54 protein-coding genes, 1 riboswitch and 1 other annotated feature (2 of these 56 cut by a window edge) are annotated in these 57671 nt (G+C 43.0%); of the genes, 40 read left to right on the top strand and 14 right to left on the bottom strand.

Features of this window, described 5'->3' with window-relative positions:
- The 4 genes from AC0VX1_RS19425 to murC all read left to right on the top strand — a co-directional run.
- A protein-coding gene (locus tag AC0VX1_RS19425; RefSeq protein WP_057276737.1) for a DUF1444 domain-containing protein crosses the window boundary here: on the top strand, nt 1-500 show its 3' portion. Its footprint begins 307 nt before the window's first position; 500 of the gene's 807 nt are visible here — the last part of the coding sequence; its start codon lies off the left edge, out of view; it ends in the stop codon at nt 498-500.
- Nucleotides 501-614: 114 nt separating this feature from the next.
- Nucleotides 615-914 carry a M20/M25/M40 family metallo-hydrolase gene (locus AC0VX1_RS19420; RefSeq protein WP_475468429.1) on the top strand — a complete coding sequence of 100 codons (300 nt, stop codon included), beginning with the start codon at nt 615-617 and terminating at the stop codon, nt 912-914.
- Between the two features lie 477 nt (nt 915-1391).
- Complete coding sequence (locus AC0VX1_RS19415; protein WP_475468428.1) at nt 1392-4217, top strand: DNA translocase FtsK; 2826 nt, start codon at nt 1392-1394, stop codon at nt 4215-4217.
- A gap of 284 nt (nt 4218-4501) precedes the next feature.
- Nucleotides 4502-5806 (top strand): UDP-N-acetylmuramate--L-alanine ligase, encoded by a 1305-nt coding sequence (murC, locus tag AC0VX1_RS19410; RefSeq protein WP_034309255.1) that lies wholly within the window; start codon nt 4502-4504, stop codon nt 5804-5806.
- 47 nt (nt 5807-5853) lie between these two features.
- Here murC and AC0VX1_RS19405 read toward each other — a convergent pair whose 3' ends face one another.
- The gene (locus AC0VX1_RS19405; RefSeq protein WP_057276734.1) at nt 5854-6966 is read right to left on the bottom strand and encodes an aminopeptidase; all 1113 of its coding nucleotides are present in this window, start codon (nt 6964-6966) and stop codon (nt 5854-5856) included.
- 229 nt (nt 6967-7195) lie between these two features.
- Between AC0VX1_RS19405 and AC0VX1_RS19400 the strand changes: the two genes are divergently transcribed.
- The 5 genes from AC0VX1_RS19400 to ccpA all read left to right on the top strand — a co-directional run bounded on the left by AC0VX1_RS19400 (nt 7196) and on the right by ccpA (nt 11760).
- Nucleotides 7196-7705: a DUF948 domain-containing protein gene (locus tag AC0VX1_RS19400; protein ID WP_034309251.1), complete on the top strand. Its 510-nt coding sequence runs from the start codon at nt 7196-7198 to the stop codon at nt 7703-7705.
- 47 nt (nt 7706-7752) lie between these two features.
- The gene (locus tag AC0VX1_RS19395; RefSeq protein ID WP_034309249.1) at nt 7753-8325 is read left to right on the top strand and encodes a YtxH domain-containing protein; all 573 of its coding nucleotides are present in this window, start codon (nt 7753-7755) and stop codon (nt 8323-8325) included.
- Between the two features lie 128 nt (nt 8326-8453).
- Entirely contained in the window at nt 8454-8780 is a 327-nt protein-coding gene (ytxJ, locus tag AC0VX1_RS19390; RefSeq protein ID WP_057276733.1) for a bacillithiol system redox-active protein YtxJ, read from the top strand.
- A gap of 518 nt (nt 8781-9298) precedes the next feature.
- Nucleotides 9299-10375 carry a bifunctional 3-deoxy-7-phosphoheptulonate synthase/chorismate mutase gene (locus AC0VX1_RS19385; protein ID WP_034309244.1) on the top strand — a complete coding sequence of 359 codons (1077 nt, stop codon included), beginning with the start codon at nt 9299-9301 and terminating at the stop codon, nt 10373-10375.
- A gap of 380 nt (nt 10376-10755) precedes the next feature.
- A complete protein-coding gene (ccpA, locus tag AC0VX1_RS19380) occupies nt 10756-11760 on the top strand; it encodes a catabolite control protein A (protein ID WP_048682265.1) in 1005 nt (334 codons plus the stop codon).
- A gap of 90 nt (nt 11761-11850) precedes the next feature.
- On the opposite strand, the gene AC0VX1_RS19375 is transcribed toward ccpA, so the two are convergent.
- From AC0VX1_RS19375 to AC0VX1_RS19365, 3 genes are read right to left on the bottom strand one after another with little or no spacing between them, the layout of a single operon-like run.
- Complete coding sequence (locus AC0VX1_RS19375; protein WP_475468424.1) at nt 11851-13032, bottom strand: acetoin utilization protein AcuC; 1182 nt, start codon at nt 13030-13032, stop codon at nt 11851-11853.
- Nucleotides 13025-13675 (bottom strand): acetoin utilization AcuB family protein, encoded by a 651-nt coding sequence (locus AC0VX1_RS19370; RefSeq protein WP_475468422.1) that lies wholly within the window; start codon nt 13673-13675, stop codon nt 13025-13027. Before AC0VX1_RS19370 ends, AC0VX1_RS19375 begins: the two co-directional genes overlap by 8 nt.
- A 26-nt stretch (nt 13676-13701) precedes the next feature.
- Nucleotides 13702-14334 (bottom strand): GNAT family N-acetyltransferase, encoded by a 633-nt coding sequence (locus AC0VX1_RS19365; protein ID WP_411738776.1) that lies wholly within the window; start codon nt 14332-14334, stop codon nt 13702-13704.
- 323 nt (nt 14335-14657) lie between these two features.
- Between AC0VX1_RS19365 and acsA the strand changes: the two genes are divergently transcribed.
- Entirely contained in the window at nt 14658-16376 is a 1719-nt protein-coding gene (acsA, locus tag AC0VX1_RS19360) for an acetate--CoA ligase (protein WP_475468420.1), read from the top strand.
- Nucleotides 16377-16505: 129 nt separating this feature from the next.
- On the opposite strand, the gene AC0VX1_RS19355 is transcribed toward acsA, so the two are convergent.
- On the bottom strand, nt 16506-19505 hold the full coding sequence (locus tag AC0VX1_RS19355; RefSeq protein WP_475468418.1) for a transglycosylase domain-containing protein: 3000 nt from the start codon (nt 19503-19505) through the stop codon (nt 16506-16508).
- Between the two features lie 148 nt (nt 19506-19653).
- Nucleotides 19654-19870 (top strand) — a binding site (T-box leader).
- A gap of 66 nt (nt 19871-19936) precedes the next feature.
- On the opposite strand from AC0VX1_RS19355, the gene tyrS reads away from it, so the two are divergent.
- Nucleotides 19937-21193, top strand: a complete 1257-nt coding sequence (gene tyrS, locus AC0VX1_RS19350; RefSeq protein WP_475468417.1) for a tyrosine--tRNA ligase — start codon at nt 19937-19939, stop codon at nt 21191-21193.
- A 95-nt stretch (nt 21194-21288) separates the two neighbouring features.
- Here the strand turns inward: tyrS and rpsD are convergent, their stop codons facing one another.
- Both rpsD and AC0VX1_RS19340 read right to left on the bottom strand, forming a co-directional pair.
- Nucleotides 21289-21891: a 30S ribosomal protein S4 gene (gene rpsD / locus AC0VX1_RS19345; protein WP_241592485.1), complete on the bottom strand. Its 603-nt coding sequence runs from the start codon at nt 21889-21891 to the stop codon at nt 21289-21291.
- 477 nt (nt 21892-22368) lie between these two features.
- A complete protein-coding gene (locus AC0VX1_RS19340; RefSeq protein ID WP_034309218.1) occupies nt 22369-22848 on the bottom strand; it encodes a GAF domain-containing protein in 480 nt (159 codons plus the stop codon).
- 154 nt (nt 22849-23002) lie between these two features.
- On the opposite strand from AC0VX1_RS19340, the gene refZ reads away from it, so the two are divergent.
- On the top strand, nt 23003-23647 hold the full coding sequence (gene refZ / locus AC0VX1_RS19335; protein ID WP_264639186.1) for a forespore capture DNA-binding protein RefZ: 645 nt from the start codon (nt 23003-23005) through the stop codon (nt 23645-23647).
- Between the two features lie 14 nt (nt 23648-23661).
- Here refZ and hisJ read toward each other — a convergent pair whose 3' ends face one another.
- Nucleotides 23662-24465, bottom strand: a complete 804-nt coding sequence (gene hisJ, locus AC0VX1_RS19330; RefSeq protein WP_098864009.1) for a histidinol-phosphatase HisJ — start codon at nt 24463-24465, stop codon at nt 23662-23664.
- Nucleotides 24466-24632: 167 nt separating this feature from the next.
- Here hisJ and ezrA point away from each other — a divergent pair, with 167 nt between their 5' ends.
- From ezrA to rarD, 7 genes are all read left to right on the top strand, one after another.
- Nucleotides 24633-26327, top strand: a complete 1695-nt coding sequence (gene ezrA, locus AC0VX1_RS19325; RefSeq protein WP_057276728.1) for a septation ring formation regulator EzrA — start codon at nt 24633-24635, stop codon at nt 26325-26327.
- A gap of 218 nt (nt 26328-26545) precedes the next feature.
- Nucleotides 26546-27694, top strand: a complete 1149-nt coding sequence (locus tag AC0VX1_RS19320; protein WP_106026011.1) for a cysteine desulfurase family protein — start codon at nt 26546-26548, stop codon at nt 27692-27694.
- Nucleotides 27691-28902, top strand: a complete 1212-nt coding sequence (gene thiI / locus AC0VX1_RS19315; RefSeq protein ID WP_413010405.1) for a tRNA uracil 4-sulfurtransferase ThiI — start codon at nt 27691-27693, stop codon at nt 28900-28902. Before AC0VX1_RS19320 ends, thiI begins: the two co-directional genes overlap by 4 nt.
- 82 nt (nt 28903-28984) lie before the next feature.
- Nucleotides 28985-29191 carry an alpha/beta-type small acid-soluble spore protein gene (locus tag AC0VX1_RS19310; RefSeq protein ID WP_034309203.1) on the top strand — a complete coding sequence of 69 codons (207 nt, stop codon included), beginning with the start codon at nt 28985-28987 and terminating at the stop codon, nt 29189-29191.
- 1586 nt (nt 29192-30777) lie between these two features.
- The gene (gene mbcS, locus AC0VX1_RS19305) at nt 30778-32361 is read left to right on the top strand and encodes an acyl-CoA synthetase MbcS (RefSeq protein WP_048677943.1); all 1584 of its coding nucleotides are present in this window, start codon (nt 30778-30780) and stop codon (nt 32359-32361) included.
- 153 nt (nt 32362-32514) lie between these two features.
- Complete coding sequence (locus AC0VX1_RS19300) at nt 32515-34116, top strand: amidohydrolase (RefSeq protein ID WP_475468413.1); 1602 nt, start codon at nt 32515-32517, stop codon at nt 34114-34116.
- A gap of 80 nt (nt 34117-34196) precedes the next feature.
- Nucleotides 34197-35126 (top strand): EamA family transporter RarD, encoded by a 930-nt coding sequence (gene rarD / locus AC0VX1_RS19295; RefSeq protein WP_048677941.1) that lies wholly within the window; start codon nt 34197-34199, stop codon nt 35124-35126.
- Between the two features lie 93 nt (nt 35127-35219).
- Here the strand turns inward: rarD and AC0VX1_RS19290 are convergent, their stop codons facing one another.
- The gene (locus tag AC0VX1_RS19290) at nt 35220-36047 is read right to left on the bottom strand and encodes a protein-glutamine gamma-glutamyltransferase (RefSeq protein ID WP_268591671.1); all 828 of its coding nucleotides are present in this window, start codon (nt 36045-36047) and stop codon (nt 35220-35222) included.
- A 299-nt stretch (nt 36048-36346) separates the two neighbouring features.
- Nucleotides 36347-36456: riboswitch (TPP riboswitch) on the top strand.
- A gap of 133 nt (nt 36457-36589) precedes the next feature.
- Here AC0VX1_RS19290 and AC0VX1_RS19285 point away from each other — a divergent pair.
- The 5 genes from AC0VX1_RS19285 to AC0VX1_RS19265 are packed head-to-tail and all read left to right on the top strand — an operon-like array spanning nt 36590 to nt 40176.
- A complete protein-coding gene (locus AC0VX1_RS19285; protein WP_413010410.1) occupies nt 36590-37585 on the top strand; it encodes an ABC transporter substrate-binding protein in 996 nt (331 codons plus the stop codon).
- 11 nt (nt 37586-37596) lie between these two features.
- Entirely contained in the window at nt 37597-37881 is a 285-nt protein-coding gene (locus tag AC0VX1_RS19280; protein WP_034309193.1) for a thiamine-binding protein, read from the top strand.
- Complete coding sequence (locus AC0VX1_RS19275; protein WP_475468411.1) at nt 37878-38660, top strand: ABC transporter permease; 783 nt, start codon at nt 37878-37880, stop codon at nt 38658-38660. The genes AC0VX1_RS19280 and AC0VX1_RS19275 overlap by 4 nt, the downstream gene beginning before the upstream one ends.
- Nucleotides 38650-39387: an ABC transporter ATP-binding protein gene (locus AC0VX1_RS19270; RefSeq protein ID WP_054400648.1), complete on the top strand. Its 738-nt coding sequence runs from the start codon at nt 38650-38652 to the stop codon at nt 39385-39387. The genes AC0VX1_RS19275 and AC0VX1_RS19270 overlap by 11 nt, the downstream gene beginning before the upstream one ends.
- 18 nt (nt 39388-39405) lie before the next feature.
- Nucleotides 39406-40176 carry a TatD family hydrolase gene (locus AC0VX1_RS19265; protein ID WP_475468409.1) on the top strand — a complete coding sequence of 257 codons (771 nt, stop codon included), beginning with the start codon at nt 39406-39408 and terminating at the stop codon, nt 40174-40176.
- Nucleotides 40177-40437: 261 nt separating this feature from the next.
- On the opposite strand, the gene AC0VX1_RS19260 is transcribed toward AC0VX1_RS19265, so the two are convergent.
- Nucleotides 40438-41238, bottom strand: a complete 801-nt coding sequence (locus AC0VX1_RS19260) for an NAD kinase (protein ID WP_063575483.1) — start codon at nt 41236-41238, stop codon at nt 40438-40440.
- A gap of 205 nt (nt 41239-41443) precedes the next feature.
- On the opposite strand from AC0VX1_RS19260, the gene sppA reads away from it, so the two are divergent.
- The 5 genes from sppA to tpx all read left to right on the top strand — a co-directional run bounded on the left by sppA (nt 41444) and on the right by tpx (nt 44990).
- Complete coding sequence (gene sppA, locus AC0VX1_RS19255; RefSeq protein ID WP_475468407.1) at nt 41444-42445, top strand: signal peptide peptidase SppA; 1002 nt, start codon at nt 41444-41446, stop codon at nt 42443-42445.
- Nucleotides 42446-42457: 12 nt separating this feature from the next.
- Nucleotides 42458-42997 (top strand): RDD family protein, encoded by a 540-nt coding sequence (locus tag AC0VX1_RS19250; RefSeq protein ID WP_082854555.1) that lies wholly within the window; start codon nt 42458-42460, stop codon nt 42995-42997.
- A 100-nt stretch (nt 42998-43097) separates the two neighbouring features.
- Nucleotides 43098-43790, top strand: a complete 693-nt coding sequence (locus AC0VX1_RS19245) for a DUF2953 domain-containing protein (protein WP_475468405.1) — start codon at nt 43098-43100, stop codon at nt 43788-43790.
- A 16-nt stretch (nt 43791-43806) separates the two neighbouring features.
- Nucleotides 43807-44307, top strand: a complete 501-nt coding sequence (ytfJ, locus tag AC0VX1_RS19240; RefSeq protein WP_475468403.1) for a GerW family sporulation protein — start codon at nt 43807-43809, stop codon at nt 44305-44307.
- A 182-nt stretch (nt 44308-44489) separates the two neighbouring features.
- Complete coding sequence (tpx, locus tag AC0VX1_RS19235) at nt 44490-44990, top strand: thiol peroxidase (RefSeq protein WP_034309176.1); 501 nt, start codon at nt 44490-44492, stop codon at nt 44988-44990.
- Nucleotides 44991-45177: 187 nt separating this feature from the next.
- Here tpx and AC0VX1_RS19230 read toward each other — a convergent pair whose 3' ends face one another.
- A complete protein-coding gene (locus AC0VX1_RS19230; RefSeq protein ID WP_098184794.1) occupies nt 45178-45489 on the bottom strand; it encodes a hypothetical protein in 312 nt (103 codons plus the stop codon).
- 579 nt (nt 45490-46068) lie between these two features.
- On the opposite strand from AC0VX1_RS19230, the gene AC0VX1_RS19225 reads away from it, so the two are divergent.
- The 5 genes from AC0VX1_RS19225 to AC0VX1_RS19205 all read left to right on the top strand — a co-directional run bounded on the left by AC0VX1_RS19225 (nt 46069) and on the right by AC0VX1_RS19205 (nt 50017).
- Nucleotides 46069-47055: a class I SAM-dependent methyltransferase gene (locus AC0VX1_RS19225; RefSeq protein WP_034309170.1), complete on the top strand. Its 987-nt coding sequence runs from the start codon at nt 46069-46071 to the stop codon at nt 47053-47055.
- A 3-nt stretch (nt 47056-47058) separates the two neighbouring features.
- Nucleotides 47059-47214, top strand: a complete 156-nt coding sequence (locus AC0VX1_RS19220) for a hypothetical protein (protein ID WP_328110278.1) — start codon at nt 47059-47061, stop codon at nt 47212-47214.
- Nucleotides 47215-47232: 18 nt separating this feature from the next.
- The gene (locus AC0VX1_RS19215) at nt 47233-48438 is read left to right on the top strand and encodes an acetate kinase (protein WP_475468399.1); all 1206 of its coding nucleotides are present in this window, start codon (nt 47233-47235) and stop codon (nt 48436-48438) included.
- Nucleotides 48439-48665: 227 nt separating this feature from the next.
- Nucleotides 48666-49508 (top strand): EcsC family protein, encoded by an 843-nt coding sequence (locus tag AC0VX1_RS19210; protein ID WP_048681081.1) that lies wholly within the window; start codon nt 48666-48668, stop codon nt 49506-49508.
- The gene (locus AC0VX1_RS19205; protein ID WP_413021331.1) at nt 49505-50017 is read left to right on the top strand and encodes a MogA/MoaB family molybdenum cofactor biosynthesis protein; all 513 of its coding nucleotides are present in this window, start codon (nt 49505-49507) and stop codon (nt 50015-50017) included. The genes AC0VX1_RS19210 and AC0VX1_RS19205 overlap by 4 nt, the downstream gene beginning before the upstream one ends.
- A 58-nt stretch (nt 50018-50075) precedes the next feature.
- On the opposite strand, the gene AC0VX1_RS19200 is transcribed toward AC0VX1_RS19205, so the two are convergent.
- Nucleotides 50076-50390 carry a hypothetical protein gene (locus tag AC0VX1_RS19200; RefSeq protein WP_475468397.1) on the bottom strand — a complete coding sequence of 105 codons (315 nt, stop codon included), beginning with the start codon at nt 50388-50390 and terminating at the stop codon, nt 50076-50078.
- A gap of 213 nt (nt 50391-50603) precedes the next feature.
- Here AC0VX1_RS19200 and AC0VX1_RS19195 point away from each other — a divergent pair, with 213 nt between their 5' ends.
- Entirely contained in the window at nt 50604-51809 is a 1206-nt protein-coding gene (locus AC0VX1_RS19195) for an argininosuccinate synthase (RefSeq protein WP_034309158.1), read from the top strand.
- Nucleotides 51806-53185, top strand: coding sequence for an argininosuccinate lyase (gene argH, locus AC0VX1_RS19190; protein ID WP_034309155.1), 1380 nt, complete (start codon nt 51806-51808; stop codon nt 53183-53185). Before AC0VX1_RS19195 ends, argH begins: the two co-directional genes overlap by 4 nt.
- Before the next feature lie 52 nt (nt 53186-53237).
- On the opposite strand, the gene AC0VX1_RS19185 is transcribed toward argH, so the two are convergent.
- Nucleotides 53238-53675: a universal stress protein gene (locus AC0VX1_RS19185; protein WP_034311454.1), complete on the bottom strand. Its 438-nt coding sequence runs from the start codon at nt 53673-53675 to the stop codon at nt 53238-53240.
- A gap of 230 nt (nt 53676-53905) precedes the next feature.
- Between AC0VX1_RS19185 and bamE the strand changes: the two genes are divergently transcribed.
- Nucleotides 53906-54475 (top strand): outer membrane protein assembly factor BamE domain-containing protein, encoded by a 570-nt coding sequence (gene bamE, locus AC0VX1_RS19180; RefSeq protein WP_475468394.1) that lies wholly within the window; start codon nt 53906-53908, stop codon nt 54473-54475.
- Between the two features lie 81 nt (nt 54476-54556).
- Here the strand turns inward: bamE and AC0VX1_RS19175 are convergent, their stop codons facing one another.
- Nucleotides 54557-55654: a M24 family metallopeptidase gene (locus AC0VX1_RS19175; protein ID WP_048681093.1), complete on the bottom strand. Its 1098-nt coding sequence runs from the start codon at nt 55652-55654 to the stop codon at nt 54557-54559.
- Between the two features lie 118 nt (nt 55655-55772).
- Here AC0VX1_RS19175 and AC0VX1_RS19170 point away from each other — a divergent pair, with 118 nt between their 5' ends.
- The 3 genes from AC0VX1_RS19170 to AC0VX1_RS19160 form a co-directional block, all read left to right on the top strand.
- On the top strand, nt 55773-56453 hold the full coding sequence (locus AC0VX1_RS19170) for a metal-dependent hydrolase (protein ID WP_048681095.1): 681 nt from the start codon (nt 55773-55775) through the stop codon (nt 56451-56453).
- Between the two features lie 877 nt (nt 56454-57330).
- Complete coding sequence (locus tag AC0VX1_RS19165; protein WP_034309145.1) at nt 57331-57555, top strand: hypothetical protein; 225 nt, start codon at nt 57331-57333, stop codon at nt 57553-57555.
- A 71-nt stretch (nt 57556-57626) separates the two neighbouring features.
- On the top strand, nt 57627-57671 hold the 5' end (the start) of the coding sequence (locus AC0VX1_RS19160) for a DRTGG domain-containing protein (protein WP_034311452.1). 1275 nt of this gene lie beyond the right edge of the window; 45 of the gene's 1320 nt are visible here — the first part of the coding sequence; its start codon is at nt 57627-57629; the stop codon falls past the right edge of the window.

The following is a 57671-nucleotide window of genomic DNA, read 5'->3' as shown; positions in this document are numbered from 1 at the left end:
AAGACGGAAATCCGTTTTTATTCGATGAGCATACAGCTGAAACCCGGATTTTTTATGCCCTTGATTTAGGTAAAACCTACCGTCTTATAGATGAAAAGATGATTCAACGGGAAAACTGGCAGGGTGACAGGATCCGTGAAATTGCCCTATTTAATGCCCGTTCGCTCTCCACTGAAATGAAGTCGGATATCGTTGCAGGTAATGCATTTTATTTTTTGAACACGAATGATGGATATGATGCCAGCAGGATCCTGAATGAATCATGGCTTCGGGAAATGAAGGACAAGGTCGAGGGAACCATGGCTGTGGCCATTCCCCATCAGGATGTCATCATCATTGCCGATGTGAAGAATGATACGGGCTATGATATTCTGGCGCAAATGGCGATGAGCTTCTTTGCCAGCGGTCATGTTCCGATTACGGCTCTATCATTCCTTTACGAAGAAAATGAGTTGGAGCCCATCTTCATTATGGGTAAAAACAAAAAGCGTGAACAATAATATAGGGAATCACAAAAGGACCGTGTCAGCATCTGGCAGCGGTCCTTTTAAAGTTTGATAGAGTTTATAACTCTCTTGTAGTTGATATTTATTTTTTAATCGGTGATAATATAATTGAAATATTTTGAAAATATGGATAAAACATTCGGTGTTCAGTGCGAACTTACATATGTGCCCGATTATCCTCCGCTATACAATGACCCTGAACTGACTGAATTCGTGAAAAATAGCCTGGAAAGCATGAATGACAAAGAAATTAAGAAGGTAGTCGGATTTCCGGTTTTTTCAGGTTCAGAAGATTTTTCGTATTATGCAGAAGCTGCTTCTTTTACATGGGCTGTAAACCGAAAGGGGTGGAGAAGGCATATTTCAATCACCATCCTAAATTCGACATTGATGAAGATGCCCTTTTGATCGCTTCAAATCAGTGGCCCAGGTTGTTTGCCGTTTTTATGAATGGAACTAGTCCTTTGGTCTTCGTTTGCAAAAAAAACGGAGAAACCCACAAAACACCGTTCGGTATTAACGAACGGTGTTTTATGGGTTGCGACAGGCAATAGGATTCTGCCGGAGGTTTCATGAAGGATGATGCAATGAATTGGCCAGTCTGTTTTCAAGTCAGCATGAAAACTTAATCTCTTTGTAAACGCGATTTAACAGCTGTGTTTTATTTAAATAGTAGACTAGGGGCTAATGTTATTTGGTGATGATAGGTTTAAACCCATTGCAGAAGGGGTTTAATAGGGTAGGAGTTCTGCGAAATACGTTAAGGTAGCAAGAATGCGATAAAAAAGTAGATACTAATCCCAATTTAGCTTAAATTTTCTCGATATTTTTAAAATAACTGGTAGAATTAGTTACATAACTACAGATGTAGAAAGAGTGATAGTTTTGAAATGGCTAAATAAGATGAAAAAATGGTTCCAAGCAGAGGAAATTATTGAAATCGAAGAGATTATTATAGATGAACCGCTTGATGAAGAGACATTGAGGAAAATGGATTTTTCGCAGCTTACGAAGTCAAAGAAAGAAGAAATAAAGGTTTACAATCAAAAAGTGGAAAAAATGTCCCAGACGCCAGACCCGGATACGAAAATCCTGTTTCAATATCCAAAAGGCCAGTTCAAGTTTCCGCTCATTCCAGACCGGGAGCAGAATAAAAGAAAACCTAGGGAAAGAAACAGGGAAGACAACGAACCCAAACAGGGGAAGAATGTGACTAAAGAAACAACGAGAAGGCCTGTAAGGGATCCTGAACCAAAACGGAGAAGCTTTGACCGTGAGGAAAATTCAAAAATAGTCCCGTCAAATACTCCATTCCGCCCAACGGAAATCCCATCACCCATTTACGGGTTCCGTCGTCCGGAAAAAAAAATAGTCCCTTCTGAAGAAATTGTCGAATATGAATTGGAAAGCAAAATGCCCATCTTTAAAAAAGAAGAACCCGCTATCGAGATTCCGGTATCGATCCCTGAAATCTCAAAAGATGCGTCACATGAGGAAATGACGGCAAAACCTGCCATTCTTATACCGGAACAAGCGGAAAAAAAAAGGGAAGATACGGAGATACCCGCTTTCTTTCGTAGAAATTCCACTGAGTCATTGCCAGAAGAATCGGTAAGTGAGCCTAACATAATTAAGCCTGAGGTAGAAAAAGAGGCTATTGAACAGGACCAAGTCGATTTTGGACGCGAAGTCGCCGTATCCATCATGGAACAGGCGGACGACACACGGCCTGAAGCGATATCGGTTCATGGGGAGGCTGCTGTACAATCCAATCAACCATCCGTAAGTCAAGGGACAATGCCTGAAAATGACTCATCTGAGGCAATACCTGAAGTGCAGCCTAAAAGTCCGAAAAAACATATTCCATTTAATGTGATGATGCTTAAGCAAGATCGGGAAAAAAATGGCTTCATGAATAAAATGATGCCGGAAAAAAAAAGCCTTAATCCGGAAAGGGCAGTAGTTTCACCTGATAAACGAGCAATGGATGATGCTGCTCAATCGGAGGAGGGACAAGCGGAACCATCCGCCATTCCCGAACGGAAACCGGAGGAAGGCAGAGTTATGCCGAAAGAGGAGACTCCGGACATTGCACCTGCCTTTTTGGACACCGAAACCGCCGCCGGGCCTGAAAATACAGGTGAATCCGTTATTGGTTCCGACCCTAAGCCGCTTCTGGAACAGGAATCCCCCATTTCTGGAGATGGGTATCAAGAAGCAGTTTTAACAGAGACAGCGGAAATTGGCCAGGGCAATGCCCTTGAAGTTTTTGATTCCGTGGAAGCGGATGATAATCCATACTATGTGTTTCCGGATATCGAATTGCTGACACCTCCCACTTATGCTGTGCATGATGATGAGTGGCTCGGGGAACAGACTGTATTACTTGATCAGACCTTGAAAAATTTCAATGTCCGTGCAAAGGTCGTCAATGTCACCCAAGGACCGGCAGTCACTCGTTTCGAGGTGCATCCGGAGCCGGGAGTGAAGGTGAATAAAGTGACGAACCTGATGGATGACATCAAATTAAGCCTTGCTGCCCAGGATATGAGGATGGAAGCGCCCATTCCGGGTAAACATACAATCGGCATCGAGATTCCGAACAGGAAAAGCAAACCGGTATTTTTGCGTGAGGTTTTGGAAAGTACTGAGTTTCAAGAGCATGAATCACCGCTCGCCGTGGCTTTAGGCCTCGATATATCCGGTCAGCCGATCATCACGGATTTGAGAAAGATGCCTCATGGTTTGATAGCCGGGCAAACGGGATCGGGGAAAAGTGTCTGTATCAACACCATGCTGGTCAGCTTGCTGTATAAAGCGACGCCGCAGGAGCTTAAATTACTGTTGATCGATCCGAAAATGGTCGAGCTCGCCCCATATAACCGGATCCCGCATTTGGTCAGTCCAGTCATAACCGATGTAAAAGCCGCTACGGCTGCGTTGAAATGGGCTGTAGAGGAGATGGAACGGCGTTATGAATTGTTTGTACATGCCGGTGTACGTGATATCACCCGCTTTAATGAACAAGCGGAAAAAGCCGGTCAATATTCAAGCAAGCTGCCGTATATCCTGGTGATCATCGATGAGCTTGCGGATCTAATGATGATGTCCCCGGCTGATGTAGAGGAAGCGATTTGCCGGATTGCTCAAAAGGCCCGTGCCTGCGGCATCCATTTGATTGTAGCCACTCAAAGACCTTCAGTCGATGTCATAACTGGATTGATCAAGGCAAATATCCCGACAAGGATTGCTTTTTCGGTTTCTTCACAAGTGGACTCCCGTACAATCATCGATAGCGGCGGTGCAGAAAAACTTTTGGGAAGAGGAGATATGTTATTCGCTGAAAACGGCTCTTCAAAAACGGTGCGCCTGCAAGGGACTTTCGTGAGTGATGAAGAGATTGATCAAGTGGTCAACCATGTTAAACGGGAGCAGCAGCCGAAATACCTGTTTGAACAGGAAGACTTGCTGAACAGGGCCCAGGTCACGGAAGAAGCGGATGAACTGTTTTTCGAGGCATGTGAATTTGTCGTGAGCCAGCAGGCCGCATCTGCATCGAGCGTCCAACGGCGTTTCCGTGTCGGATATAACCGTGCATCGCGTCTAATAGAAATGATGGAGCAACAGGGGGTTGTTTCCGAATCCAGGGGCTCAAGGCCCAGGGATGTATTGATTACGCAAGAAGAGCTGGAATTTTTACATGTTAATTAAGAGAACCTAATAAAAGGAAATTGTATATAATGTGAAAGGGTGAAAACCCTTTTTTATCACCTTAATTGAGGGAAAAGCCAATGATTTGATAAATTGGCATCCCCCTGACATGGATGAATGAATAAAAAAGTGATATAATAGTTTTTTGTTGATGAATGATTGAAAATAAAAGTTCGAAAACCTATGAAGAAATTGCGTTACTAACAAGTCTCGTAATGGAAAAACAAATAAAAGATGACGTCATATACTGTCATACAGGTAGACGATTGGTGGAGGTTCGCTTTATGACTGCTTACCATTTTGTGGGAATTAAAGGGTCGGGTATGAGTGCTCTTGCACAAATACTGCATGATATGAATATTGAAGTGCAGGGTTCCGATTACGAAAAAGAATTTTTTACACAATTGGCATTAGAAAAAGCCGGGATTAAAATCCTTCCTTTCAACGAGGAAAATATTCAACCTGGAATGACCATCATTGCAGGAAATGCGTTTCCGGATAGTCATCCGGAAATCTTGAAGGCAAAAGAACTTGATTTGCCGATTATCCGTTATCACCGTTTCCTAGGTGATTTCATGAAAAACTTCATCAGCGTGGCGGTTACGGGAGCGCATGGTAAAACATCGACGACCGGCTTACTTGCCCATGTAATGGGGGGCGCTAAACCGACATCCTTCCTGATTGGGGATGGAACGGGTAAAGGAATCGTGAATTCTGATTACTTCGTTTTCGAAGCATGTGAATATCGCCGTCATTTCCTTTCCTATTATCCGGATTATGCAATCATGACAAATATCGATTTTGATCATCCAGATTATTACGCTAATGTCGAAGACGTGTTCGAGGCTTTCCAAACGATGGCCCTTCAAGTCAACAAAGGCATCATTGCGTGCGGGGATGATGAGCATTTACCACATATTCAGGCGAAAGTACCGGTTATTTTTTACGGATTTGCAGAAGGAAATGATTTTCAAGCGAAAAATGTTTCCGTCACTCCGGATGGCACGACTTTTGATGTGCATGTAAGGAACAATTACTATGATACATTCACTATTCCTACTTTTGGAAAGCATAATGTGTTGAATGCACTTGGTGTCATTGCACTTTGTAAATATGAAAACTTGGATACGGAAGCTGTGAAAGCCCAATTGCGGACTTTTGGCGGAGTTAAACGCCGCTTCTCCGAAAAGGAAATCGGAAGTCAGATCATCATTGATGATTATGCACACCATCCGACCGAGATCTCTGCAACTGTGGACTCGGCGCGTCAGAAATATCCAGAGCGTGAAGTTGTTGCTGTATTCCAGCCGCATACTTTCTCGAGAACGCAGGCATTCCTGGATGAATTCGCCGACAGCTTGAATTTGGCCGACAAAGTATACTTATGTGAAATTTTTGGATCTGCTCGTGAACATCAAGGAAAGTTATCGATTGAAGACCTTCAAGATAAGATTCCAGGTGCCGAACTGATTACGGAGAACACAACATCTATATTGCAAAACCATGATAACAGTGTCGTGTTATTCATGGGTGCGGGGGACATTCAAAAATTCCAAGCAGCCTATGAGCATTCACTGCAGGTAAAATAAAAAAAAACGACCATCCGTTGTAGCGGATCGGTCGTTTTTTTATTGGGTTATTTTAAATTTTCCGGATTTAAATTTTCCAGTTCCGGTAAAACGAAACGTCCGTCCTTACGTATCAAGACGTCATCAAAATGGATTTCCCCGCCGCCATATTCAGGCCGCTGGATATTGACCAGGTCCCAGTGAATGTCTGAATGGTTTCCGTTAAAGGCATCATCATAGCATTGTCCTGGAGTGAAATGAAAACTTCCATCAATTTTTTCATCAAAGAGGATATCTTGCATCGGGTGTAGAATATAAGGATTTACACCAATTGCAAATTCACCGACATATCGTGCGCCTTCATCAGTATCAAAAATTTTGTTGATGCGTTCCGTATCATTCGCAACCGCTTCAACGATTTTTCCATCCTTGAATGTCAACTTCACGTTTTCAAAAGTAAAACCCTGATATGGGGAAGGAGTATTATACGAAATCACTCCATTGATGGAATCTTTAACTGGAGCCGTATATACTTCACCGTCAGGAATGTTCAGCTCACCCGCACATTTGATGGCTTTAATGTCTTTGATGGAGAAGGTTAGGTCCGTACCGGGCCCAGTTAAGCGGACCTTATCCGTTTTATCCATCAATTCAACAAGGTTGTCCATTGCTGCGCTCATTTTGCCATAGTCGAGGTTGCAGACTTCGAAATAAAAGTCTTCGAATGCTTCTGTGCTCATTTTGGCTAATTGGGCCATGGAATTTGTCGGGTAGCGAAGTACGACCCATTTTGTTTTTGGCACGCGGATATTTCTATGTACTTTACCGACTGTCTGTCCATGAATCGCCATCTTCTCTGAAGGGACATCGGATTGTTCATTGATATTATCCCCGGCACGAAGCCCGATATAAGCATCCATCTGCTTCATTACGTTGGCTTCAAACTCACCCATCATCTTGTACTGTTCTTCTTTGGCACCCATCAGCAAGGCCCGATCCACTTGGTGATCCTTTAACAGGACGAATGGGTAACCACCTGCTGCATAGGCTTCATTCACAAGTGCGTTAACAAGTTCACGCTGCAATCCAAAGTTTTCGATCAAGATTTTTTCACCTTTTTGAAGCTTCACGGAATAATTGATTAAGTTTTTGGCCAATGTACCAATTCTGGGATCTTTCATAAAAAATACCTCCATTGTTTAAATTCGACTTATCTTTTCTATCATACCCGATTTCCTGCCATAAGTGTCACTCATGAATTTCACGGAGGAACTGGATGCGGACAACAATATTTCCAGATTAGGGTTTGATAGGGTATATTGAAAAAATAAATAAGTTTATAATAATAGGGAAGGGGTAATTAATATCTAACAGCTATTAAATAAGTCGATTTTTTTCGGAGGTGTTCCAATGGAGATTATTTTATACGTAAGTGCTGCTGTTGCAGCGATAGCTTTTTTGGTACTCGTTATTTTTCTAACGAAGGTACTGACATCACTTCAAACTACCCTGGACAGTGTGGCCCGGACGCTGACAGGACTAGAGAGCCAAATGCAGGGCATAACGCTCGAAACTACTCAGTTATTACATAAAACGAATACGTTGGCTGAAGATTTGCAGCAAAAGTCAGAAAACCTGAACACGGTGGTGGATGCGGTGAAGGATGTAGGTACATCCATCTCCAGCTTTAATTCTTCCATCCAAAAGGTTTCCCATAAAGTGCAGGCTGAGATTGATAATAATCAAGAAAGAATCTCACAAATTGTACAATGGAGCAATGTAGCCATGGAGATCAGGGACAAATGGAAGTCCAGAAGCAAACAGGCAGCCCCGACCCCGACTGAAAGGGCAGAGTTAGAAAGGGAAGCGCTGGAAACAGATAACTTACCTAAAAAAAGGTTTTTACGTTCTAGATCATAAAATCTAGTTAAATAAAAATGAACCGAAAATTGAAAGGGGAATGTATTATGACTCAAAAAGAATTTCCGACAAAGGACTATCAGAAATCATATGAGGACGAACGCGACTCGATCAATTCTAAGGACTTTATGATTGGCGCCTTGATCGGCGGGATGATCGGAGCGGCTACTGCTTTGTTCATGGCTCCGAAAACAGGCAAGGAATTAAGGAATGACTTCAACGAACAAGCTAGAAACATTTCCGAGAAAACAGAAAGATTAAGACAAACGGCGATGGAAAAAGGTACAGTCCTTGCTGATACTGCAAAGGAAAAAACAAACTCCGTCACGGAAATCGTTTCCAATAAATCTTCGAATATCGTCAACAAAGTGAAGAGCCTGAAAACAGGAAAAGAAAACGGCGACGCTGCTGATGATACAACCAATTCAAGCAATAAGGATATTGATGTAACCGGAACTACAGATGCACCTATCGTATCCGTCGAAACGAACTTTGCTAACAGCAATGATTCGGAAAATAATCCTGCAGATCCTACAAGCGGAAACAAGAATGCGGCAAAATTAAAACTTGATGAAGCGAAAAAGGCATTCGATGAAACGGAAAGTAAACTAAAGAATTAAACTCCCTGGATTCCTTTAATGGGAATGAAGAGTCATTAAGGGACGAAGAATAAGGCGGTGAAGTGCTTCGATGGCTTCATCGCCTTTTTGATGGTAAAATTTATATGACAAGGAAAGGAGACTGCTATATGGTCATGAGCAAAATCGAAACAGAAGAACAATTCAATGAGCTTCTAAAAGAGGATACATTCCTGCTTTTCAAGCATAGCGTAACATGCCCTGTAAGTGCTGAAGCATTTGAACAATATGAGAGGTACATCTTAGGGAACGAACAGCTTAAAACGGCCTATTTGGCCGTCCAGGAAGCTCGTCCACTATCCAATTATGTGGCAGAAACCTTTGATGTCAAACATCAATCACCTCAGGCCATCCTTTTTAAAGGTGGAAAACCTGTGTGGAATGAATCTCATTGGCGGATTACATATGATTCATTGAGCAAGGCCATTACAGAATGAATGGAAGGCCGGATCCCTTTGGTAAGGGGTCCGGCCTTTTATTATTCCATTGATTGGCGGGCCTAAGGATGTTAATCCCGGGGAAACCTTTTCTAGGAAGGCCCTTCCGTAAAGACTCTTTAAACATTTCTCGGCTTCGGACAAGTGGCAGAAGATTTAAACTTTTCTATGTTCTTGTGAAAAATGATCAATTAAATGATAGCTTTCCTGTTCTATTTCCAATATAATTCCTACAACGGATCATGTTTCAATATTCTGAGTAATCGTTTTTCTGGCATGAGCGGCACCTAGTTTTAAGTATTTATAACTTTAATGCTTAAAAGCGTTTAATTATTAAAGAAAAATATAGTGACATTTATGGACACTTCATTTATAATTGATTTAATCATACATGAAATATTCTAAATTTTTCATTGATAAAACAATCGGGGTGGATGTTCGAGGATCCGGATGGGATTTTTTTAGTTTGAATCCGCTGAACCGATTTCTATTTTAAAAAACGAAGGGATGGATTTGTAATGAGCAACAAAGAGCTTGATGGACTTCGTAATCAACTGGATGATGTGAACCTTCAGTTATTACATCTTATTAATCAACGTGCTGAACTTGTACAGGAAATTGGTCGCGTTAAAGAAAAACAAGGTGTAAACCGTTACGATCCTGTCCGTGAAAGAACAATGCTGGATCTTATCGAAGCCAATAATCAAGGACCGCTTGATCTTGGTTCGATTAAACATATTTTCAAAGAAATCTTTAAATTGGGCTTGGAGCTGCAAAAGGATGATCAGAAGAAGACGCTTCTTGTATCAAGAAAACAAAAAGCTGAAGACACGATCATCGACATCAAGGGTGAATTGGTAGGCAACGGGATCCCTAGCTTCGTTTTCGGACCATGTGCCGTTGAATCTTATGAGCAGACAGCTGCGGTGGCGGAAGTCATTAAAGCTAAAGGTTTGAAATTGATGCGCGGCGGTGCCTTTAAGCCACGTACATCTCCATATGACTTCCAAGGGCTTGGTTTGGAAGGTTTACAAATACTTAAACGCGTTGCTGATGAATACGGCTTGGCTGTCATCAGTGAAATCGTGAGTGCCAATGATATTGAAGCGGCGATCGATCATATCGATGTCATCCAAATCGGGGCGCGGAACATGCAGAACTTCGACTTGCTAAAAGCGGCAGGTGCAGTAAATAAACCAGTTCTGTTAAAACGCGGACTGGCTGCAACGATTGAAGAGTTCATTCATGCTGCGGAATACATCATGTCGCAGGGCAATGGCAACATCATCCTTTGTGAACGCGGTATCCGCACTTACGAAAAAGCAACAAGAAATACACTTGATATCTCTGCTGTACCGATCTTAAAACAAGAAACACATTTACCGGTCATGGTTGATGTAACGCATTCAACTGGACGTCGCGATCTATTGCTTCCAACGGCTAAAGCGGCTCTTGCAATCGGTGCTGACGGTGTTATGGCTGAAGTGCATCCGGATCCTTCCGTTGCTCTATCGGATTCTGCACAGCAAATGGACTTCAAACAATTTGATGAATTCTACGATGAAATTAAACGTTTGAACTGGGTAACTGTTTAAGCTAAGAATGTCTTGAATTGATCTACTTACGGCCCTTACCAACTTGGCAAGGGCTTTTTTTAATGGTAAAATACTAGTTTTTACAGAAAAACCTTCGAAATAAGCACTATTGGATTGCAGGAAAGATTCGACTATCGTATGATAAATAACAAGAATGAGAACTGTTCGGAAGATTGAGTCATACATAAAGTGATATCTATGTGAATTTTATACTTGAATAGGGTATTGAATATTTGACTGAGAAGAGAGTAGGACTGTTTTTTGTTAGGCAGATCGTTCCTAAAATAATCTTCCTTATAGAGAAAAACGCATAAAAGATTTTTTTCCGAAATAATTCGGGTCTTTTATGGGGAAAATGAAAGAAATGGAGGAATGGATGAATGAATAATATAACCATTTATGATGTGGCACGTGAGGCGAATGTTTCCATGGCCACCGTTTCCCGCGTAGTTAACGGGAATCCAAATGTAAAGCCTGCAACAAGGAAGAAAGTTTCAGATGTGATTGAAAAGTTAGGGTACCGACCGAATGCAGTGGCAAGGGGACTTGCCTCAAAGAAAACGACTACTGTCGGGGTCATCATCCCGGATATCTCGAGCATCTTTTTTGCCGAATTGGCACGGGGCATTGAAGATATAGCGACCATGTATAAATACAATATCATTCTAAGCAGTTCTGATGAGAATATAGATAAGGAATTCCATTTGCTGAATACGATGCTTGGAAAACAAGTGGATGGCATCGTATTCATGGGCGGCAACATTTCTGATGAGCATGTCAAAGAGTTTACGAATTCACCGGTTCCGATCGTTCTGGCAGGTTCGGTAGATGAAAGCGGGCAAGTTCCATCTGTTAATATTGATTATGAGGCGGCGGCATTTGACGCAGTGACCTTCTTTGCTAATAAAGGCCACAAGCATATCGCTTTTGTAAGCGGAAACCCTTCCGCGCTGATTAATGAAATGAAACTGACTGGATATAAACGAGGATTGAAAGAAGCTGGTCTTTCATTTGATGAAAGGTATATTGTTGAAGGTGATTATACATATGATTCAGGAATTGAATCTTTTGAAAAGTACCTGGAAGTTGAAGACAGGCCGACGGCATTCATCGCCGGTGCTGATGAAATGGCGCTTGGTATTGTCCATGCCGCACAGGACAAAGGGTATAATGTGCCGGAAGACTTTGAAGTGATCAGCTTCGATAATACGAGATTGACATTGATGGTGCGTCCGCAAATCACAACGATCGTTCAACCTTTATATGATATTGGTGCGGTTGCGATGAGGCTTCTTACAAAGTTGATGAATAAAGAACAAGTGGAGGAAGGTCTTGAAAAGGTGATCCTGCCGCATCGGATTGAAAACCGTCAATCAACGAAATAAACTGGTTTGGAGAGTGTCCCGAGGGCACTCTCTTTTTGTTTCCCAAATGTATGACCGAACAAAAAAGATCGTTTTTCAACGATCTTTTGGTTAACTTTGTTCATTGCTTTTCGATGTTTGCTTGGAAGACCTGATGGGATAAAGGGCCTTTTCAAGCGTCAGGGCATTCTTCTCGGTAATTTCAGGCTTTCTCGGAATGGGTTCGTATATATCCTCCATGTCATCCCATTCAGCCGGTAGGGGAACAGGGGAATCAGGCTGCCAGCTATCGAGCCATTCCTTTGATAGGGGACCTGAAATATCATTATCCGTCATTTCAAGCCAGATCCTTGCCCATGCCCTCGGGACGACGCGCCATATATCATATCCGCCGCCTCCTACTGCAATCCACCGTCCTTCGCAATACTTATGCGCCATTTCATGGGCCAACTTTGGTATTTCCCTAAAAATCTTCATGGTGGCAGATAAATGGGTGAGCGGATCGTAATAATGGGAATCGGCTCCGTTTTGCGTTAATATGACATCCGGTTTGAAGAATTCAATGACTTCTTTAAAGGAAGCCCTATAGCATTCGAGCCAGGATTCGTCTTCAGTGAACGCATCGACCGGGATGTTGAATGAATAGCCGTAGCCTTTTCCCTGGCCCCGCTCGTTAATCGTGCCGGTGCCGGGAAATAAGTAGCGCCCCGTTTCATGGATGGATAAGGTGCATACATCGGGATCATCATAAAATGACCATTGGACTCCGTCACCATGATGTGCATCGGTATCGACATACAAGACACGCGCACCATATTTCTTTTGCAGGTATTTAATCGCGACCGAACTATCATTGTAAATGCAAAAGCCCGAGGCTTTCCCGCGGAAACCGTGATGCAGGCCACCGCCAAGATTAAGTGCGTGCAGGGACTGACCGGTCATGACGGCATCCACAGCCGTCAAGGTACCGCCTACAAGCAAGGCGCTTGCTTCGTGCATATTGGGGAAGATAGGGGTATCCTCTGTTCCCAGTCCATAATTTACTGCCTTTTCAGGGGGGAGCTTTCCCTGGCCCGCTAATCTGACAGCGTTTACATAATGGTGATCATGGATCAGTTCCAATTCTGCATCTGTAGCCATTCTGGGCTTGATAATTTGATCATCATTGATGGCATGGTGTTTTTTTAATAAATCAAGCGTGAGTTTAAGGCGTTTTTGATTGAATGGATGCTCATCGTTGAATTTGTAGGTAAGGAGTTCATCCGAATAGACGAAAAGGGATGTATCATTCATGTGAAATCCCCGGTAGACTAGGCCATAAAACGGTATAGCCTTCTTTCTTCAAATCCTCCACCACCATAAATGGATTCATCGTCTGTACACGAATTACAAGAATTTTATAATCGGTTCCATTTTTTTCAGGATAAACAAGGGTGCTCAGGATATTCGTATTGCGCCTTTTGAATATATGGGCAATATCATGAAGGGAACCTGCCTTATCCGGGATTCTGATTTCGATTTGGGAACCGGGCTGATTGACTCCTGTCAACTCAACGTATGAATAAAGTAAATCAGTACCGGTTATGATGCCCACTAACTTCCTGCCCTTTACGATTGGAAGGCAGCTGATATTGTTATCACAAAAAACAGCCCCGATTTCTTCCACGAAATCAAGCGGGTGGCCTGTGATTATTTCCGTTTTCATGATGCTTGATAATGGTTTTTGTAAATCATTTTTGTATTCTTCGGTACGGAAAATAGAAGGGGCAGCATCCCGAATATCACGGTCGCTGACTAATCCCACAAGTTGAAAGCTGTCATCGACAATGGGTATATGGCGAATTCGTTTCTCCCTAATGATCAAGTCAGCGCTATGGATGGTATCCGTTGGAGTGAGGGTGATGATATCCTCATTCATTATTGTTTCAACAATCATTTTCCTTCCTCCTCTTCCTCTCCTCTTTAATACATAAACCGATTCATAAAACGCAATTGGTCGAACTTCTGGATGGATTCCGACGGGACTCTTTTGCCAATTCGGGCCATCAGGCAGTTGGCCGGGTGGGAACTGATTTCAGGATCATCTGTTGCAAAGTAGACCAAGCCACCCGCACTCATCATTTTTTCCATGACCTTGCGATAGTCCCAAATATTCAGCCCTGTCCCTTTCAAATCCCAATGCCAATAGTATTCAGTGGTGATGATGATGAAGTCTTCAACTGAATCGTCTTCCATTGAAAGGCGGATCAGGTTCTTCCCGACCGAGGCACCCCGGTATTTAGGGATGACCTCGATTGCACCAAGCTCAATCAGGTCCTCCATCTCGATTTCCGACCAGCGCTCCAAGGGATCGGGATATAAGTAAGTTACATACCCCACGATTGTTTCATTTTCACGGGCGATGAAGATCCTGCCCTCAGGCAAGTCTGCTATCTCTATTAACGCTTTATGCTGCAATGCAGGGGGGCGAAAGGCGACCAAGTCTTCGTGAAACTCATAAGCGGACATTTTTTCTCCGCTTAACGGTCCCTCGATGATGAGCGTTCCGCTTAATGTCTGCAGTTCCTTAGTGTAAAAGGTCTTACTATATTCCATTCTTTCACCACCCTTGTTATATAGTAATCTTACACTCTCGCATTCCGAAGCATCGCTTTTAAACCGAATGGAAAGCTTACATAAATTATACATGAAAACAAGGGGCATAATTCAGAAAGTTCAAGGCGCTTTTGTTACAGTGCCCCTTCTTTCCCGGCAATTATATGGATGCACCATGACCATGACCATATACCAGTAACTTTCAACATTCACCAAGAAGGGATTTCCCTAATATGGAAGCGCTCAATATTTTAAAAATTGAGATAATTCGATTCTTATACTATAATAAAAATATAGAGCCGAATGAAGGGGGAGTTTGTCGTATGAATGTGAAAGCGTTACCAGTAGTGGAAGGTAATTTTAATTTAAAGAATTATGATGAAAAATACAATAAGTTTGACTGGTCTGAGACGGAAAAGGAATTCTCCTGGTCTGAAACCGGTAAAGTGAATCTTGCGTATGAAGCCATTGACCGCCATGTCGAAACATACAAAAAGAAAAAAGTGGCCCTTTATTACAAAGACGATAAAAGAAATGAAAAGTATACATTCAAGGAAATGAAAGATTATACGAACCAAGCGGCCAATGTATTCAAGAACATTGCCAATGTGGAAAAAGGTGATCGTGTTTTCATTTTCATGCCTCGCTCCCCGGAGCTGTATTTTGCATTGTTGGGTGCGATTAAAACGGGAGCGGTCGTAGGGCCGTTGTTCGAAGCCTTCATGGAAGGCGCCATAAGGGATCGTCTTGAAGATAGTGAGGCAAGTGTGATTGTGACGACACCTGAACTGTTGCCGCGCGTGCCAGTGGATGAATTACCCCATTTGAAGCATGTTTTCCTGGTGGGGGAAAATATAAAAGAAGAAGGAAAGTACCATCACTTCAATAAGAAATTAAAAGAAGCCGACAAAAAATTCGACATTGAATGGGTCGATCGGAATGACGGTCTGATTCTTCACTATACCTCCGGTTCCACAGGAAAACCTAAAGGGGTGCTTCATGTTCATAATGCGATGATCCAGCATTATCAAACGGCAAGATGGGTCCTTGATTTGCAGGATGAGGATGTGTATTGGTGCACAGCGGATCCTGGTTGGGTGACAGGGACGTCTTACGGGATTTTTGGACCTTGGCTGACAGGGACATCGAATGTCATTGTAGGCGGGCGTTTCAAGCCTGAATCCTGGTACAAGACCTTGGAGGACTTTGGTGTCACGGTATGGTATAGTGCACCGACTGCCTTCAGGATGCTGATGGGCGCGGGTGACGAGATCGTTAAGCGGTTCGATTTAAGCACTCTCCGCCATATTTTAAGTGTCGGTGAACCGTTGAACCCGGAAGTGGTGCGCTGGGGAATGAAGGTATTCAATCACCGGATCCATGATACATGGTGGATGACGGAGACCGGGGCTCAGGTCATCTGCAATTATCCTTGCCTGGAAATCAAACCGGGTTCGATGGGTAAACCGATTCCTGGCGTGAAAGCGGCAATAGTGGATGATCAAGGCAACGAGCTTCCGCCGCATAGAATGGGGAACCTTGCCATCAAGAAAGGCTGGCCTTCGATGATGAAGACCGTCTGGAAGAATGAAGCGAAATATGAATCTTACTTTATGCCAGGTGATTGGTATGTTTCCGGAGATTCCGCATACATGGATGAAGATGGTTATTTCTGGTTCCAGGGCCGTGTTGATGATGTCATCATGACGGCAGGGGAGAGGGTCGGACCTTTCGAAGTGGAAAGCAAGTTGGTCGAGCATCCAGCTGTAGCTGAAGCGGGGGTCATCGGTAAGCCGGATCCGGTTCGGGGGGAAATTATCAAAGCGTTTATCGCCCTTCGTGATGGATACGATGCGAACGATGAGTTGATTGAGGATATTCGTACATTTGTGAAGCATGGTTTAGCAGCACATGCAGCACCTCGTGAAATTGAGTTTAGGGATAAACTTCCTAAAACGAGAAGCGGTAAAATCATGCGCCGTGTCTTGAAAGCTTGGGAACTTGATTTGCCAACCGGTGATTTATCATCGATGGAGGATTGAGAAACTGAGTCATACTGATTATTGAAAATGAAAAAGGCATCCATTGTCACTTTCATGGATGCCTTTTTGGGAGATTATAAGGAAACAGGCTGTCGGGGTTACCCGACAGCCTGTTTTAGTTCAAGAGTGTCATTCTTCCTCATCTTCGGCTTTATCTGTTTCTTGCTCTTGATCATTGACTGTGCCTTGATCTTTGTCGTTCCCTTGAATTTCTTTATCTGTATTCTCTTTGTTTTGATCTTTGTCTTGAACTGGATCTTTTTCTTTATCCGTTTCCGTTTCTTTTTCTGGTTGTATATCTTTTTCCGGTTGTTTATCTGTATTTTTGTCTGGACCGTTCTCTTCTTTTGAGTCTGTTTTTTTAACTTCGTTAACTATTTTATCTTTTCCGCGATCATCTTTATTTTTCGTGGAATCCTCTTTGGAACTTGTCTTTTTAGCGCCGCTTTCAACATGTTGGGAAGGGGCTGATTCTTTACCGACAATGTCGACGGCCGTTACGTAATAAGATCCGCCAGAGCCGACTTTGTAAACAAGATTCTCCCCAGCATTGATGCTCGCCACTTTTTTGCCGTCTTTATAGACACGATAACCGACGACATCTCCTTCATGATGCAAGCCCCATGTAATCTTACCGTTGCTTATGGTTATGGAGAGGGGATCAGGCGCTTTGCCATTATCATTCAACTTCGCTTTCGTCCCGACGACACCAACTGATTTTTCGCTTCCAGGAATCACGGAACCCGGGTCATCCACATATTTCAATCCGATGTCTCCAAATGACTCCGGATTCAGCATGAACCCGCCACTTGTGAATTCGCCAGGTGTTTGCGGAAGGGCCGCGTAGCGTTTGCTGCCGACTGATACATATTGTCCATCTATGAAACTATTATCCGCCCTTGATGGAGCATATTTGGCGATGAATAAATCCGATTTGACAAGTCCTGCCTTTTGACACGAACTTGACGGAAGCAGTCCTGAAACGCCACAGAAGGAACGGCTGACGATCCCGCCCGGCATTTCAAAGCGCTTATCGGGGTCGACGAGTTTCGGTTCGACCTTGTATGCGGCATTGATCAAATCTGCCCAATAATACATATTACGTTTATTATATTCTAGACCATTATATGTTCCTTGCAAGGATTTAGGTGTGTCATAACCGAGCCATGTCCCGAACGATACATTCGGGTTGGTGGCGACGAACCAAGCGTCCTGATAGTTTTGTGAAGTCCCGGTTTTACCAGCCCAATCACTTGAGAAAGCAAGGCGGTTCCTGACCGAAGCGGCCGTCCCGCTGTTTACGACATCACGCATCATATCAAGCGTCAAGTAAGCGGCTTGTGGTGAAAAAACATTCACTGGTTTCGCTTTATGTTCATAGATGACCTCGCCATCTTTCGATACGATTTTATCAATCATATAGGCATCTATGAAGTCTCCTGAATTGGCAAATGTGCCGAACGCATTGACGTTTTCTTCAACGGTTACACCATTTGTCATCGCTCCTAGTGACATGGCAGGATTAGAGTAATCCCCTTCTGTTAAGGTTGAAAATCCCATTTTTTCCAAATAGGAAGCCGGCCTGTTGTTGATTATTTTCATGTAAAAGAGCGCTGCCGGGATATTATAGGAATTCTTCAGTGCCTCACGCGCTGTCGTTACTCCCGTATAGCTTCCGCCGCCATAGTTTCCTGGACGCCACATTTTTCCTGCTGGAATGGATATGGGTACGTTGGCCGATACGCTTCCAGGTGAGATCTTTCCTAACTCGATTCCCGGGCCATATACGAGCAGCGGCTTCATCGTTGATCCGTTCGATCGCAGTGATGCGGTTGCATGGTTCGTCTGTTCCCGCTTGAAATCACGGCCACCTACGAAACTGATGATTTTTCCTGTTTTATTTTCGATTAGAATGGCCCCGGCTTCAACGGGCTCACCCGCTTTATCGTATCCGTAATTCGGATAGTTTTTCGTTACTTCCTGCATTTTGTCATAAATCTTTTTATTGACTGTCGTATATACCTTATAGCCATTTTGCCGCAGCTTACGGTCGGCAAGTGCTAGATATTGAGCTTTTAAATCATCATTCTCTAAATCTTTCTCTTCATATCCATCTTCTTTTGCCAGACTGACAGAGAGGATTTTAATGGAGCGTTTTTCGATTTCATTGGTGAGCCATGGATATTTCTCGGATGGCATCTCCGTTTTACCGATAAAGTCTTTTGTTATGTCGTATGTTCTCGCTTTATCATATTCTTCTTTTGTTATGTATCCGTTACTATACATCCGCTTTAAAACGGTTTTCATCCGGTTGATGCCGGGTTCTTGATTTTCTTTCAGTTTTCCTTGCTGAGTATATGGTGTATAACCGAAAGGGCTTTGCGGCAATCCAGCAATAAAAGCGGATTGGGGCAGAGTCAGATCTTTGGCCTCCACGCCAAAAATACCTTCAGCAGCCGACTCGACTCCAGCGATGTTCCGACCGGAAGAATTTCGACCCAACGTGGAGACGTTTAGGTAGGTTTCCAAAATCTCTTCCTTTTCAAAGAACTTTTCGACCCGGAGCGCAAGAAGGATTTCTTTTGCCTTCCGGTCAAATGATACTTCGTTGGTCAGGATCTGGTTTTTAATGAGCTGCTGTGTTAATGTACTTCCTCCCGATTGGACGGTTGCATTCGAAAATTCCTGGTAAATCGCACGCAGGATGGCTTTCGGGACAACCCCGTCATGCTCATAAAAATACTCATCTTCTGTAGCGATGACTGCATTTTTAAGATGCTTGGAAACTTTATCGATGGACACTTCCTCACGCTCAAGGTCACTCTTAAGCTTGCCCAAGTATACTTCATCTGCAAAGTATACTTCAGAGGTCTCTTCATAATTGTAAATGTCTTTTTTCAAATCTTCTTTTGAGCGTACTGGCTCATCATTGACGAGGGCAGCGAAATAGCCGGCTCCGACGCCGCCGGCGAATGAGAATCCTAGGATCCCGACAATAATGAGGATCAGTGTTAAATTCCAAATGACTTGGTATGTAACCCGCGCGTTCTTATGTGTTTTTTCACTTTGGAAAAAACGGGTCAGCTGCTTCCAGACTGTTTGAAATCTATCTTTTTGATTATTATTCATCGTATCATACCCCCTGAAATCACATATATTATAGCATACAACCGGTAGGGGAAAGGGCATCTTTCTTATTTTTCTATAATCTGTAGGGTGAAGTTGACAAGGATTCTTATGTATGATAAAAGTTTATTAACAACAATAAAATGATTAAATGATCGCGATGATAGGACCCAGTAGTCAGACTATCCCTGTTTCAGAGAGCCGGTGGTTAGTGGAAATCGGTACAAATGGTATGATGAATTACTTCCTGGAGCATTTGCTGTGAAATGATTAGTAGCAGGAAACGGCTGACGACCGTTATTCGTCTTGAGCGGAGGGCGTATTATGTCCTCAAGTTGGGTGGTACCGCGAATTCATTCGTCCCTTCATATTTATGAAGGGGCGTTTTTGTGTGCTTTTTGCGGGTTTTTTCTAAGATGGAGGAGGAATATTTAATGGAATTGCTTAAGGACCTCGAGTGGAGAGGAATTATTTATCAACAAACGGATGAAGAAGGTTTTAAGAACCTTTTGGAAAAAGAGAAAATTTCTTTATACTGTGGTGTCGATCCAACTGCGGATAGCATGCACATCGGTCATCTCTTGCCATTCTTGACATTGCGCCGTTTCCAGCAGCACGGTCATCGTCCCCTTGTGCTGGTAGGCGGTGCGACAGGACTCATCGGTGATCCTAGCGGTAAAAAAGAGGAACGTCAGCTGCAAACGCTGGAAAAAGTGCTTTATAATGCAGACTGCATAAAAGGGCAGCTATCCCACATCTTTGAATTCGACGGTGAAAATGGTGCGGTCATGGTCAATAACTATGACTGGATAGGCAAAATCGATATGGTTACGTTCCTGCGTGATTACGGGAAATACATCGGCATTAACTACATGCTTGCAAAAGATACGGTTGCTTCCCGCTTGGATACGGGAATTTCCTTCACTGAATTTGCGTACACGATTTTACAAGGAATTGATTTCGGTCATTTATACAGCAATTACGACTGTAAATTGCAAATAGGCGGCAGTGATCAATGGGGCAACATTACGACCGGCCTTGAAATGATCAGGAAATCCAATGATGAGAATGCCAAAGCATTCGGTATGACGATCCCGCTCGTAACGAAAGCGGATGGAACGAAATTCGGTAAAACGGAAGGCGGAGCGATTTGGCTTGACCCTGAAAAAACGACTCCTTATGAATTTTACCAATTCTGGATCAATACAGCAGATGCAGATGTCGTGAAATACCTGAAATTCTTCACATTCCTATCTCGTGAAGTTATTGAAGAGTTAGAGCAATCCGTACAAAACGAACCGCATTTGCGTAAAGCGCAAAAAGCTTTAGGGGAAGAAATGACCCGTTTGATTCATGGTCAGGAAGCTCTTGACCAAGCAATCAAAATCTCTGCCGCACTATTCAGCGGTGAGGTGAAAAATTTAACTGCAGCGGAAATCAAATTGGGCTTTAAAGATGTCCCTAGCTTCGAACGTGAAAGCAAGGAAGATATCGGTTTGGTCGATTTAATCGTTGAAGCGAAAATTTCGCCATCAAAACGTCAAGCCCGTGAAGATATTCAGAACGGGGCAATCTCCATAAATGGGGAGAAAGTGACCGATCTGCATTATGTAGTGACGGAAGCTGCCAAGATTGAAGGGGAGTTCATCCTCGTTCGTCGCGGCAAGAAGAAATACACATTAGTGAAATGATTGTCCAAAGCCCGGCTGGATCTCAGCCGGGCTTTGGCATGCAAGGTGTTTAGGTGCAAAAAAAACCCCATCCAAGGATGGGGTTTTTGAAGTTATTAACGAGAGTAGAACTCAACGATAAGAGCTTCGTTAATTTCAGCAGGCAATTCAGAACGTTCTGGTAAACGAGTGAAAGTACCTTCTAATTTCTCAGCATCGAAAGTAAGGAAATCAGGAACGAAGTTAGTTGCTTCAACTGATTCTTTGATGATTGAGAAGTTGCGTGATTTTTCACGAACTGAGATTGTTTGTCCAAGAGACACTTTGTAAGATGGAATGTCTACGCGGCTTCCGTCTACAGTGATGTGACCGTGGTTAACAAGTTGACGTGCTTGACGACGTGTACGAGCTAAACCAAGACGGTAAACTAGGTTGTCAAGACGTGATTCAAGAAGAACCATGAAGTTTTCACCATGTACACCTTTAAGTTTGCCAGCGCGGTCGAACATTGTGCGGAATTGACGCTCAGTGATTCCGTACATGTGACGAAGTTTTTGTTTCTCTTGTAGTTGCATTCCGTATTCAGAAATTTTTCTACGTTGGTTAGGACCATGTTGTCCTGGAGCATAAGGGCGTTTTTCTAATTCTTTACCAGTACCTGTTAGGGAAATTCCTAAACGACGGGATAGTTTCCAGCTTGGGCCAGTATAACGAGCCATAGGATGACTCCTCCTTTAAATGTTTTTATTTTGGTAAAATAAAAACCGTGTGAATGTACGATCATGACCATTTTGTTTTCATGTACCTTCGCCCTAGCAGCAGAGGGTTACGAGATACACCTCTGGATTGAGGAACAAAATGAGAACATAAAGGCTATCACATAGGCTGCAATATTTTACACAAAGAGTATTGTATAATATTCTGCTCAATGAGTCAAGGACAGTTGTGATAATTATAGAATAGAGAATGGCGGCAGGAAAAATACAATTTTATCATGAGATAATGAATACAACAATTATGGATGGTTTCCGGGATTACTTGGAGGCCCTTGCCACGGGTGCCTTTGCATCATTTAAAAGTGAAATGTCAAAAGGGCCGGTGGGAAGTTATATATTGAGAAGGGTTCAGGAAAGGGTTTGTACCTGGGTATTGAAATGGAAAAGGGAGCAGGCATGGGTTGCCGCTCCCTTTAATTTTTATAGATGATTGGAAAGGATTTCAGCGAACTTCTCCAGTCCTTGCTGATCCATTTCGTCAAAACGGTCCGTTATCGGGCTGTCGATATCGAGGACACCAAGCAATTTGCCATCCTTCATGAGCGGGATGACAATTTCAGATCTTGATGCCGCATCGCAGGCGATATGTCCAGGGAATTGGTGGACATCCTCAATGCGCAGGGTTTTTTCAGTTGCCGCTGAGGTCCCGCATACGCCCTTGCCCATTGGAATGCGGACACAGGCCGGAAGCCCCTGGAAGGGTCCCAGTATTAATTGGTCTTCTTCATATAAATAAAAGCCAACCCAGTTAATCTCATCGAGAAACTGATTAAGTAAAGCTGCCGCATTGCTTAAATTGGCTATCCTGTTCGTTTCATCTTCGATTAAGGCAAGTAGTTGTTTTTGGACCAGTTCATAGTTTTTTTCTTTTTTTCCTTGATACATTTCGACATTAAACAAAAGCGTTCACCTGTCTTCCTCATATTTTTACAGCACTTTCTAATCATGATGCTCCATTGTTGGGAAATTGTCGAGAACTTACTAAAGGATTCAGGCTCTTTCGTGAAGAAGTAGTCCATAAGACTTGTCTCAAAGAAAGCGAGGGATTGCCTGAATGAATCGCCAGACGCCAACGAAACAAGCCATTGTGGATGCTGCATTGCATCTATTTCATTTAAAAGGCTATCATGCTACATCCATACGGGATATTGCGAATAAAGCGAAAGTGAACGCTGCCAATATTGCCTACTATTTCAAGAATAAGCAGGGGTTGCTGGAATTCTGTTTCACTTCCTATTTAGAAGAATATATCCTGGTCCTTGAGACGAACATGACGCTGCTTGAACTTAAAGGCCCGCAGCATTGCTTGATGAACCTTGTAAAGGATATCCTCTCTTTCCAGAGGGAAAACTTCCTTGCTGCAAGGTTCATATATGGGGAATCTTCACTCGATTCCAATTTAAACCGTGAAATTCATTCGACTTATTTTACAAAGGAAAAGTCTTATTTTCAATATATATTGGAACAGGGAATCAAGAGCAGGAGTTTCCAGCAGGTCTCCGTTCCCATGTATATGCTTCAGTTGAAGGGATTATTGACGGCTCCTGTCCTGCATACCCATTATGCGATGGATGTGCTTCATGTATTCCCGCAGGAAGCGTATTACACGAATATTTATGCCAATGAAGTCGGGCGTTTTCTGCAAGATACTCTTTTCATTGCCGAAGACCTGCAGCCGCTGTTAGCTGGCCGGGGCTGAGGTGTAAACATGAGTTACCCATTATACCCTGCAATCAGTGCCTGATGGCCCTGACCCAAATCTTTAGCCTGATGGGCATCGGAACCATAAATGAGCGGAATGCCGAGTTCTAAAGCACGCTTTGCAAATCGTTCAGGAGGGTAGGGTTCACCGCATAGCGGCTTTACAAGCCCAGCTCCATTATAATCCAGTTCATACCTTTGATCCTTGATCATTTCGAGAACCTTGTAAACCCGCTCGTCAAAACTTGCTGCCGGCGGATATCGATGCTGGAATTTATGGACAAGCGTAATGTGCCCGATCCGTTTTGGTTTATAAATGCCTAAATCAGTTTCTATTGATTTTTCCAGTGTATCGTAATATTTGGCATAAACCGATTCCACTGAACCTAGTTCATTGGCAATCTCAGCGAACCCATTTTCGCTGAAATCGATGCAATGCCAGCTGTTTTGATGCTTGATGAAGTGAACGGAAAGTATACTATCATCAAGGAATTCTCCGATTTCGTCGAGGAATTCTTTTGTTTCTTTTTCATACCCCTCTATAAAGTCAACCTCCAGACCTGTTTTGATCAGGATTTTGTCTTTATGGCGTTCTTTCAGTACGCGGAGCTCTTGAAAGTAATCCAGGAGCAGGGCAGCGTCCATCCCGCTGTCTTTTTCAGGCGTAGGATCTTGAAAATTTCGTGGCAATGGAGCATGTTCCGTAAATGTGATTTCCTTCAATCCTAGCTCGATTCCCCGCGTAATATATTCATCGAATTTATCCGTAGAGCCGTGAGGGCAAAACGGAGTGTGTACATGACCGTCAGCTTTCATGGTCCTTCCCTCCCAAAAAACAGGTATTTGTAGCAATTTTCTACAAAAAAATCATTTTTCTCGTCAAAAATTATTGCTAACATGGTATCATAAAAGCATTAAATTTAACATTTTTACAATTCATATATAAATAGCAAGACTGTAAGGACTAGAACAGGGGGCTTACCATGGATTACATAATTGGGGTAATTGTATTAATTTTGATTTTCATCATTTGGGGTTATTTTTTCAAAAAGAGATATTTTAAAGAAATCGATCGACTGGAATCCTGGAAAATAAGCATCACGCACCGCCCCGTGCTGGAAGAGCTTTCTAAAGTCAAACAATTGAACATGACAGGTGAAACAGAGGAAATGTTCGAAAACTGGCGCATTGAATGGGATGCCATCATTACGGATCATATGCCCGAAGTCGAAGAGCTTTTATTCGATGCCGAGGAATTCGTCGATAAATACCGTTTCAGCCGATCAAAAGAGATACAGCGCAAAATTACAGTCAAGCTGAATGAAATAGAGGAAATGATCAAAAAGATCCTATACGAACTGAATGAACTCGTAGGCAGTGAGGAAAAGAATCGATTGGAAATTGAGGATATCAAAGATTCCTACCGTCAATTGAAGAAATCCCTGCTTGCACACAGGCATAATTATGGGAAAGCGGCTGATAAGCTGGAAAGCTCCTTGGATGAAGTGTTGCAGATCCTTCAGAAATATGAAGAAGAGACCGTGAACGGCAATTATTTGAATGCGAGGGAGCTTGTTCTCACCATTAAGGACAAATTGGCGGTTCTGTCAGTTAAAATGGAAATGCTCCCAAAATTATTGGTTGATAGCCAATCCGAGCTGCATTCCCAGCTTAATGAATTGAAGGATGGTTATGAGGAGATGTCGGGACAGGGGTACCTGTTGAGCCATATCCAATTCGAGCAGGAGATATCACGGCTTGAGGAAGAACTGGATCTATATAAAACACAATTGGAAAATGCCGAAACGGAAGCAGTGGAAAAAGGCATTAAAGAAATGCGCGAAAGCATCGAGGTTCTTTATGACCTTTTGGAAAAAGAAGTACTTTCAAAACAGTATATCTTGAAAAATGATGAAATTCTCAGGAAAACGATTAGTGACCTTGAATATGAAAACGATAAACTTAAAGTTGAAACCATACATGTTCAACACACGTATCATCTGACGGAAAATGAGCTCGATGCCCAACGGAAAATGGAAAAGCAGATTGCCCAGATTTCAAAACGCCATCAATTGCTCGTCTTGAAAATGGAGGATAATGTGATGGCAAGCTCGCTTATCAGCGAAGAGATGCAGGGGCTTGCAGTACAGTTGAAGGAATTACAGGAAAATCAGAAAGACTTTACCGTTAAATTACAGGCTTTACGAAAAGATGAAATGGATGCCAGGGATTCACTGGCAGAATTGAAGCGCAAAATGGTCGATACTGGACGTTTAATTTCAAAAAGCAATATTCCAGGTCTTCCAGAAGAGTATAAAGTGGTGCTTCAGGATGCCAAAGAAAGCATGGATGACGTTCAGGGTAAACTTGAAGAAAAGCCGCTTGAGATGGCCGCTGTTTATATTTATTTGGAAAAAGCGGTTCAACAGGTGGATAAGGTCCACGAAAAAGCCCAAGAATTGATCGAGCATATGTATTTGGCCGAAAAGGTGATCCAATTCGGAAATCGTTACCGAAGCAGCCACGATATGGTAGCCGAGAGCCTAAGGGAAGCCGAAGCGAAATTCCGAAGCTATGAATATCAAGCCGCATTGGAAACGGCAGCCACTGCCATAGAAAAGGTCGACCCAGGCAGTTTACAAAAAATCGGTGCGAACATAGAAGAAGTCCTTTCCTGAAAACCCGCCATGGCGGGTTTTTTTCTTTTTGTAGATTAGGAGGGAAGTTAAATCATTCTCTGGAATAAAAAGAAGCGGGTATCCTATCATTCTTGGATCAGTGTTTTACATTCTCTTTCAAATTCAATTATGTTAATATTAGAAGTTGCAACAGCAACATTGAAACTTATATTTAGAAGAATGACCATCATAGATATAAAAACATGGAAGGTGAACCCATGATTTATTTTGACAATAGTGCAACAACAAAACCATATCCCGAAGTAATCGAATCATTCATGAAGGTTACTTCGGACTATTTCGGGAACCCCTCTTCGCTTCATGGACTTGGGGTGCAATCCGAAAAACTGCTTTCCGCTGCCAGAAAGCAGATTGCTGATTTATTAAAGGTGAAGAGTTCGGAAATATATTTCACTTCCGGCGGAACGGAAGGAAATAATCTTGCCATTAAAGGGGCAGCCCACGCTCAGGGAAATCGCGGCAAACACATAATCACGACTGCGATTGAACATCCTTCTGTAGAAGACGCATGCCAATCATTGACGAGAATGGGATATGAGATCACATATCTTCCCGTTAACGAATTTGGACAAATTGATATAACCGATCTTAAGGATGCATTGAGGGAAGATACCATTTTGGTTTCCGTCATGCATGTTAATAATGAAGTTGGCTCGATACAGCCGATTGCTGAAGTGGGCAAATTGTTAAAACAATACCCAAACGTGCTCTTTCATGTCGATAATGTACAGGGAGCAGGCAAGGTTTCGTTATCATTGCGTGAAGCCAATGTGGATTTATGTACAATTTCCGGCCACAAGGTTCACGGTTTGAAGGGGACGGGCATCCTGTATGTTCGTGAAGGCGTTCGGGTCGACCCGCTTTTCCATGGTGGCAATCAGGAAACGAAAATCAGGAGCGGCACTGAAAATGTTGCGGGAATCGTCGCCCTTTCGAAGGCTTTGCGTATTAGTATGAACAATCAATTGCTGTATCATGATAAGCTTCAGCAAATCAAAACTTATTTATATAAAGGTTTGAAGGAAATGGACGGGGTGTTGGTTAACAGTCCCGAAGAGGGCGCACCCCATATTGTGAATTTTTCCGTTCCTGGTCTTAAATCCGAGGTATTGCTGCATGCACTGGAATCGGAAGGAATATATGTTTCGACGACTAGTGCCTGTTCTTCGAAAAAAAGGACGGTAAGCAAAACGGTGGACGCGATGTACCATCATTCAGCTCGTTCCGAAAGCGTCATCCGTATCAGCACTACCTATGGCAATGAAATGGAAGAAGCAAAGCAAGTTCTGGCGGCGATACAGAAAATAGTCGCTAATTTAGAAAAAATAATGAGGGTTGCTAAATGAAATTTGATCATATAATTATCCGTTATGGAGAAATCTCCACTAAAAAAAGAAACCGTAAAGGCTTTGTAGACAAAATGAAGGCACATATCCGCTGGAGTTTAAAAGATATAGAAGGCGTAGTGCTGACAGCCAACCGGGAGCGGATGTACGTTCTCCTGAACGGTGCTGACCATGTGCCGGTCATTGACCGATTGAAAGGCATTTTTGGTATACAGTCATTAAGCCCTGCAATAAAAATAGAGCGTGATCTGGAAGTGATGAAAACGGCAGCATTGTATTACCTTAATCATACCCTTGAAGAGGTAAACACGTTCAAAATCACGACAAAACGCGCCGATAAGGATTTTCCATATAATACCGATGAAATTAACAGGGCAATCGGCGGGCATTTGCTCCGAAATACAGAAGATTTAAAAGTCGATGTAAAGAACCCTGATTTGAACCTGCTAGTGGAAGTGAGACGCGAAGCCGTGTATTTGACAGGTGAAATCATCCAGGGTGCAGGCGGTCTTCCATTCGGTTCAAGCGGGAAGGCGATGCTGATGCTTTCAGGCGGGATTGATAGCCCTGTTGCAGGCTTCCTTTCGATGAAACGGGGATTGGACGTGGAGGCGATCCATTTTTACAGCCCGCCGTTCACAAGCGAGCGTTCACGTCAAAAGGTCATTGATTTGGCAGGTAAGCTGGCAGAAATTAATGGAAGCATGAAAGTGCATATCGTTCCATTTACGGAAATCCAATTATTGATTCAAAAACAAATCCCGGAAAACTACTCAATGACTACAACCCGTCGTTTAATGATGCGGGTCGCCGATCGCATCCGCGAAAAGGAAGAAGCCATGGCACTTATCACCGGTGAAAGCCTTGGGCAGGTTGCAAGCCAGACGATGAGCAGCATGTTTGCCATCAATGAGGTGACGAATACACCGATCCTGCGTCCGTTGATTACCATGGATAAGACAGAAATCATCAAAATAGCAAGAGAACTCGATACTTTTGAAATATCCAATCTGCCGTACGAGGATTGCTGTACGGTCTTTACGCCGGCAAGCCCAAAAACGAAACCGAAACGTGAAAAAGTCAATTACTATGAAAGCTTCGTCGACTTTGAATCCTTGATTGAAAAAGCGGTCTCCGAAACAGAAATAGTAACAGTTAAACCGGGTCAGACTTTCGATAAGGAAGAAGCGATGGAAGACTTATTCTAGTATCCTTTAATTACCAATAAAAATCTGCGAATGAAGCCATGTGTTTTAACACACTCTATAATCACAAGGAGGTGAAACACACATGGCAAACAACAACAGCTCAAACGAATTATTGGTACCTGGAGTTGAACAAGCTCTTCAACAAATGAAATATGAAATCGCTACAGAATTCGGCGTACAACTTGGTGCCGACACAACATCTCGCGCTAACGGTTCAGTTGGTGGAGAAATCACAAAACGCCTTGTTCAAATGGCTGAACAACAATTAGGCGGAGGTTTCAACAGATAATTTCATAAATATGGCTACAGAGAGCGGGTTTTAATACCCGCTCTCTTTACGTTTGCAGAATTAATTCGTGGACGCCGATTTAATAAATTCCTTAGTTTTACTACATATTTTTTACTGTTTTATATAATATGAAACATTATTGGAATGAAGAAAAGTGCGACACTCCTGCTAGCCGAGACCCCACCGAAAGGGAGTATGTGTAATGATTTCCACTCCAGGCACTCGCTTTCCGCGGGCGGTCCGTGAGCCTCCTCGGCGCTCGCCTGCGGGGTCTCCCTTGGCCACGCTTTTCCCGCAGGAGTCTCGTACCTTACGTTCCAATCACTGGAACTTCTTTTTTAAGAAATATTGTAGGGAAACTGGCTCCTCTTCTCCAATTCGTCTTTAGTCTGGCGGTTTTATCAATTTTCGGCAAAAGGAGTTCCGAATTGCTCTCGCCCCGAAGCAAAATTTAAAAGGTAAACTAGATTACTCTTCATAGTTTTTTTCAGTATTCCTTAAAGGGTTGAAGAGATGTGCGACACTCCTGCTAGCCGAGACCCCACCGAAAGGGAGTATGTGTAATGATTTCCACTCCAGGCACTCGCTTTCCGCGGGCGGTCCGTGAGCCTCCTCGGCGCTCGCCTGCGGGGTCTCCCTTGGCCACGCTTTTCCCGCAGGAGTCTCGTACCTTACGTTCCAACCACTGGAATTTCTTTTTTAAGAAATATTGTAGGGAAACTGGCTCCTCATCTCCAATTCGTCTTAGTCTGGCGGTTTCATCAATTTTTCGGCAAAAGGAGTTCCGAATTGCTCTCGCCCCGAACCAAAATTTTAAAGGTAAACTAGATTACCCTTCATAGTTTTTTTCAGTATTCCTTAAAGGGTTGAAGAGATGTGCGACACTCCTGCCAAATAACTGGGTAGCCGAGACCCCACAGGCGCATGCTTTGATGAGGCTTGGCAGACGGCCAGTGGAAGGGGAACGGGTTTCTGAAATAATCTGAAATGTTTTTTTGAAAAAACTGCAGGCTGGTCTCATCCCGAATTTTGTTTAAGACTAGTTAATCCTTTAAGTTTTTTCCAGTATTCCTTAAAGGGTTGAAGAGATGTGCGACACTCCTGCCGAATAACTGGCTAGCCAAGACCCCACAGACGCTTGTGTCGAGGAGGCTTGGCAGACAGTCGGCGGAAAGGGAGCGGATCTCTGAAATCAACTGGAATGTTTTCTTGAAAAAACTGCAGGCTGGTCTCATCCCGAATATGTTTAAGACTAGTTAATCCTTTAAGTTTTTTTCTGTAATCCTTTAAAGGAATGAAGAGATGTGCGACACTCCTGCCGAATAACTGGGTAGCCGAGACCCCACAGGCGCATGCTTTGATGAGCTTGGCAGACAGTCGGTGAAGAGGGATCGGGTTTCGAAAATCAGCGGAATTTTTAAAAAGAAAAACTGAAGGCAAACTCACTTTAGGAATTGTCTACAGGCTTAAGGGAGTGGATTCCTACACCCGCTCTCTTTTTTAATTTGTAAAAATAAATAGAAATTTTAGAGAAGTATCTTGTATAATGAGTAGGTACTAAGAGTTCATAATTGGAGGGGAAGAATATGAAGCGTGAAGACTTATTGGCTCCGGAACATTACAACTTAGTGAGTGAAATGGAACGTTATGCAAAAGATCCAGGTAAAGTTGCCGTACTTTGGGAGAACGAAACCGGAGATAAAAAACAACTTACATATGAGAATTTATTAAAAAGTGCAAATAAAATTGGAAATGCCTTCAAGAAAAAAGGACTGGGTAAAGGTGATACGGTCCTCATCATAATTCCCCGTTTGGTGGAAGCTTATCAAGTGTATTTAGCAGCATTGAAAATTGGCATGATTGTCATCCCTTGTTCTGAAATGCTTCGTGCGAAGGACTTGCAGTACCGAGTCAACCATGGTGATGTCAAAGGAATCATCAGTTATCATGAATATACTGACGAATTGAATGAAATAGAAGGAGCGGAAAGCCTCCTGAAGTTTTCAATCGGAAAACGAATCGAAAATTGGCTGGATTTGAATGAGCTCGCCGATGAGGAATCCGATCAGCTGACCATGGCTGACACGAAGAGTGAGGATATGGCATTCTTATCGTATACTTCCGGAACGACAGGAAATCCAAAAGGGGTCGTCCATACACATGGCTGGGCTTATGCCCATTTGAAAACGTCCGCTGCAAACTGGCTAGGAATCAGCGAAACGGACGTCGTTTGGGCAACTGCAGGCCCAGGGTGGCAAAAGTGGATCTGGAGTCCTTTCCTGGCGGTTCTGGGGACAGGAGCGACAGGCCTTGCCTATCATGGAAAGTTCGAGGCGAAAAAATATCTTCAGCTGCTTCAGGACTACAAAGTGAATGCATTATGCTGTACACCAACCGAGTATCGATTGATTGCAAAGGTGGATAACCTTGATGATTATGATTTATCCCATCTTCATAGTGCCGTATCAGCAGGAGAGCCTTTAAATCAAAAAGTGTTCGAGGTCTTTAAGAACCATTTCCAGATTGAAGTGCGTGATGGGTATGGACAGACCGAAAATACCTTGTTGGTTGGTGTAACGAAAGGCATGGAAATTAAATTGGGCTCCATGGGCAAACCGACTCCGGGCAACCATGTGGAAATCATCGATGACTCCGGTAAACCTTGTTCTCCTGGCGTAGTGGGGGATATTGCCGTACATGTCGATACACCTGCTCTTTTTAAAGAATATTTTAAAGATCCCGAGCGGACATCGCAGCAATTCCGCGGGGACTATTATATCACCGGCGATCAAGCGAAAAAGGATGAGGATGGTTATTTCTGGTTTGAGGGTCGTTCTGATGATATCATCATCAGTTCGGGATATACGATCGGACCGTTTGAAGTGGAAGATGCACTCGTTAAGCATCCATATGTTAAAGAGTGTGCCGTTATAGCAAGTCCTGATGAAATAAGGGGAAATGTGGTCAAGGCGTATGTCGTCTTGATGGATGATATCGATCCGAACAGCCAGGACTTGATCAAGACGCTTCAATCGCACGTGAAAGAATTGACTGCTCCATATAAATATCCAAGGAAAATCGAATTTTTAGAAGAGCTGCCCAAAACGACATCAGGTAAAATCAAACGGGTGGATTTACGGAAAAGGGAAGAAGCACTCCTTAACAATTGATCGAAATGCATGAACGTCAGCCTTCAAGGCTGGCGTTTTTTTATTGACAGGGACTTGGGTAAAAGCATAAATATGGGAATTCGTGTTATGAGATGGTACACTTACTGCATATCTGCACAGTAACAATCATTTAATAAGGAGTGTAAAGCCGGAATGGGAACGTTATGGTTCAATGGGTCGATTTATACGATGATTAAAGAAAATGATCAAGTGGAGGCAGTATTCACTGAAAAGGGGGTAATTGTTGATACCGGCAGCCTGGACCATTTGAAAAATGAATATGCCGGCAATATTTCCAGGGAAATCGACTTAAAAGGACAAACGATGCTGCCGGGATTAGTGGATAGTCACCTTCATTTGGTCGGACATGGTGAGAGACTGCTTCGTCTAGACCTCTCTTTGATGGATAGCAGGGAGTCGATCATGAAATCCTTGAAGGAAAAGTGCTTAAAGACCCCGGCCGGAAAGTGGATCGTTGCCGAAGGGTGGAATGAAAATGAATGGCCGAGGCCTGAATTGATATTACGGGATGAGCTTGATGCGATATCGGCAGATCATCCCATCGTATTGAAAAGGGTCTGCCGTCATGCCTTGGTGGTCAATTCCCGGGCCCTTTTGGAAGCGGATATTAAAGAAGATATAAAAGAACCTTCAGGCGGGGTGATCTGCCGTTATCCTGACGGACGTTTAAATGGATTATTTAAAGAAAGCCAGGCGCAGAACCTTATTTTAGACAGCCTTCCCGGCATTGATCAAGAGTATATCGAAAACGCACTCACAGAGGCCATAGAAGACGCATATAAGCTAGGTTTGACTGGCGGTCATACCGAGGACCTCCATTACTACAATGGCTTCATGCCGACATATCAGGCGTTTAAATCGGTAATCGAGGACCGGGAAATGGCCTTTCGCGCCAACTTGCTCGTCCATCACGAAGCGTTAGAAGAAATGCTGGCAGCAGGCGGCGGCTATCAGAAAGGTACGCGATATATCAAATTCGACAGCATGAAGATCTTTACCGACGGCTCCTTAGGCGGACGCACAGCCCTGTTGAGCGAACCTTATGTAGATCAAAAGAATACGAATGGAGTCGCGATATTCACTGAAAACGAGCTTCAGGAATGGGTGAAAAAAGCAAGGTCTGCCGGAATGCCGATTGCTGTCCATGCGATTGGCGATCTCGCTTTTGAATACGTATTGAATGCAATTGAAGCCCTCCCCCCGAAAAAGGGACAGAGGGACCGGCTCATCCATGCGCAGATTGTACGGCCGGAGCTTTTGGAGCGGGCGGCAAAGCTGCCGGTAATCTTTGATATTCAACCGGGGTTCGTTCCGTCCGATTTTCCGTGGGTGGAAGAAAAGGTATCAGCCAATCTATTGGAATCCTCCTATGCCTGGAGAACCTATTTGAACATGGGCATCATTTGTGCGGGAGGGTCGGATGCACCCATTGAACCATTAAATCCGATTTTGGGCATTCATGCCGCTGTCACAAGGATGAAAATCAACAGTGAGGACCGTACCGTATATGGTTTGTCTGAAAGGCTTTCCGTTTTCGAGGCTTTCGCATTGTATACCAAAGGGAGTGCTGCAGCAATCGGCCAGGAAAAACGCCGCGGTGTGATCAATAAAGGGTACGATGCCGATTTTACCGTGTTTAATCTGGATGTCTTTGCTGTTGCACCGGATGATCTCCTGAAAGCTGAGGCGGTCATGACGGTCATCGATGACAAAATCATGTATGATAAAAATTAACAGTTGCAAAAAAAGAAATGGAAATACAAAATTGTTAGATGGAATTAGATAAAGGAATGTAAATGGAAAGAAGGCTTGTTATGAAAGTGGATCAACAAAAAGAAGGGGCGATTTATGCAGCCCTTTCTTACATGATGTGGGGAGTTGTGCCGGTTTACTGGAAGTTCCTTCAGGGAGTCGGTGCAATAGAAATTTTAGCTCAGAGGGTATTATGGTCTTTCGTGTTCATGCTGGTTTTATTGATGTTCATGAAAAAATGGCAGGCGTTTCTAGATTATGTCAAAAACATAATGGGCAATCCGAAACTCTTTACGGCATTACTGACGGCGTCACTGCTTGTTACAGCCAATTGGGGAGTGTTCATATGGGCCGTTAACTCAGGACGGATCCTCGACACGAGCCTTGGATATTATATCAATCCGCTCGTCAGTGTACTATTGGGAGTGATAGTCTTAAAAGAAAAATTGAGCGGGGCCCAAATTATTTCATTCCTGCTTGCAGGAATCGGAGTCTTGATCCTTGGCATTCATTTCGGCACGATCCCGTGGATCTCTCTTGTTTTGGCCATGACCTTTGGATTATACGGTCTGGCAAAAAAAATGATCAAGGCCGAATCGGCAATCGGGCTGACGCTCGAAACGATGATGGTAACGCCTCTGGCCCTAGGCTACCTGATTTACTTGATGAACAGGTCGGAAATGCAATTCTTTACAGACGGGAGCACAAGCTTGCTGTTGGTGGGCGGCGGGATTGCCACGGCATTGCCTCTTTTATATTTTGCAAAAGGGGCCGAGAAGATCCCGTTATCGATGCTAGGCATTTTTCAGTATATCGCTCCGACCTTATCTTTATTGATCGGGGTATTCGTCTATCATGAAAGTTTCACCAAAGCACATCTTTTAGCCTTTTTGTTCATATGGTCAGCCTTGGCTGTTTATACACTATCCATTACGAAATGGGGGCAGGCAAGTGCCCGCAGGTTCAAAGGCAAAGGCAATATTGGTGCGTGAAAAGAAAAAAATGCTTGGGGAAATTTCTCCCCAAGCATTTTTTTATGTCGATATTCAATAAAACGGATTTATGGCATAGGCGAAATGCCAGGGTCATGAAAGGTATATCTTCGAACCTATTTCAGAAACAATACAATTGGAAAGGCTGGCAGGACTGTTATCGGGCTTGGCACGGGGGTTATTTAGTTGGAATTGTCTATAGAAGGAACTATCCAGGAAAATGATATGCGTTGTCAGAAATGCTGATATGGTGGCGAATGGCTTTCTATTGCTATTTAATTCATCGATGATTCCCTGTGCAGTGGTAATCCCGATCCCGTGGCCATAAAAGAGGTTATTCCCTAATAATATGGCATTTTCACCTTGCCATTCAGGGGTTGCCAAGTCGTGATCAGGGTTTTTGAAGTAAACGCAATCACCTGGTGAATAATCCCTTCCTTGGTGAACGATGAGAGCCATATTCCTTGGAGGGCGAAAGTCATATAAAAATAGGTCTGAAAAAAGATAGTCGAAATTCCTGGGGCCGATTAAATCCAAAATCGCCTTTAAAAAAGTGACGACCATTGCCGTCCCGCATTCGAAGGCATAAAGCCCTCCATTCATGAAAATGTCAACGAGCGCAGCATGAGGGAGAATCCCTGGCTGAAGGGTAAAGGTGCCATCCTTTGAAAGGTGCCAATAACGTTGATTGGATTGAGACTCCTCAAGTGTGGAAAAATCCGGACCGCTTTTATCCAACGCAATAGCTGCCTCTATGACTCGGTTCCTCAGCTGTATCTCGAAATTAAAATCCCCAAAGTTCCGGTATTCAAAAACGTTAGAATCTTCCGCCAAGCATTGAAGAGTTTCAAGCGATTTGGCAGAGGCTGTACCTGGTTGGATTTGACTGACATCTAACCATTTGTGATTAATCTTTATCATGACATATCCACCTTTTGCTAATAAAATTAAGGGTTTAATAAAACCAGTAAACAAAAATGTCTACACGTTATGCTCATTATATGAATGCTTGAAAAGAAATGACTATTTGGAACGTGTCCGCCGCCGTTGCAGCCAAGAATGATCGGAACGGAAAGAGGCAGAGTTATTTTGCTTTCAATGATTTTCGTTCAAAAGATATTTGAAGTGCCAGGAATACTTTTCCAATTAGAGAGAAGAAGCAAATTAGTATTCCTTTTTCCCCATGAATTGATATAATGAGAGAGAAAAGTTCATATGTGCGAGAAATGTAGGGGGGCCAGTACTGCTGGCTGAGATTGCATCCATTAGATGCTGACTCTTTGAACCTGATCTGGGTGATGCCAGCGGAGGGAACATATTATGACTGATTTTCTGTTTTGTATGTTAACGTCCGAATTCATCTTCGGGCGTTTTTTGCTTTTTTATCCAGTATTTGAATAGCCCTGGAGCCCTATTATGGTTCCGGCATATGAATCTTATAAGATGTGTAGGAGGATAATGACTTGAATAAATTCTTACCACTGTTAACTTCGTTCTTCCTTTTAGCTGGATGCGGAGCAGGCGGAACTAATGAAAAAGAAGAAGCATCTAAAAATGAAGAATTAAAGAAGGTATCGGTCGTGCTCGATTGGACACCGAATACAAACCATACAGGATTGTATGTAGCCAAGGAAAAAGGTTATTTTAAAGAACAAGGTCTTGATGTGGAAATTATCATGCCAGGTGAAGCTGGAGCTGATAAGCTTGTCGCTTCAGGGAAATCTGAATTTGGCGTGAGCTATCAAGAGGGCATAACGCAGGCCCGCGTACAGGGTGTGCCGATTGTTTCGGTAGCTGCCGTCATCCAGCATAATACTTCGGGATTCGCTTCCCCTGAGGCTAAGGACATTAAGACTCCCAAGGATTTTGAAGGGAAAACGTATGGTGGCTGGGGATCTCCGGTTGAAAAGGCCATTATTGATTCACTCATGAAAAAGGAAAATGCGGATGTAAATGAAGTGGACATAGTCAATACAGGAGACATGGATTTTTTCACTTCGGTTAAAAGGGATATAGATTTTGCCTGGATTTATTATGGTTGGACAGGCATTGAGGCTGAGTTACGAAATGAAAAGCTTAATATGGTGTACTTAACCGAATACTCTGATAAGCTTGATTACTATACGCCTGTTTTGACTACAAATGAAAAGATGATAAAAGAAGATCCCGAGACTGTTAAAGCATTCGTTCATGCAGCTTCGAAAGGGTACCAGTTTGCGATTAAGAATCCTGATGATGCAGCAGATATGTTAATTGAGTCTGCACCGGATCTTGATCCAAAACTAGTGAAGAAAAGCCAGGAGTGGCTTGCAGCCAAGTATCAGGATGATGCTCCGCGATGGGGTGAACAAAAGCTTGAAATTTGGAAGAATTACAGTGAGTGGATGACTGAAAATAAGCTTCTTGAAGGTGATTTCGATCCTGAAAAGGCATTTACCAATGAATTTTTACCAAAATAGGAGGAAATACAATGGCCAATTCATTAATTAGTATACAAATTATTCCTAAAGGGGAAAATGTCATCCCTATGGTCGATGAAGCAATCAAGATCATTGAAGAATCAGGTGTCAAGTATGAGGTTCACCCGCTTGAAACGACAATGGAGGGGGAGCTTTCCGAGCTTTTTGCCGTGATAGAAAAAATGAATGTAAGAATGATTGAAATAGGATCGCCGAATGTCATTTCCCAAGTGAAAATATTATATCAGCCAAGCGGGATTACGATGGATACGTTAACGGAGAAATATCGGGCATGATCGGAAGGGGAATTTGGAAGAAGGGGGCTCCCTTCTTTCTTTTATTATTGTTGCTGATTGTATGGGAGTCAGTGACAGTCTTATTGAAAGTTGAAGAATGGCTGCTTCCCGCTCCATCGGCCATTTTCATTGAAGGAATAGAGTCGTCCCGCAATCTTTACGGACACCTTATATCCACAACCGAGCTTGCGTTGTCAGGTTTTTTTATTGGAAGCTGCATCGGCTTATTGATCGCGGCAATCCTACACCTATTTCCAGGTGTGAAGGACGCGGTTTATCCTCTGCTCATACTATCACAAAATATACCTATCATTGTTTTGGCGCCGCTTTTGGTGATCTGGTTTGGCTTTGGCATGCTGCCTAAGTTAATCGTGATTTCACTTGTATGTTTTTTTCCGGTTGCGGTCGCATCATTGGATGGTTTTCGCCAGACACCATACGAGCTTAAGCATTATTTCAAGATGATGGGAGCGGGGGAAAACCAGTTATTTTGGAAGCTGGAACTTCCTCACTCGATCCCGTTCATTTTCTCCGGCCTGAAAATTTCGGCTACCTATAGTGTAATGGGTGCGGTTATTTCGGAATGGCTTGGGGCAAAATCGGGGATTGGTGTTTATATGACTCTCGCCTCTTCAGCGTTCAGGACAGATCGGGTGTTTGTAGCCATTTTCATCATTATGGGAATGAGCCTGATTTTTTTTGGAATCATCACTTTCCTGGAGAAATACTTGGTTTCTTGGAAGAGAAAGGAGGGCGAAAAGGGTGAAGCTGGAAATTAAAGACGTCTCCTATTCTTTCGATGGTAAGCAGAATATATTGGAGAATATGAATTTCCATGTGAATGATGGGGAATTCGTCACGATCCTTGGGCCATCGGGAAGCGGTAAAAGTACATTGTTTCACTTGATCGGCGGGATTTTGAAGCCTGATCATGGCATCATTTCATTGGATGGTAAAAAGATAAATGGCTTAAAGGGACATATCAGCTATATGCCTCAGCAGCCTTCCCTTTTACCTTGGAGAACGGTATTGGAAAATGTTTTGCTTGGAAGTGAACTTGCTGGGACCAGAGATAAAGAAAAGGCAAAAAACCTTTTGATGAAAGCTGGTTTAGAAGAATACGATAAAGCATATCCCCATGAATTATCTGGAGGCATGAAGCAAAGGGCCGCATTCATTCGGAGTATCTTAAGTCCACAGGACTTGATGTGCCTGGACGAACCCTTTTCTGCCTTGGATGAACTGACAAGATTGCAAATGCAACAATGGCTGTTGTCGGTTTGGGAAGAAAATCGGAGGTCGGTGCTTTTTGTCACTCACAGCATAGATGAAGCGGTTTTCCTATCAGATAGAATTTATGTGTTATCAGCAAAACCGGCTGCTGTCATCAAAGAAGTGAAAGTTCCATTTTCAAGACCAAGAAGAGAAGAACAGCTTCTTAGTGATGAATTTATTCATTTGAAGAGAGAATTATATGCAGCACTCAAGCCAACTTTCACTACTTAAGTAAGGAGGCGGTACCATTTGAGAATCATCGACAGCCATATCCATTTGGATAAGTATGATATTGTTAAGCGAAAGCAGATCCTGAAAGACATGGAAAAGGTTCAGTTGGAATCCTTGCTGACTGTTTCCATGAATTTGGCTTCTTCGATAAACAATTATCAGCTTTCACTTAAAGATTCACGAATTAAGCCTGCCTTTGGTTTTCATCCAGAGCAGCCCCTCCCGAGTGATGAAGAAGTGTATGAATTATTGAGCTGGATGCGGGAACATCGTCACGATATGGTTGCCATAGGCGAGGTTGGGCTGCCCTATTACTTAAGGCAGGAAAACCCCAATATTGATAACACAGCATATATAGTGATACTGGAGAGGTTCCTGACCTTAGCTAAAGAGATTGAAAAGCCGGTTATCCTTCATGCCGTTCATGACGATGCACCTATCGTTTGCGACCTTTTGGATAAGCATCAAATTACAAGGGCACACTTTCATTGGTTTAAAGGCGATATCCGGACAGTTGAAAGAATGGCCGAAAAGGGCTACCGCATTTCGATTACACCTGATGTTTGTTATGAGAGGGAAATACAGGAATTAGTTTCGACCTATCCACTTAAGCTGATGATGATAGAAACGGATGGACCATGGCCGTTTGAAGGGGTTTTCAATGGGGAATGGACCCATCCCGGCATGATGCATGAAAGTGTGCGTCAAATTGCTTCGATTAAAGGATTGCCGATTGAGGATGTCTATGAAGCCCTTTATCAAAATACGAAAGATTTTTATCATATATAAAGGTACCGGTTATCATATCCGGTACCTTTTTTCGTTTGGCTCTTTTCGTAAAGATTGTTGTTTTTAAAACGAAACTATTTAAGGTTGATTGGAGCGGAAGAGCGAGACTCCTGCGGGAGCAGCGGGACAGGTGAGACCCCACAGGCGTTTACGCCGAGGAGGCTCACCGCCCGCACCAAGGAAAGCGAGCATCTGGAGGGGAAATCAACCACAACTCACTACTGGTAAATAGCAACAAATTATGTGAAAACAGCCTTTCGTTTAAAGAAAGGTCCTTTTAACCTTTTCCCAAAAGGAATTGTCTTTTAGCTTAACGGTCTTGATGACCTTACCGCTTAACCGGACCTTTACCTTTTCGACATGATTGATGCTTAACGCTTCATTGTCCATTCCGACGATCGGATAGCTTGGTCCGTTTTGTTCAAGGTGGACGGTCAACGTCTTAGCACCGCTTAAGATGAATGAGGAGCCTAGGGTCCGATAGGTATTATTATTGACGGAAGCAAGCTCGCTCACTTGGAAGCAAGGGAGAAGGGGATCGACAACGGCCCCATTGACCGATTTATTATAGGCGGTGCTTCCGGTCGGAGTCGCAATGATGATCCCGTCCCCGCGAAAAGTTTCAAAATGAAGTTGATCAATGAAAATATCCATGATGAACGTTTTGGTGATCGAAGAGCGGATACTGAGTTCATTAAGGGCATAGAAGGAGGGCTGATCGTCCAATTGGATAGAGATGGTTGGATATTTACGCACCTCGATTTGCTCCCTTGTCATGGCTTCAATCATTTTATCACTGTCTTCCAAGTGGAAATCGCAATACATATTCAAGTTACCTGTCGTGGAAATGCCCGCATATAAACAGTCATCCCTGAACCCGGTTTTACGGGCTGCCTGCAGGAATGTGCCGTCATCACCGATGCTTACGATGATGTTCGCTTTTGTGAAATCCTGGATGACTTCATACGAATGTTGCTTCGCCAAGTCTGATAAGTATTCAACCTTGCTGAGCATCTCTTCATTCGGTGCATGGAAAAAATAAATATTCCTTCGAGTATCCATCGTATCCCCCCTAGTATGTATGGTGATGAAAGGGCTTTCTAAACCCTGTTTACAATAAATGCAATTTGTGCAAAATGGACCAATGCATTTCCAATTTGAGGATTTTTTGCTACAATTTTATATGTCTTAGTTTATCATGGAATGAAACATTTTTGGTATTAGTTCGTATGGTAAGAAGGATACATATATTTAAGGGGGAAAACAGATGAATGGAAAGCGTTGGGCTGCACTTGGAATCGCAGCCGTTTTATTTTTTGTATCTATTGCTGTAGGGGCGGCCACTACACTATTTACAGCGGATACGGAAAATATCATTGATGAATTATTTGCTTCCGAAAGTGCATTTTACGAGGAAGTCATAGAAGGCGATGATTACACTAATGTTATTGCCGTATTTGATGTAGAGGGCACGATTCAAGATACAGGAGAAGCCTCATTACTTAGTTCAGCAACATATAATCACCGTGCCTTCATGGATAAGCTGAAGATGGCAGAGGAAAATGATGATATCAAAGGGATTATCCTTCGAGTAAATTCTCCAGGCGGCGGTGTTGTCGAAAGTGCAGAGATTCATGAAAAGATCCTTGATATCAAGAAAGTGAAAAAACCTGTTTATGTATCAATGGGGTCTATGGCTGCTTCAGGCGGATATTATATTTCTGCACCAGCCGACAAGATTTATGCCAGCCCAGAAACGATGACGGGTTCACTTGGAGTCATCATGCATGGGTATAATTACGAGAAGCTGGCCAAGAAGTATGGTGTCGAGTTCGAAACCATCAAAAGCGGACCACACAAAGATATTATGAGTCCAACCCGGGAAATGACTGGGGAAGAACGTGAAATACTGCAGAATATGATTAATAATTCTTATGATCAATTTGTAAAAGTCATTGCTGACGGACGCGGAATGACAGAGAAGGAAGTAAGGGAAATTGCCGATGGACGCATTTATGATGGACGTCAGGCTAAAGAAAACCATCTAATCGATGATTTCGGCCATTTGGATGATGTAATTGCCGCAATGAAAACGGTTATCGGTAAAAAGGATGCTCAAGTTATCCGTTATACAGATGAGGCAGGTTTCGGTTCATTATTCAGTATGGGTGCTCAAAAAATGTTGGGAAATGATGTGGAAACGGCAGTCTTGACAAAAATCCTTTCCTCTTCAAATTCTCCACGCTTAATGTATTTGTATGCGGAATAGGGGGGCTGAAGGATGACGGAAAGAAATGAAAACAATGAACAAATCGCTTCATCCAATCTAATGGCAGATCAAGAGGTTCCCGTTCAGCAGGAATTTACATCAGCCAAAAAGGCTGTGGGTGATGATGAAGTCAAAAAAGTGCATTTTGCTGGTTTTTGGATGAGGTTTTGGGCCTATTTAGCCGATCTATTGGTTATCGGAAGCTTGAATCGGATTTTGATTCATCCCATCTTTAAATTTTATGAAGGAACTGATGACCTCTGGTTCTCCGCAGAGGGCTTCTTAACGGGGATCGTATTTTTCTTATACTTTGTATTGATGACCAAATTCTTGAATCAAACCCTTGGCAAGATGATTTTTGGACTGAAAGTGGTTGCCTTGAAGGAAGAGAAAAAGACCATTTCATGGAGCACGATATTGTTCAGGGAGCTGATTGGCCGCTATATTTCAAAAGTAACCTGGATTGGCTATCTCTTGGCAGGCCTATTACCGAAGAAACAGGCTTTGCATGATGTCTTTGCAGACACGGGCGTTGTGTTGATCAGAAGATGATTTCTTCCATTCATAAATCTGTAAGAGCGTGATTTTCGCTTTTGCAGGTTTATTTTTTTTTGTATATGCCGATAATGATAGGCTGAAGGGGTGTAGGTGCATGAAGTGGCTTTTGATGATTATGGGTATCCTCATTTTGGTGCTGCTTATTGTTATTTTTACTAAAGTAAGAGTGTCCATCGACTACAAGCGTGTCCAAGCGAATGACCTAATACATATTAAATTATCAGCTTGGTATGGGCTTTTTCACTATACATTCAAGGTTCCGGTCATAAAAATGGAAGATGACTCGGGAACTGCAGTAGTAAAGAAAGAGCAAGAAATGAACGGAAAAACAAATAAGGAAGAAAAGAAAAAAATCACAGCCGAAGATTTGCGGGACGGATTCGCAGACATTCTGGAAACGCTTCAGCATATAATCGGATTCCATAAGATCGTCCGTAAATTCGCTGGGAATATCCAAGTCAAAAAATTTACCTGGCATAGTAAGGTCGGTACTAAAAACGCTGCACACACCGGTGTTTTAACTGGTGCATGCTGGGCACTTAAAGGTTCAATCATCGGTTTGCTGACAACCTATTTCAACTTTCGGATCATGCCCTCCTATTCCATTACACCCGACTTTCAGAGATGGCAGGCAAATACATCGATTTCCTGCATATTACAATTCAGAATCGGGCAGGCTATGGTGACTGGAATAAAACTGCTTCGTTATTGGAAAGGCGGAAAGCCGCATTTCAAGTCGAGTAAATTAGCGAAGCTATCAGGTGATTCCAATAAACAATCGTTATAGAGTGGAGGGAATTTAAATGTCAGATCATCCGATCCAAGGTTTAATGAAAGAAGCGATGGAAAATCTTAAAGAAATGGTCGATGTGAACACGATCATTGGGGATCCGGTAGAAACTCCGGATGGAAGTGTCATTTTAACTGTATCCAAAGTGGGGTTTGGTTTTGCAGCCGGTGGCAGCGAATTTGTGATGGATGGAAACCATCAAGGACAACAAGGCGGTTCCAAGCAGCCTTTTGGCGGCGGTAGCGGCGGTGGGGTCTCCATAACACCAATTGCCTTTTTGATTGTCGGTTCCCATGGAGTGAAAATGATTCATCTCGATGAAGGGACGCACCTTCTAGAAAAAATGATGGATTTAGCTCCTCAAGTCGTCGATAAGATTCAGTCCATGCTATCCAAGAAAGACAATTATCAAAAGCAAGGCAATAATCAAAACCAAGGAAATAATAAATACCAAGGCGGCAGTCAACCAGCTGTAAACAGGTACCAAGAACCTAAACAGGATATAGACTTCTAATTGCGACTCGGCATCCGCCGAGTTTTTCTTTTTTGCTGCAGTTCTTCCTTTGCACCGAAAAAAGCTCGGATGGCGAACTTGTGCATGCATCATTCACATTTCCTGATTCAATTAATTGCAAAATTCCGGCAAAACAAATATTATTATGCTTGTACATATAGCAGAAAAGGGAGGAATTATTAATGGCTTCAGTTACATTTAAGAACAACCCGATCACTTTAGTGGGACAAGAACTAAAAGTTGGGGACAAAGCACCTGATTTTACAGTATTGGCTAATGACTTATCACCGGTTACTTTAAGCGACTCCAAAGGTTCTGTCCGCATTATCAGCGTTGTTCCATCCGTGGATACAGGCGTATGTGATGCACAAACACGTAAATTCAACGAAGAAGCGGCAAAATTGGATAATGTGAAAGTACTGACAATCAGTAACGACCTTCCTTTCGCGCAAAAACGCTGGTGTGCTGCCAGCGGCTTGGACAATGTTCAAGTTCTTTCCGATCACCGTGACCTTTCATTCGGTGAAGCATATGGTGTCGTCATGCAAGAACTTCGTCTATTGGCTCGCTCTGTATTCGTTGTGAACAGCTCTGATGAAATCACATATGTAGAATATGTGAGTGAAGGTACGAACCATCCAAATTACGAAGGTGCAATCGAAGCGGCGAAAGCGGCAAAATAAGATGCGAATTTAAGAAACCGGGCACAATGTGCCCGGTTTTTTGTTATAATGTTGATTTTCTTGTTGATAAACACCTTGTCGTTGAAGTGGACAGGTCCTTTTTAGGATTTAATGTTCATTGGAAAGTTGTGTCGATCGATACATTTCATTTCAATTGAAGGGTATCATTTATTATATCTGGATTCAGTTAAGGCTCGAAAGTCGGACCATTTTGTGGTAAAACAACCTTGCCAGACCATTCCTGACCATTAGGTGTTCCAACTCTTATGTCAATTTCATTAGGCCACGATGGCATTTGTCTTGGTCCTGGGAAAAACCCCGCTTGTTGCCCTGCTCGAAAACCTTCTCGATATCCTTGTCGATACCCTTGACGAAATCCTTGACGAAAACCTTGTTGAAACCCCTGCTGTTGCCTGTTAAATTCATCTGTTGACTGAATATCATGTTGCTGATTTATCGGATTAACCTGCCCATGATAGTTTTGATATTGATTATCCATATATAATCACCACCTCATGCATGGTATTCTGTTTGGGCCTTCATTGAGCCTATCCAAGTAATAAAAAATTACAGGGCAACAAAACAACCCGTTTTAGACAAAAGGTTTTCTATCTGAATTTCAAAACAAAGTTGAATGGAACGTAAGGTACGAGACTCCTGCGGGAAAAGCGTGTCCAGGGGAGACCCCGCAGGCGAAGGCCGAGGGCAGAACACGTGGAAAGCGAGTGCCTGGAGCGGAAATCAAGTCCCCCAATAACATTTCATGGTTCGGGGTGTGACCAGTCCTAGCCACTTGTTAGACAAAAGGTTTTCTATCTGAATTTCAAAACAAAGTTGAATGGAACGTAAGGAACGAGACTCCTGCGGGAAAAGCGTGTCCAGGGAGCCCCCGCAGAAAGCGAGTGCCTGAAGTGAAAATCAACGTCCAAATTTTACAAGGGAGTGGGCGCGAGAGATTCCTTATCAAACGGAAAACGGTAAGTTAAATAATCGAAGAATGATGAGCAGGACGTACTGCTTGTATCTCTTTCTTCTTACCTTTAAAATAGGGACAGAAGCAAACAGGAGGAATTAATAAGTGAAGTCTACCCCAGTTGAACAATTATTTTATGAATTTGATGAAACAGCTCAAATATTGCAAAGTGAACTATCATGTACGTATCTGGATGCCTTGGGCGAAACGGGCGAGAATTTCTTCCAAGGGAAAGTCCTGCAGGATGAAATCAGTGAAGTATCGAAGAAAAGGTTAGCGAAGCATTATGCAGATTTTTCACCAGAGAAATATGAGAAGGAAGCAATCCGCAAAGCGTATCAGCTTGCCATTTTAAAAGGCATGCAGCAGAGTGTTCAGCCGAATCATCATATGACTCCTGATGCAGTCGGCATGTTCGTCAGCTATTTAGTAGGTAAATTCACCAAGGACCAAAAAGAGATAGTCATGCTCGATCCAGCCATTGGGACGGGGAACTTACTATTTGCGATCATGAATCAACTTACTGATAAGAACATCGCTTCATATGGTGTCGAGATTGATGAAACCTTGATCAGGCTTGCTTATGCTGGTGCCAACCTGCAAGAACATCCACTGGAATTTTTCAATCAGGACAGCTTGGAGCCACTTTTCATCGATCCTTCAGATGTTGTTGTCAGTGATTTGCCGATTGGTTATTACCCGAATGATGTGCGTGCAGCTGAATATGAATTGAAGGCCGACAAGGGACATTCGTATGCACATCATTTGTTTATTGAACAAGGTGTTAAACACGCGAAGGATGGCGGACACCTATTCTTCATTGTCCCGAATAACCTGTTCGTCTCGGAGGAAGCTCCGAAACTCAATGATTTCTTGAAGAAGCATACACATATCCAAGGGATGGTGCAACTGCCGCTTTCCATGTTCAAGAATGAATCGGCTGCCAAAAGCATCCTGATCCTTCAAAAGAAAAAAGAGGGGATCGAAGCTCCGAAGAAGGCATTGCTTGTACAACTTCCGAAGTTGTCGGATTTCGAAGCGACAAGGTCTGTCATGCAACAGATGGATGATTGGTTTAAAGAGGAAAAATAATCAATGAAAGCTGATGCCGCAGGCATTGGCTTTCATTTTTTTTTTGAAGGAATGATTATTGCAATTCTTCGTTATCATTTGGTTGTAATCGCATGCCATGATAAGATTGTACTATACACTGCACGTTTCATTGAGATGAACATGGAAGAACTAACTTAGAGTAAAGGAGCAGGAGCGATGTCAAAAGTCATGGCTATTAATGCGGGCAGCTCTTCATTGAAGTTTCAGCTTTTTGAGATGCCTAGTGAAAAAGTAATTACAAAAGGTATTGTAGAAAGAATCGGCTTGAAAAATTCCGCATTCACTTTAAGCGTCGAAGGCGAAAATGTTTCTGAAACGGTGGATATACCCAATCATGAAGTGGCTGTAGGGCTTTTATTGAAAAAGCTCATTGACCATCGCATCATTGACTCCTTTGAAGAGATAGATGGCGTAGGGCATCGGGTGGTGCATGGCGGCGAGGTATTCAGTGACTCGGTCTTGATCACGGAGGATGTAATAGAGGAAATCGAAAAGCTTTCCGAGTTGGCGCCCCTTCATAATCCAGCCAATATCACCGGAATCCAAGCCTTCAGGCGAATACTTGATGATGTGCCAGCGGTTGCGGTATTCGATACGGCCTTCCATCAAACGATGGCAGGAGGTTCCTATTTGTACAGCTTACCTCTTGAATATTATGAAAAGTACGGAATTAGGAAGTATGGGTTTCATGGTACTTCACATAAATATGTATCGCAGCGTGCTGCCGAAATGATTGGCCGCCCAATTGAACAGCTTCGATTGATATCCTGCCATTTAGGGAATGGTGCAAGCATTACGGCCATAAAGGGAGGCAAATCGATTGATACATCAATGGGGTTTACTCCCTTGGCCGGTGTTACCATGGGAACGCGGTCAGGGAACATCGACCCTGCACTGATTCCTTATATCATGGAGAAGACGGGAAAAACTGCAGATGAAGTGCTGGATGTCCTGAATAAGGAAAGCGGCATGCTAGCCCTTTCCGGATTTTCCAGCGACCTGCGCGATATTCAAGTTGAAGCGGATAAAGGAAATGAGCGGGCTGAACTCGCACTTAAAGTATTTGCAGATCGGATTCACAAGTACATTGGCTCCTATTCAGCTAAAATGGGAGGTGTGGACGGCATCATTTTTACAGCGGGCATCGGTGAAAACAGTCAAAAGATTAGAGGGCGTATCTTGGAGGGACTTGAATTCATGGGGGTATATTGGGATAAGGATCTCAATCATACCAAGGGTAAGGAAGCGTTCATCAATACACCTTATTCCCCTGTCAAAGTCATGGTCATCCCAACCAATGAAGAAATCATGATTGTCAGGGATACCGTGAAAATAGCTTTGAAAGAAACCTGGAAAGCATGACTTCCTGTTTTTTTTATAATGATCTCCTTATCTCTTTGGTAAGGGGGTCTTTCCAGTGAATGAAGTTTATCAATTTTCACCAGCGGAATTCGACTTCTCATTGATTTTATATACTGGCAATCCATACCCTTGAACGCTGGATCGCCATCATCCATTCTCAGAAATGCATCTTTCTATGGTATACTTAAGGGAGAATCCACCAATTCTGTACATAGGAGGCTTGATGCATGGAATTCACGAACCGGGAAATGAAAGTTTGGAATGAAATTAGTGAATGGCAGGAAAAACTCTATCAATATGAGCCAACGGATCTTGCTGCATTGTATGATAAATGGTTGGAGCAGGGGTTTGCCCTGCTACCGGAAAACGTACAACAACAGTTTTTTGAAAAGCTTGATACTTGGCTTTTTCATTTGCATGCCATGGTTCAGAGCTCACAAGTTCAAATAGATGCAAGAGAGCGGATTTTAGCATCTGCGCGCGTGTTTAATGAAGAAATCGAAACGTTGAGTGATTTGAATCACTTATCGATCGACCAGTTGAATTACATAGCCAATCAGCATATTGCTAAGCATCGCTTATATTCTTTTGCACAAGGCGGGATGAGCGGATCAGGAGGCCTGCTTTTGCTGGGGAGCGATATTCCGGCCATGACCGTCATCAATGTCAGGATCGTACAGCTGATTGCGATGTCTTATGGTGTCGAGGTGAATACACCGTTTGAAATGATGCTGGCCCTTAAGGTATTCAATGCAGGAGCGATGCCAAAGAGGCTCCAAGGAATAGCCTGGGAAGAATTGATCCGTGAGGTACAGACAGCAGAAGATGACTATTTTTATTTAGGAATCGAAGAATTGACAAACCCTACATGGATGGAACAGCCGCTCAAACAGCTGTTGAAAGCATTATCCATTGCCGTTTTCCGCAAAAAACTGGTTCGGGGCATACCGTTCATCAGCATGGCCATCGGGGCTGGATCCAATTATCAAATGACCCGGAATGTCAGTGAATTTGCCCAGAAGTTCTATCAATATCGTTATTTACTGGAAAAGAAGGCTGATGGAGAATGAGTGTCAAGAATCATAAAAAAGCCGTCACGGAGGCAGTTCGCTGCATGGTGATAACCGTCAGCGATACGCGCGATGAAGTAACGGATAAAAGCGGGGCACTGATGAAGGAATTATTGAAATCGAGTGGTCATGAAGTGACGGAATATGTAATCGTTAAGGATGAGCGGAAGGCGATTCAGGATGCGGTCACTTTTGGCAGTCAAAGCAGCATGGTTGATGTCATATTAACAAATGGGGGCACTGGCATCGCCAAAAGGGATGTAACGATCGAGGCGGTCAAAGAATTGATGACCAAGGAAATACCCGGTTTTGGCGAGATATTCCGTATGCTCAGCTATCAAGAGGACATCGGGACGGCTGCCATTCTATCCAGGGCAATTGCCGGAGTCGTGAACAACAAAGCGGTTTTTTCCACCCCAGGCTCATCAGGGGCGGTTCGGCTTGCAATGAATAAATTGATTCTTCCGGAATTGGGACATGTCGTCGGTGAACTTCGCAAGGATTTATAAGAGGGATGCAAAAAAAGCCACAGTTTTAAACTGTGGCTTTTTTTGCATGGAATAGGCCTTAATTATGCATCTTTTCCGTCACGGCTTGATTGGCACGATACCAAAGCCATAAATCATTGATGATGGAAGCAAGTTCCGCAATTTCGGAATTGAGATGGCATGATTTGGCGAAATTACTCTCATCGGAGAGCCGAAACTGCTTTCGGTTTATCGTGGATTCCAGTTCCTTGATGCGGTCCGGAATGCTTCCCCTGATATTCTCCCAATGTACGAGTATTTGCTGCTGCTCGCCTTTTGTATATTCATCCCACTCCAAATTCAAATCAGGAATGGAGATGCCGAGCCTTTCATCATAGATAAATAGTTCTCTCATATGCCCTCCGCTTTTCGATTTATCATACTCCTAGTTTACTATATTCTCGCGGAAGCATCCAATGTGTAAATTCCCTGAAAATAATAGGGGATTATTTAGCGAAATCTTTAAAATACCCCTTGTATTTCATTAATAAAGATGATAAAGTACTAATCATAGAATGAATAAAAATAACAAACGATGAATTTTTATTCACACGAAAGGACGATGGAAATGGAAAATCAAAAAGTTGTTTTAGCATATTCCGGAGGTTTGGATACTTCCGTTGCAATTAAATGGTTACAAGATCAAGGGTACGAAGTTGTGGCATGCTGCTTGGATGTCGGAGAAGGAAAAGATTTGGATTTCATTAAGGAAAAAGCGATCACTGTTGGTGCGGTAAGTTCCTATGTCATTGATGCGAAGGACGAATTCGCTGATGAATTCGCATTGACGGCTCTTCAGGCACATACTTTGTATGAAGGGAAATATCCATTGGTATCAGCTTTATCACGTCCGCTGATCGCGAAGAAATTAGTGGAAGTGGCTGAAGCGGAAAACGCGGTTGCCGTTGCGCACGGTTGTACGGGAAAAGGAAATGACCAAGTGCGTTTCGAAGTATCAATCTCCGCATTGAACCCTAATTTGCAAGTTCTTGCACCTGTTCGTGACTGGAAATGGTCTCGTGAAGAGGAGATTGAATATGCAGCGAAAAATGGCATTCCCGTTCCGATTGGCATGGCGAGCCCGTTCTCGATTGACCAAAACCTTTGGGGAAGAAGTAACGAATGCGGAATCCTGGAAGATCCTTGGGCAGCTCCGCCGGAAGAGGCCTATGATTTGACTACAAGCCTTGAATGTACGCCAGATACTGCCGATATCATTGAAATTGGTTTTGAACAAGGTGTGCCGGTTACATTGAATGATAAAAACTATAAATTGGCTGACCTGATCGTCGAGTTGAATCAAATTGCCGGCAAACACGGAGTTGGACGTATCGATCACGTTGAAAATAGATTAGTAGGGATCAAATCACGTGAAGTCTATGAAGCTCCTGGTGCGATGACATTGATAGCTGCCCACAAAGAACTTGAAGATATTACGCTTGTTAAAGAACTGGCTCACTTCAAACCGGTGATCGAGAAGAAAATGACTGAATTGATTTATGAGGGACTTTGGTTCTCTCCGCTTCAAAAAGCTTTGGCTGCATTCCTGAAAGAAACACAAGTGAATGTAACGGGTACGGTACGTGTGAAACTATTCAAAGGTCATGCGATTGTTGAAGGAAGAAAATCCGAGTACTCCCTATATGACGAAAAATTGGCTACCTATACAAAAGCGGACGAATTCGATCATGATGCAGCAGTTGGATTCATTAAGCTATGGGGACTTCCAACGAAAGTGAACAGCATGGTCAATAGCAAGAAGGTGACAGTGTGAGCAGCAAGCTTTGGGGAGGAAGATTTACGAAATCTGCCGAAGAATGGGTAGATGAGTTCGGAGCTTCCATTTCCTTTGACCAGGAACTTGTCCTTGAAGATATTCAAGGCAGTTTAGCTCATGTAACCATGTTAAAGCAATGCAGCATTTTACCTGAAGAAGATGCGGATCAGATCATTGCGGGTCTGAAAAGTTTACAGGAAAAAGCTGAGAAGGGTGAATTGACTTTTAAGGTTGAGATGGAAGATATCCACCTCAACCTGGAAAGTATGCTAATAAGCGAAATCGGTCCAGTTGGCGGAAAGCTTCATACAGGAAGAAGCCGTAATGACCAAGTTGCAACCGACCTTCATCTGTATATGCGGAACCAAACGAAAGTGATTCTGGAACTCATCAATGATTTGCAAATAGCGATTTTGGGACAATCCAAGAAAAATGTGGAAACACTGATTCCAGGTTATACACATTTACAGCGTGCACAGCCCATTTCGTTTGCCCACCATTTAATGGCCTATTTTTGGATGCTTGAGCGTGACAAGCAGCGCTTCACCGAGAGTTTCAAAAGAATCAACATTTCTCCATTGGGTGCTGGGGCATTAGCTGGGACGACTTTCCCGATTGACCGTGCCCTCAGTGCGGAGCTATTGGGGTTTGAGGGAATATACGAAAACAGCCTTGATGCGGTAAGTGATCGTGATTTTGCCATTGAATTCATGAGCAACAGCGCGACAATGATGATGCATTTATCCCGTTTCAGCGAAGAAATCATTCTCTGGTCAAGCCAGGAATTCCAATTCATTGAATTGGATGATGCGTTTTCCACTGGAAGCAGCATCATGCCGCAAAAGAAAAACCCTGATATGGCGGAATTGATCCGTGGTAAAACAGGACGGGTTTATGGGAACCTAACGGGGTTATTGACTGTTTTGAAAGGACTGCCGCTTGCTTATAACAAAGATATGCAAGAAGATAAAGAAGGCGTTTTTGATACGGTTAAGACCATTGTTGGTTCACTTAAAATATTTGCCGGCATGATTTCAACGATGAAAGTGAAAACGGACGTAATGGAAAAAGCAACAAAAAATGACTTCTCGAATGCGACGGAATTAGCTGATTACCTGGCTTCAAAGGGAATGCCTTTCCGTGAGGCGCACGAAGTGGTCGGGAAGCTCGTATTGTTCTGTGTCCAGAATGGCTGCTATTTAGTCGACCTGAGCATTGAACAATTCCAGGAAGCTTCCGAGTTGTTTGATCAGGATATTTATGATGCATTAAATCCTTATGAGGCAGTTAAACGCCGTAACAGTGCGGGCGGTACAGGTTTTGCCCAAGTCCTGCTAGCGATTGAAAAAGCGGAAAAACTGGTAAGTGAATAACAGGAAAAAGCTCGTTCACCAATTTGGCGAACGAGCTTTTTATCATTTTCTCTTATTGATTCGTACGCACGACCATTACATCACAGTTTGAATGGCGAACGATGCCTTCCGACACGCTGCCGATAAGGAAACGTTCGACTGCATTAAGGCCTGTTGCACCGCAGACAATTAAATCGATCGAATGCTTTTTCGCTAAATCCCTTGGAATTTGAACTTTAGGAGAACCATAGGCAACTTCTGTTTGGACCTTTGTAATCCCGGAGGCAATGGCTTCCGTTTTATACTTGTCCAATAGCTCATTGGCAAAGGTTTCAGAGTGATCACGGATAGTCATATCATAAGCTTCGACAGTAGGGAAATTCCTTGTATCCACGATGTGTGTGAGCACAAGGGTAGCATCACTGAGTTTTGCTAAGTAGATGGCCTTTTTTAAGGCCCACTCTGCTTCTTCCGAGCCGTCCACTGCTACAAGAATATTTTTATAATCTATACTATTCAAGTGAATCTCCTCCTTCTATTTCATTCCTATTATACAATGATTTACCTTATGGATCTGATTTCAATTGTAACAAATTAGCGAATGTTTATGCCAATAATCTGGAAATTGTATGATTCCAACCTTATTATGATGTGATGAATCATTGCATGACGAATCTCTATTCTTTTTACCTTATTTGTTTATTTATGGTAACCTCTAATGTGAGAGGGGAGTTTTTTTCTTTGAGTGTTTCAAAAATAGTAAACTATGCATTATATTTATACGTGCTTTTGTATGCTTTGATCTATTACATTTTTATTTCTTACATCAATTTTGTACATGCTACGATCAATTTAATGAGTATATCAGCACTGCTGCTTCCATTTATTCTATTACTATTTTTTCAAAGGATTTCATGGAAATATACCAATAAGCATAATAAAAGGAAACCCAAAATTAGATTTATAGTCATATCAAGCCTTGGCTTTGCCCTTCTGGTTTTTTGTGTGGTTATGTTAGGGGTAAATGAATCTGAATCAAGGTTCACCACTGAAAGATGGTTAAATGATGTTGAAGGAAGAGTCTACCTGGTAGATGACTTAATCAATGAACATGAATTGATAGGCATGACAAAAGATGAAGTGTTCACGCTTTTAGGGTCTCCAACAGAAACGGAATATTTTAAAGAGGAAGATCATGTTGTTTATTATCTCGGTGACGAGAGGGGAATCATAAGAATAGATAGTGAATGGCTGGTCATTTGGTTTGACGGCAGTGATAAAGCAATGAAGTATGAACTGCGGACCGATTAGTTGATATGTTGGATAAATACCCCCGCCTTAAATGAAGGCGGGGGTATTTGGATTTCGTTATATTAAATGGTTCATGCATTATCACTTTATGATTTGCAGGCTCTTCGGGAATTTGGTCAAAACCTCACAGCCGGCATCGGTGATCAATAGATCATCTTCAATCCTGACACCTGCAACATTTGGAACATATATGCCAGGTTCGATGGTATAAACCATTCCGGATTGAAGTTCGAGTGAATTCGTTTCAGTCAAGGATGGATACTCATGGACACTGATCCCAAGTCCGTGGCCGAGCCTGTGCGGGAAGAATTCACCGTATCCTTTATCCCTGATGATGTTTCTGGCCGTCAAGTCTATCTCGGAACAGGATACACCAGGTTTACTGGCTGCAACGGCAGCTTCTTGTGCTCTACGTACGGTTTCATATATTTCTGCCTGTTTATCATTGATATCTCCGTAAGCAACCGTTCTAGTAATGTCAGAGCAGTACCCTTCATGAACGACGCCAAGGTCAAAGAGGACAAGGTCGCCGCGCTGAACCTTCGTATTCCCAGGTGTGCCATGCGGGGAAGCGCCATTTTTACCAGTCAGGACCATGGTGGAGAAAGACATTTGGCTCACTCCGGCCTTTTTCAATTCGTATTCAATCGCTGCAAGGATTTCCATTTCCGTTTTACCTTCATGAATTTCGCTGACACCCACTTCAATCGCAAAGTCGGCAAGGCGGCATGCTTCACGGATTTTGACCATTTCATCTTCCGATTTGATCATTCGCATCTTTTGAAGTTTTTCTTCTGCGGAAACAAGCTTCGGTGCTCCGAAGTGTTGTTGGACCTTTTCATAACGTTCCACATTCATATGCTCTTTTTCAATGGCCATTGTATGAATGGTTAAACCGCGATCCTTGACTGCCTGCTTAACTTTTTCCCAAGGGTTTTCAATGTCGGTGTAACCGATGATATCTCCATCCCATCCAGCTTGTTTAGCATCCGGAACTTCCATCTGCGGGCAGACAAGGAAAGGCTCAGCATTTGCAAAAATGGCAAGTGCCAGCAGTCTTTCATGAGGATCACTAAAAAACCCGCTCAAATAGAAGATGCTCTCTGTAGATGTAAGTAAAGCGGCTTCAGCCTCATTCGCCTGTAGCCAAGTTTGTAGTTCTTTCAAACGTTCATTCATGACGGTACCTCCATTAATAAGATATAATTACCTTAGCAATATTTAAAAGTATAGTAAATGGGAAAGACCTAAGAAAGCTACATAAAAAAATTGTTGGTATGGGAAGGGAGCATCAAAAATGAAAGTATCTTTTCATGGACATGCAGTTGTAAAAGTCGAAACGAATGGTAAAACGATTTTAATCGATCCATTCATTACTGGAAACGAATTGACCGATTTGAAGGTGGAAGATGTGAAACCGGATGTGATCATCTTAACACATGGCCATAATGACCACGTCGGTGATACGGTTGAATTGGCCAAAAGGCATGATGCGCTTGTCATCGGCATTGCAGAGATTGCCGATTACCTGGGTGATCAAGGGGTCAGGACCCACGGGATGAGCATCGGCGGAGCTTTCGAGTTCGACTTTGGAAAAGTGAAACTGACGCCAGCTTTCCATGGAACGGGATTCAATAATGGAGAGGGGCAAATCATTTATTTAGGAATGCCTGCTGGAATATTGCTTACGATAGAAGGGAAAACGATCTATCATGCAGGGGATACAGCGGTATTTTCGGATATGAAACTGATCGGGGAACGACATCCGATTGACTTGGCATTCTTGCCTATCGGCGACAATTACACCATGGGCCCGGAAGATGCAGCACTTGCAGCGAAATTCCTTCAAGCCAAACAAGTCGTGCCGATTCATTACAATACTTTCCCTGTCATCAAACAGGATCCTGAAAAATTCCTCGACCTGCTTGAAGAGGAAAATGGACTGATCATGGAAGCCGGGGATGAAATAGACTTTTAAAAGGAGCGGGAGCCTGCAGGGGCTTCCGTCAGACTATAGATAGGCTCGATGATAATGGAGTGTGTCGACAGTTTTTTTTAGGTTTGTAAAATTTGACCGTTTCTTTCCACTGCAGGCACTCGCTTTCCGCGGGCGGTCGGGGAGACTCCTGCGGGGTCTCCCTGGACTCGCATTCCCGCAGGAGTCTCGCACACCCGCTCCAATCAACTCTGCATTAATACTAAGAGAGAAACCCAATTTCCCTCAGTTTTGGAAGGTTTGTAAGTTGACTGTTTCTTTCTCCATTAAGACTTAACAATTTATATTCGCCTTTACTAAAGACTTTTTGTTTTTTATTAGAAAAGGAGAACTTTAGGAAAATAAGTCAAGATCATTATTTTACATATACACTTCCGTATATCTCATTATCGGGATAGCGTCCAGTTTCCAAAATCTAATGCATGGGAAAGTCGTGGTTGTTGGTGCGTTTGTCTGCACCGCTGTGGACCAAGTGATGATTGGTGTTTTACCAATACTACTGCTTCCTGTTTTCCTTGCAAACTACCTCGTACAGTGAGTTTCTTTTCTAAACTTCATTTTTATTTCTGACACTTCTTTATTATCTGTCTGTTTAGAATCATTTTCCTCTCCATTGACTGCCACTTTAGTACCTGCTTCGGAACATCCAGCTATAGTTAGGGCGCTCAAAGCAACTATTATTGAATGGAAATGTTTAACAAAACTCCTCCTTATGTATATCGAGTAAATTCACCCCTCTTTTATGAAAAAAGAATCCATGCAAAGTGAATCTATCTGAAAGTAAACTCTCGCTCAGCAGCCAAGTCTTTTTTCCTTTCGCAGGCATAAAATGAATAGATGAAAAAAAAGGGGGGATTGGATGAAACAGAGGTTATTACTGTGTTTGCTTTTATGCGGTGTGATGTTGTATTATGCCGTGCCGCGCTTGTCGTTGGAAAGTGGCGGTCTGGAGGGTCTGTTTGCCGGCTCCTGGCTGTTGTTTGCATTGTTGGCGGTAGCTGGAAACTTGACGGGCATACTATATTCTCCTAAGAAACAAAAGGTAAAGCGCCAGCCGGAATACAAAAGGTTGCGCCAATACTAGTAGTTGTTTGATAAACTGGGCTCTTTGACCTTATAATGGAGAATAGGAATACCGTGAAAAGGGTGAAGCGCTTGGCTACAAAGCATGAACAAATATTGAAACATATCGATGGGCTC

It is taken from the genome of Peribacillus sp. QJM3NY_7 (assembly GCF_056173225.1).
The sequence above is the reverse complement of the archived record's forward strand: the minus strand, read 5'-3'. Positions and strand labels throughout refer to the sequence as shown.

Coding starts and splice junctions, on each gene's coding strand:
- murC (WP_034309255.1), top strand. CDS start 4,502: ATGACTGCTTACCATTTTGTGGGAATTAAAGGGTCGGGTATGAGTGCT.
- AC0VX1_RS19405 (WP_057276734.1), bottom strand. CDS start 6,966: ATGAAAGATCCCAGAATTGGTACATTGGCCAAAAACTTAATCAATTAT.
- AC0VX1_RS19400 (WP_034309251.1), top strand. CDS start 7,196: ATGGAGATTATTTTATACGTAAGTGCTGCTGTTGCAGCGATAGCTTTT.
- AC0VX1_RS19395 (WP_034309249.1), top strand. CDS start 7,753: ATGACTCAAAAAGAATTTCCGACAAAGGACTATCAGAAATCATATGAG.
- ytxJ (WP_057276733.1), top strand. CDS start 8,454: ATGGTCATGAGCAAAATCGAAACAGAAGAACAATTCAATGAGCTTCTA.
- AC0VX1_RS19385 (WP_034309244.1), top strand. CDS start 9,299: ATGAGCAACAAAGAGCTTGATGGACTTCGTAATCAACTGGATGATGTG.
- ccpA (WP_048682265.1), top strand. CDS start 10,756: ATGAATAATATAACCATTTATGATGTGGCACGTGAGGCGAATGTTTCC.
- AC0VX1_RS19375 (WP_475468424.1), bottom strand. CDS start 13,032: ATGAATGATACATCCCTTTTCGTCTATTCGGATGAACTCCTTACCTAC.
- AC0VX1_RS19370 (WP_475468422.1), bottom strand. CDS start 13,675: ATGATTGTTGAAACAATAATGAATGAGGATATCATCACCCTCACTCCA.
- AC0VX1_RS19365 (WP_411738776.1), bottom strand. CDS start 14,334: ATGGAATATAGTAAGACCTTTTACACTAAGGAACTGCAGACATTAAGC.
- acsA (WP_475468420.1), top strand. CDS start 14,658: ATGAATGTGAAAGCGTTACCAGTAGTGGAAGGTAATTTTAATTTAAAG.
- AC0VX1_RS19355 (WP_475468418.1), bottom strand. CDS start 19,505: ATGAATAATAATCAAAAAGATAGATTTCAAACAGTCTGGAAGCAGCTG.
- tyrS (WP_475468417.1), top strand. CDS start 19,937: ATGGAATTGCTTAAGGACCTCGAGTGGAGAGGAATTATTTATCAACAA.
- rpsD (WP_241592485.1), bottom strand. CDS start 21,891: ATGGCTCGTTATACTGGCCCAAGCTGGAAACTATCCCGTCGTTTAGGA.
- refZ (WP_264639186.1), top strand. CDS start 23,003: ATGAATCGCCAGACGCCAACGAAACAAGCCATTGTGGATGCTGCATTG.
- hisJ (WP_098864009.1), bottom strand. CDS start 24,465: ATGAAAGCTGACGGTCATGTACACACTCCGTTTTGCCCTCACGGCTCT.
- ezrA (WP_057276728.1), top strand. CDS start 24,633: ATGGATTACATAATTGGGGTAATTGTATTAATTTTGATTTTCATCATT.
- AC0VX1_RS19320 (WP_106026011.1), top strand. CDS start 26,546: ATGATTTATTTTGACAATAGTGCAACAACAAAACCATATCCCGAAGTA.
- thiI (WP_413010405.1), top strand. CDS start 27,691: ATGAAATTTGATCATATAATTATCCGTTATGGAGAAATCTCCACTAAA.
- AC0VX1_RS19310 (WP_034309203.1), top strand. CDS start 28,985: ATGGCAAACAACAACAGCTCAAACGAATTATTGGTACCTGGAGTTGAA.
- mbcS (WP_048677943.1), top strand. CDS start 30,778: ATGAAGCGTGAAGACTTATTGGCTCCGGAACATTACAACTTAGTGAGT.
- AC0VX1_RS19300 (WP_475468413.1), top strand. CDS start 32,515: ATGGGAACGTTATGGTTCAATGGGTCGATTTATACGATGATTAAAGAA.
- rarD (WP_048677941.1), top strand. CDS start 34,197: ATGAAAGTGGATCAACAAAAAGAAGGGGCGATTTATGCAGCCCTTTCT.
- AC0VX1_RS19290 (WP_268591671.1), bottom strand. CDS start 36,047: ATGATAAAGATTAATCACAAATGGTTAGATGTCAGTCAAATCCAACCA.
- AC0VX1_RS19280 (WP_034309193.1), top strand. CDS start 37,597: ATGGCCAATTCATTAATTAGTATACAAATTATTCCTAAAGGGGAAAAT.
- AC0VX1_RS19275 (WP_475468411.1), top strand. CDS start 37,878: ATGATCGGAAGGGGAATTTGGAAGAAGGGGGCTCCCTTCTTTCTTTTA.
- AC0VX1_RS19260 (WP_063575483.1), bottom strand. CDS start 41,238: ATGGATACTCGAAGGAATATTTATTTTTTCCATGCACCGAATGAAGAG.
- sppA (WP_475468407.1), top strand. CDS start 41,444: ATGAATGGAAAGCGTTGGGCTGCACTTGGAATCGCAGCCGTTTTATTT.
- AC0VX1_RS19250 (WP_082854555.1), top strand. CDS start 42,458: ATGACGGAAAGAAATGAAAACAATGAACAAATCGCTTCATCCAATCTA.
- AC0VX1_RS19245 (WP_475468405.1), top strand. CDS start 43,098: ATGAAGTGGCTTTTGATGATTATGGGTATCCTCATTTTGGTGCTGCTT.
- ytfJ (WP_475468403.1), top strand. CDS start 43,807: ATGTCAGATCATCCGATCCAAGGTTTAATGAAAGAAGCGATGGAAAAT.
- tpx (WP_034309176.1), top strand. CDS start 44,490: ATGGCTTCAGTTACATTTAAGAACAACCCGATCACTTTAGTGGGACAA.
- AC0VX1_RS19230 (WP_098184794.1), bottom strand. CDS start 45,489: ATGGATAATCAATATCAAAACTATCATGGGCAGGTTAATCCGATAAAT.
- AC0VX1_RS19220 (WP_328110278.1), top strand. CDS start 47,059: ATGAAAGCTGATGCCGCAGGCATTGGCTTTCATTTTTTTTTTGAAGGA.
- AC0VX1_RS19215 (WP_475468399.1), top strand. CDS start 47,233: ATGTCAAAAGTCATGGCTATTAATGCGGGCAGCTCTTCATTGAAGTTT.
- AC0VX1_RS19210 (WP_048681081.1), top strand. CDS start 48,666: ATGGAATTCACGAACCGGGAAATGAAAGTTTGGAATGAAATTAGTGAA.
- AC0VX1_RS19205 (WP_413021331.1), top strand. CDS start 49,505: ATGAGTGTCAAGAATCATAAAAAAGCCGTCACGGAGGCAGTTCGCTGC.
- AC0VX1_RS19200 (WP_475468397.1), bottom strand. CDS start 50,390: ATGAGAGAACTATTTATCTATGATGAAAGGCTCGGCATCTCCATTCCT.
- AC0VX1_RS19195 (WP_034309158.1), top strand. CDS start 50,604: ATGGAAAATCAAAAAGTTGTTTTAGCATATTCCGGAGGTTTGGATACT.
- AC0VX1_RS19175 (WP_048681093.1), bottom strand. CDS start 55,654: ATGAATGAACGTTTGAAAGAACTACAAACTTGGCTACAGGCGAATGAG.
- AC0VX1_RS19170 (WP_048681095.1), top strand. CDS start 55,773: ATGAAAGTATCTTTTCATGGACATGCAGTTGTAAAAGTCGAAACGAAT.
- AC0VX1_RS19165 (WP_034309145.1), top strand. CDS start 57,331: ATGAAACAGAGGTTATTACTGTGTTTGCTTTTATGCGGTGTGATGTTG.